The 55433-nt window shown below is 59.4% G+C and carries 57 protein-coding genes and 4 tRNA genes (1 of these 61 running past the window's edge); 33 read left to right on the plus strand and 28 right to left on the minus strand.

Features of this window, described 5'->3' with window-relative positions; genetic code table 11:
• Positions 1-18: 18 nt before the first annotated feature.
• Positions 19-95 (minus strand) — tRNA-Asp (locus tag N434_RS15835).
• An 87-nt stretch (positions 96-182) separates the two neighbouring features.
• A complete protein-coding gene (locus N434_RS26105; RefSeq protein ID WP_262516867.1) occupies positions 183-314 on the minus strand; it encodes a hypothetical protein in 132 nt (43 codons plus the stop codon).
• 226 nt (positions 315-540) lie between these two features.
• On the opposite strand from N434_RS26105, the gene N434_RS15840 reads away from it, so the two are divergent.
• Together N434_RS15840 and N434_RS25980 are read left to right on the plus strand one after the other, a co-directional pair.
• Positions 541-616: transfer RNA gene (locus tag N434_RS15840), tRNA-Val, on the plus strand.
• A 321-nt stretch (positions 617-937) separates the two neighbouring features.
• On the plus strand, positions 938-1075 hold the full coding sequence (locus tag N434_RS25980; protein WP_162854462.1) for a hypothetical protein: 138 nt from the start codon (positions 938-940) through the stop codon (positions 1073-1075).
• Positions 1076-1264: 189 nt separating this feature from the next.
• Here N434_RS25980 and N434_RS15845 read toward each other — a convergent pair whose 3' ends face one another.
• The 6 genes from N434_RS15845 to clpP form a co-directional block, all read right to left on the minus strand.
• On the minus strand, positions 1265-3463 hold the full coding sequence (locus tag N434_RS15845) for an esterase-like activity of phytase family protein (RefSeq protein ID WP_110759199.1): 2199 nt from the start codon (positions 3461-3463) through the stop codon (positions 1265-1267).
• Positions 3464-3815: 352 nt separating this feature from the next.
• Positions 3816-4091, minus strand: coding sequence for a DNA-binding protein HupB (gene hupB, locus N434_RS15850; protein ID WP_003502360.1), 276 nt, complete (start codon positions 4089-4091; stop codon positions 3816-3818).
• 288 nt (positions 4092-4379) lie between these two features.
• Positions 4380-6797 carry an endopeptidase La gene (lon, locus tag N434_RS15855; RefSeq protein WP_110759200.1) on the minus strand — a complete coding sequence of 806 codons (2418 nt, stop codon included), beginning with the start codon at positions 6795-6797 and terminating at the stop codon, positions 4380-4382.
• A 381-nt stretch (positions 6798-7178) separates the two neighbouring features.
• Positions 7179-7547, minus strand: a complete 369-nt coding sequence (locus N434_RS15865; protein WP_110759202.1) for a VOC family protein — start codon at positions 7545-7547, stop codon at positions 7179-7181.
• A gap of 197 nt (positions 7548-7744) precedes the next feature.
• Positions 7745-9022 (minus strand): ATP-dependent Clp protease ATP-binding subunit ClpX, encoded by a 1278-nt coding sequence (gene clpX / locus N434_RS15870; RefSeq protein WP_003521528.1) that lies wholly within the window; start codon positions 9020-9022, stop codon positions 7745-7747.
• A 292-nt stretch (positions 9023-9314) separates the two neighbouring features.
• Entirely contained in the window at positions 9315-9947 is a 633-nt protein-coding gene (gene clpP, locus N434_RS15875; RefSeq protein ID WP_003521529.1) for an ATP-dependent Clp endopeptidase proteolytic subunit ClpP, read from the minus strand.
• Between the two features lie 454 nt (positions 9948-10401).
• On the opposite strand from clpP, the gene N434_RS15880 reads away from it, so the two are divergent.
• The 3 genes from N434_RS15880 (at position 10402) to N434_RS15890 (ending at position 13404) form a co-directional block, all read left to right on the plus strand.
• Positions 10402-11649, plus strand: coding sequence for a GGDEF domain-containing protein (locus N434_RS15880; protein WP_110759204.1), 1248 nt, complete (start codon positions 10402-10404; stop codon positions 11647-11649).
• A gap of 89 nt (positions 11650-11738) precedes the next feature.
• A complete protein-coding gene (locus N434_RS15885; RefSeq protein WP_110759205.1) occupies positions 11739-12986 on the plus strand; it encodes a cytochrome P450 in 1248 nt (415 codons plus the stop codon).
• A gap of 175 nt (positions 12987-13161) precedes the next feature.
• On the plus strand, positions 13162-13404 hold the full coding sequence (locus tag N434_RS15890; protein WP_110759207.1) for a type II toxin-antitoxin system VapC family toxin: 243 nt from the start codon (positions 13162-13164) through the stop codon (positions 13402-13404).
• A gap of 7 nt (positions 13405-13411) precedes the next feature.
• On the opposite strand, the gene N434_RS15895 is transcribed toward N434_RS15890, so the two are convergent.
• The 3 genes from N434_RS15895 to N434_RS15905 form a co-directional block, all read right to left on the minus strand.
• On the minus strand, positions 13412-13756 hold the full coding sequence (locus tag N434_RS15895) for a cupin domain-containing protein (protein WP_065115429.1): 345 nt from the start codon (positions 13754-13756) through the stop codon (positions 13412-13414).
• Between the two features lie 15 nt (positions 13757-13771).
• Positions 13772-15055, minus strand: coding sequence for an O-acetylhomoserine aminocarboxypropyltransferase (locus N434_RS15900; RefSeq protein ID WP_110759208.1), 1284 nt, complete (start codon positions 15053-15055; stop codon positions 13772-13774).
• A gap of 73 nt (positions 15056-15128) precedes the next feature.
• Positions 15129-15563: a CoA-binding protein gene (locus N434_RS15905; protein WP_065115427.1), complete on the minus strand. Its 435-nt coding sequence runs from the start codon at positions 15561-15563 to the stop codon at positions 15129-15131.
• 879 nt (positions 15564-16442) lie between these two features.
• Here N434_RS15905 and N434_RS15910 point away from each other — a divergent pair.
• The 6 genes from N434_RS15910 (at position 16443) to N434_RS15935 (ending at position 21412) form a co-directional block, all read left to right on the plus strand.
• The gene (locus N434_RS15910; RefSeq protein ID WP_065115426.1) at positions 16443-17279 is read left to right on the plus strand and encodes an EamA family transporter; all 837 of its coding nucleotides are present in this window, start codon (positions 16443-16445) and stop codon (positions 17277-17279) included.
• Between the two features lie 253 nt (positions 17280-17532).
• Positions 17533-17997 (plus strand): 50S ribosomal protein L13, encoded by a 465-nt coding sequence (gene rplM, locus N434_RS15915; protein WP_004441288.1) that lies wholly within the window; start codon positions 17533-17535, stop codon positions 17995-17997.
• Positions 17998-17999: 2 nt separating this feature from the next.
• On the plus strand, positions 18000-18467 hold the full coding sequence (gene rpsI, locus N434_RS15920; RefSeq protein WP_051795849.1) for a 30S ribosomal protein S9: 468 nt from the start codon (positions 18000-18002) through the stop codon (positions 18465-18467).
• A 132-nt stretch (positions 18468-18599) separates the two neighbouring features.
• Positions 18600-19553 carry an agmatinase gene (speB, locus tag N434_RS15925; protein WP_110759209.1) on the plus strand — a complete coding sequence of 318 codons (954 nt, stop codon included), beginning with the start codon at positions 18600-18602 and terminating at the stop codon, positions 19551-19553.
• A 70-nt stretch (positions 19554-19623) separates the two neighbouring features.
• Positions 19624-20556, plus strand: coding sequence for an N-acetyl-gamma-glutamyl-phosphate reductase (gene argC, locus N434_RS15930; protein WP_110759210.1), 933 nt, complete (start codon positions 19624-19626; stop codon positions 20554-20556).
• 10 nt (positions 20557-20566) lie between these two features.
• Positions 20567-21412: an aminoglycoside phosphotransferase family protein gene (locus tag N434_RS15935; protein WP_110759212.1), complete on the plus strand. Its 846-nt coding sequence runs from the start codon at positions 20567-20569 to the stop codon at positions 21410-21412.
• A gap of 6 nt (positions 21413-21418) precedes the next feature.
• Here the strand turns inward: N434_RS15935 and N434_RS15940 are convergent, their stop codons facing one another.
• Positions 21419-22522 (minus strand): COX15/CtaA family protein, encoded by a 1104-nt coding sequence (locus tag N434_RS15940; protein WP_162883107.1) that lies wholly within the window; start codon positions 22520-22522, stop codon positions 21419-21421.
• A gap of 142 nt (positions 22523-22664) precedes the next feature.
• On the opposite strand from N434_RS15940, the gene N434_RS15945 reads away from it, so the two are divergent.
• Positions 22665-22877 carry a DUF2842 domain-containing protein gene (locus tag N434_RS15945; RefSeq protein ID WP_046800379.1) on the plus strand — a complete coding sequence of 71 codons (213 nt, stop codon included), beginning with the start codon at positions 22665-22667 and terminating at the stop codon, positions 22875-22877.
• Between the two features lie 96 nt (positions 22878-22973).
• Entirely contained in the window at positions 22974-24197 is a 1224-nt protein-coding gene (uppA, locus tag N434_RS15950) for a polysaccharide biosynthesis GNAT family N-acetyltransferase UppA (RefSeq protein ID WP_065115419.1), read from the plus strand.
• 16 nt (positions 24198-24213) lie between these two features.
• On the opposite strand, the gene uppB is transcribed toward uppA, so the two are convergent.
• A complete protein-coding gene (uppB, locus tag N434_RS15955; RefSeq protein ID WP_110759213.1) occupies positions 24214-26499 on the minus strand; it encodes a polysaccharide biosynthesis protein UppB in 2286 nt (761 codons plus the stop codon).
• Between the two features lie 216 nt (positions 26500-26715).
• Between uppB and uppC the strand changes: the two genes are divergently transcribed.
• From uppC to N434_RS15985, 6 genes are all read left to right on the plus strand, one after another.
• Positions 26716-27288: a polysaccharide export protein UppC gene (gene uppC / locus N434_RS15960; RefSeq protein WP_003502309.1), complete on the plus strand. Its 573-nt coding sequence runs from the start codon at positions 26716-26718 to the stop codon at positions 27286-27288.
• Positions 27289-27305: 17 nt separating this feature from the next.
• Complete coding sequence (uppD, locus tag N434_RS15965; protein WP_065116187.1) at positions 27306-28448, plus strand: polysaccharide biosynthesis type 4 glycosyltransferase UppD; 1143 nt, start codon at positions 27306-27308, stop codon at positions 28446-28448.
• 221 nt (positions 28449-28669) lie between these two features.
• Complete coding sequence (gene uppE / locus N434_RS15970) at positions 28670-30223, plus strand: polysaccharide biosynthesis glycosyltransferase UppE (RefSeq protein ID WP_065115417.1); 1554 nt, start codon at positions 28670-28672, stop codon at positions 30221-30223.
• Positions 30220-31461, plus strand: a complete 1242-nt coding sequence (gene uppF, locus N434_RS15975; RefSeq protein WP_110759215.1) for a polysaccharide biosynthesis O-antigen ligase family protein UppF — start codon at positions 30220-30222, stop codon at positions 31459-31461. Before uppE ends, uppF begins: the two co-directional genes overlap by 4 nt.
• A gap of 78 nt (positions 31462-31539) precedes the next feature.
• Positions 31540-31689 carry a hypothetical protein gene (locus tag N434_RS15980; protein ID WP_162854461.1) on the plus strand — a complete coding sequence of 50 codons (150 nt, stop codon included), beginning with the start codon at positions 31540-31542 and terminating at the stop codon, positions 31687-31689.
• 175 nt (positions 31690-31864) lie between these two features.
• Entirely contained in the window at positions 31865-32509 is a 645-nt protein-coding gene (locus N434_RS15985) for a hypothetical protein (RefSeq protein WP_174029298.1), read from the plus strand.
• Between the two features lie 73 nt (positions 32510-32582).
• On the opposite strand, the gene N434_RS15990 is transcribed toward N434_RS15985, so the two are convergent.
• A complete protein-coding gene (locus N434_RS15990; RefSeq protein WP_110759218.1) occupies positions 32583-33119 on the minus strand; it encodes a DUF1269 domain-containing protein in 537 nt (178 codons plus the stop codon).
• A 230-nt stretch (positions 33120-33349) separates the two neighbouring features.
• Between N434_RS15990 and N434_RS15995 the strand changes: the two genes are divergently transcribed.
• The 3 genes from N434_RS15995 to N434_RS16010 all read left to right on the plus strand — a co-directional run bounded on the left by N434_RS15995 (position 33350) and on the right by N434_RS16010 (position 34553).
• Positions 33350-33426 (plus strand) — tRNA-Pro (locus N434_RS15995).
• A gap of 469 nt (positions 33427-33895) precedes the next feature.
• Positions 33896-34300, plus strand: coding sequence for a hypothetical protein (locus N434_RS25810; RefSeq protein ID WP_181423995.1), 405 nt, complete (start codon positions 33896-33898; stop codon positions 34298-34300).
• Between the two features lie 49 nt (positions 34301-34349).
• Positions 34350-34553, plus strand: a complete 204-nt coding sequence (locus tag N434_RS16010; protein WP_110759224.1) for a hypothetical protein — start codon at positions 34350-34352, stop codon at positions 34551-34553.
• Positions 34554-34851: 298 nt separating this feature from the next.
• Here the strand turns inward: N434_RS16010 and N434_RS16015 are convergent, their stop codons facing one another.
• Both N434_RS16015 and N434_RS16020 read right to left on the minus strand, forming a co-directional pair.
• Complete coding sequence (locus tag N434_RS16015; RefSeq protein WP_065115412.1) at positions 34852-35406, minus strand: dual specificity protein phosphatase family protein; 555 nt, start codon at positions 35404-35406, stop codon at positions 34852-34854.
• Positions 35407-35544: 138 nt separating this feature from the next.
• On the minus strand, positions 35545-36132 hold the full coding sequence (locus N434_RS16020) for a YqaA family protein (RefSeq protein ID WP_065116186.1): 588 nt from the start codon (positions 36130-36132) through the stop codon (positions 35545-35547).
• Between the two features lie 522 nt (positions 36133-36654).
• On the opposite strand from N434_RS16020, the gene N434_RS16030 reads away from it, so the two are divergent.
• The gene (locus tag N434_RS16030; RefSeq protein ID WP_065115410.1) at positions 36655-37299 is read left to right on the plus strand and encodes an exopolysaccharide biosynthesis protein; all 645 of its coding nucleotides are present in this window, start codon (positions 36655-36657) and stop codon (positions 37297-37299) included.
• A 3-nt stretch (positions 37300-37302) separates the two neighbouring features.
• Here N434_RS16030 and N434_RS16035 read toward each other — a convergent pair whose 3' ends face one another.
• The gene (locus N434_RS16035; protein WP_065115409.1) at positions 37303-37581 is read right to left on the minus strand and encodes a hypothetical protein; all 279 of its coding nucleotides are present in this window, start codon (positions 37579-37581) and stop codon (positions 37303-37305) included.
• A 176-nt stretch (positions 37582-37757) separates the two neighbouring features.
• Between N434_RS16035 and N434_RS16040 the strand changes: the two genes are divergently transcribed.
• Positions 37758-37832, plus strand: a tRNA-Asn gene (locus tag N434_RS16040).
• Positions 37833-37931: 99 nt separating this feature from the next.
• Here N434_RS16040 and N434_RS16045 read toward each other — a convergent pair.
• The gene (locus N434_RS16045) at positions 37932-38336 is read right to left on the minus strand and encodes a DUF2934 domain-containing protein (RefSeq protein ID WP_065115408.1); all 405 of its coding nucleotides are present in this window, start codon (positions 38334-38336) and stop codon (positions 37932-37934) included.
• A 168-nt stretch (positions 38337-38504) separates the two neighbouring features.
• Between N434_RS16045 and N434_RS16050 the strand changes: the two genes are divergently transcribed.
• Positions 38505-38744 carry a hypothetical protein gene (locus N434_RS16050; protein WP_110759228.1) on the plus strand — a complete coding sequence of 80 codons (240 nt, stop codon included), beginning with the start codon at positions 38505-38507 and terminating at the stop codon, positions 38742-38744.
• Positions 38745-38808: 64 nt separating this feature from the next.
• Here the strand turns inward: N434_RS16050 and N434_RS16055 are convergent, their stop codons facing one another.
• The 3 genes from N434_RS16055 to N434_RS16065 all read right to left on the minus strand — a co-directional run bounded on the left by N434_RS16055 (position 38809) and on the right by N434_RS16065 (position 40339).
• Complete coding sequence (locus tag N434_RS16055) at positions 38809-39252, minus strand: TIGR02594 family protein (RefSeq protein ID WP_077767630.1); 444 nt, start codon at positions 39250-39252, stop codon at positions 38809-38811.
• 113 nt (positions 39253-39365) lie between these two features.
• A complete protein-coding gene (locus tag N434_RS16060; protein WP_065116184.1) occupies positions 39366-39923 on the minus strand; it encodes a methylated-DNA--[protein]-cysteine S-methyltransferase in 558 nt (185 codons plus the stop codon).
• Positions 39924-40057: 134 nt separating this feature from the next.
• Positions 40058-40339, minus strand: coding sequence for a DUF982 domain-containing protein (locus N434_RS16065; RefSeq protein WP_065115406.1), 282 nt, complete (start codon positions 40337-40339; stop codon positions 40058-40060).
• 188 nt (positions 40340-40527) lie between these two features.
• On the opposite strand from N434_RS16065, the gene N434_RS16070 reads away from it, so the two are divergent.
• The 4 genes from N434_RS16070 (at position 40528) to sseA (ending at position 45315) form a co-directional block, all read left to right on the plus strand.
• On the plus strand, positions 40528-41967 hold the full coding sequence (locus tag N434_RS16070) for a cryptochrome/photolyase family protein (protein ID WP_110759229.1): 1440 nt from the start codon (positions 40528-40530) through the stop codon (positions 41965-41967).
• A gap of 122 nt (positions 41968-42089) precedes the next feature.
• Positions 42090-43127 (plus strand): cysteine synthase A, encoded by a 1038-nt coding sequence (locus N434_RS16075; protein ID WP_110759231.1) that lies wholly within the window; start codon positions 42090-42092, stop codon positions 43125-43127.
• A gap of 12 nt (positions 43128-43139) precedes the next feature.
• Positions 43140-43877 carry an alanyl-tRNA editing protein gene (locus N434_RS16080; protein WP_110759233.1) on the plus strand — a complete coding sequence of 246 codons (738 nt, stop codon included), beginning with the start codon at positions 43140-43142 and terminating at the stop codon, positions 43875-43877.
• A 16-nt stretch (positions 43878-43893) separates the two neighbouring features.
• Positions 43894-45315: a 3-mercaptopyruvate sulfurtransferase gene (gene sseA, locus N434_RS16085; protein WP_110759235.1), complete on the plus strand. Its 1422-nt coding sequence runs from the start codon at positions 43894-43896 to the stop codon at positions 45313-45315.
• A gap of 148 nt (positions 45316-45463) precedes the next feature.
• On the opposite strand, the gene N434_RS16090 is transcribed toward sseA, so the two are convergent.
• Positions 45464-46108, minus strand: coding sequence for a dihydrofolate reductase family protein (locus tag N434_RS16090; RefSeq protein WP_065115401.1), 645 nt, complete (start codon positions 46106-46108; stop codon positions 45464-45466).
• Positions 46109-46160: 52 nt separating this feature from the next.
• Positions 46161-47048 (minus strand): DUF4344 domain-containing metallopeptidase, encoded by an 888-nt coding sequence (locus tag N434_RS16095; protein ID WP_065115400.1) that lies wholly within the window; start codon positions 47046-47048, stop codon positions 46161-46163.
• Positions 47049-47212: 164 nt separating this feature from the next.
• On the opposite strand from N434_RS16095, the gene N434_RS16100 reads away from it, so the two are divergent.
• The 3 genes from N434_RS16100 (at position 47213) to N434_RS16110 (ending at position 50317) form a co-directional block, all read left to right on the plus strand.
• Positions 47213-47680, plus strand: a complete 468-nt coding sequence (locus N434_RS16100; RefSeq protein ID WP_110759237.1) for a DUF1203 domain-containing protein — start codon at positions 47213-47215, stop codon at positions 47678-47680.
• Between the two features lie 97 nt (positions 47681-47777).
• On the plus strand, positions 47778-48113 hold the full coding sequence (locus tag N434_RS16105) for a PilZ domain-containing protein (protein ID WP_065116183.1): 336 nt from the start codon (positions 47778-47780) through the stop codon (positions 48111-48113).
• 215 nt (positions 48114-48328) lie between these two features.
• Entirely contained in the window at positions 48329-50317 is a 1989-nt protein-coding gene (locus tag N434_RS16110) for a bifunctional 2',3'-cyclic-nucleotide 2'-phosphodiesterase/3'-nucleotidase (RefSeq protein WP_110759239.1), read from the plus strand.
• Between the two features lie 172 nt (positions 50318-50489).
• Here the strand turns inward: N434_RS16110 and N434_RS16120 are convergent, their stop codons facing one another.
• Together N434_RS16120 and N434_RS16125 are read right to left on the minus strand one after the other, a co-directional pair.
• Positions 50490-51035, minus strand: a complete 546-nt coding sequence (locus N434_RS16120) for a DUF2087 domain-containing protein (RefSeq protein ID WP_110759242.1) — start codon at positions 51033-51035, stop codon at positions 50490-50492.
• Between the two features lie 385 nt (positions 51036-51420).
• Positions 51421-52389: a LysR family transcriptional regulator gene (locus tag N434_RS16125; RefSeq protein WP_065115396.1), complete on the minus strand. Its 969-nt coding sequence runs from the start codon at positions 52387-52389 to the stop codon at positions 51421-51423.
• Between the two features lie 149 nt (positions 52390-52538).
• Between N434_RS16125 and N434_RS16130 the strand changes: the two genes are divergently transcribed.
• The gene (locus tag N434_RS16130; protein WP_065115395.1) at positions 52539-53156 is read left to right on the plus strand and encodes an FMN-dependent NADH-azoreductase; all 618 of its coding nucleotides are present in this window, start codon (positions 52539-52541) and stop codon (positions 53154-53156) included.
• A gap of 41 nt (positions 53157-53197) precedes the next feature.
• Here the strand turns inward: N434_RS16130 and N434_RS16135 are convergent, their stop codons facing one another.
• From N434_RS16135 to ilvA, 3 genes are all read right to left on the minus strand, one after another.
• Positions 53198-54463 (minus strand): GGDEF domain-containing protein, encoded by a 1266-nt coding sequence (locus tag N434_RS16135; RefSeq protein ID WP_110759245.1) that lies wholly within the window; start codon positions 54461-54463, stop codon positions 53198-53200.
• 117 nt (positions 54464-54580) lie between these two features.
• Positions 54581-54892, minus strand: coding sequence for an HlyU family transcriptional regulator (locus N434_RS16140; RefSeq protein ID WP_065115393.1), 312 nt, complete (start codon positions 54890-54892; stop codon positions 54581-54583).
• A 74-nt stretch (positions 54893-54966) separates the two neighbouring features.
• Positions 54967-55433, minus strand: the final stretch of a protein-coding gene (ilvA, locus tag N434_RS16145) for a threonine ammonia-lyase (protein ID WP_110759247.1). It continues 808 nt past the right edge of the window; 467 of the gene's 1275 nt are visible here — the last part of the coding sequence; its start codon lies beyond the right edge, outside the window; it ends in the stop codon at positions 54967-54969.

Raw genomic sequence — 55433 nt, forward strand, 5'->3', positions numbered from 1 at the left:
GTTTTCCGAGGAACAGGATGGCGCGAGTGACGGGGCTCGAACCCGCGACCTCCGGCGTGACAGGCCGGCACTCTAACCGACTGAGCTACACCCGCATCTCCTGACGACAGAACCTTGTCCCGCCGCTCGAACCAGCCTCGGCTGTTCGATGAGCGGCTAACTACGGCGTTCGTGCGGGGGTGTCAAGCAGGTTTCACGACAAAAGAATAAGCTTCTTCATTTTGATCGGGAAAAACCGGAAGGCCGCTGAAGGCGAATGGCGCAGAGCCGCTATTTTCCGGGCTTTTCCCAACGAAAACAAAAAACTTGTCCACAGCCGCAGGCTTCCGTAACGGGATTTTCACAAGGCCATCAAGGCGTCTTAGGGTCGTGTTTCAGGCAAAAAGCCCGCAGTTCCCGGCTTTTTACCGCCTGGCCGCGGCGACGGAAAAATCTCTCGGCAAAAAAAACAAAAAAACTTCACAAAAGCTCTTGCGGTTTTTTTCCGATCCGAATACATCACGGCCACCGACGCGGCGGACATGATCCGAGGCACGCGAAGGGCGATTAGCTCAGTTGGTAGAGCGCCTCGTTTACACCGAGGATGTCGGGAGTTCGAGTCTCTCATCGCCCACCATTTATTTCCCTTTCCAGACTACGAATGTTGGCCGGTAGATATTTCAGGTGACGTGCCGCGTCGCTCGAGTTTCCGGCTTCGTGCGCCATGATCCCCCCGCCCCCGAGACGTGGCTCTCGGGACAGGATTTCGGCTTCGCAGCGCCGGAATCGTTCTTATGGTCCGAATCTATTCCAAATCGGCACTTCTGCTCCAGATTCCGACAGCTCCACCTCCCCCCCTGTTCCACTCCGTAACATACCGGAAAATAAGCGGATTCAGACTTTTTAAAGGGATTTCGGGCATTGTTTTTGCACCGTTTCATGATGAACGGTGGAACTGATGGATGAAACCATGACGATCGACGCGTTTGTGACGCTCGCGCTTATAGCGCTGCCTGTTTATATTTTTTTCCGCTGGGTTCAGCAGGATTCGGAAAAGCAGGACACTCCCAAAAACAAGAATTCCATGGGACGGTGACCCGCCACGGTCGTCAGCGTATTTTCCCGCATAAACCCGCTCCTATCAGATACCGACGCCGCACGGCCGCTTAACGGCCGTGAACTGTGTTGCTTCGCGCAAAGCGCTGACCTGTCGCCGTATCGCTTCCGCAATAAAAAAGCCGGGCTATGCCCGGCTTTTCCCATTTTGCAGTGCCGTTCGGCGCGATCAGTTGATCGCCTTCAGATTGACCGTGAAGAACAGCGTCTCACCGGACGAATCGTCCACACCGTCATTGTCGGTCACGGCATAGGCCGTTCCAGCCTTGTCGAAGGTGAAGCCTTCCAGCTTGTCGACGACGTAGCCGTTGGTCTGGGCCTTGAGGTCCGGCAGGAAATCATGGGCTTCCTGCTTGGCCACCAGCGGCAGCTCGCCGCCAATCTTGCCCGGCTTCAGGTCCGCGATTGCAACGCGGTAGAGCTTCTTGATCTTGGCCTTGTCACCGATCTGGTTGTCACGCTCGACGATATAGACATATTCGCCCTGCGCGGTGATTTCGGAGAGACCGACCCAGCCTGCCTCGGTCTTGTCGAGCGGGTAACGCACCGCGCCCCATTCCTTGGACTTCGGCTTGTAGGAGACGAGCTTGACGAAGCCCTTCTCGTCCGTGCCCCATTCACGCTGAACGGCCATCCACAGCGTCGCATCGTCGCCCTTGCCGATCATGGTCACGCCTTCGAAACCGAAGCGGGTCTCACCGGCGAGAAGTTCCTTCGGCAGCGCGATCTCGGCCTTGATTTCACCCTTGGCGTTGACGTTGTAGAGCGCGTGCGGAACGAGCTTGGCGCTGTCGCCTTCCGAGGCCAGCCAGAAGCCGCCCTTGCCATCCAGCGTGATACCTTCGATATCGAGCTTCTGGGCAGCGATACCGTCACGCTTGATGCGCAGCACGCTGGTGATGGTGGCGGGCTTCTTCGTCGCGTCGATGGTGTAGATCGACGGCTGGTTGCCATAGACCGAGTCGGAAACGGCATAAAGAATGCCAGGCTTCTCGGCATCGCCGACCAGGCCCGAAAGAGCGCCCCAGCCGATCGGTGCGCCGTCAACGGTGGCGGAAACCAGCTGCGGATAGGCTGCTTCGCCCTCAGCGCGCTCATAGAGCATGACGTGCGAGCGGACGCCGCCGTCCTCGACCAGATCGACCTCGTTGGCCGTGGCGAGCAGATTGCGCGACGGGATGGCGACTGCGCCTTCCGGCGAAACGCCCGAAGGCAGGAGCTGGGTCAGTTCCGGCTCCTTGCCGGTGTCCTTGTAGACAGCGACGACGGAGGCACGCTCGGAAAGCACGAAGAAGTACTTCTGGTCGCCGAATGTTGCCGCTTCCAGACCTTCCGGCTCGATGCCCTTGGCCTTGGAGCGCTTTTCCGGATAGTGGCCGATGGCCGCAACCGCATGCTCGAGCGAGGCGCCGGATTCATAGAGAAGCTTGCCCGTCTTGTCGAAGATGGTAAAGCCGCGCGAACCGCCCTGCCAGTCGCCTTCGTTGGCGATGACGATGCGGTCGTTGTCCAGCCACTTCACCGCGTCCGGCTCGCGCTTGCGGCCTTCCTGCTTGTCGGTGAACTTCAGCTGGCCGTCGGACTTCGTGTCGATGCCTTCGAGATCAACCGTGCCGGCGGAGAAATGCGTCTTCACCGTGCCGGTCTTGCCGTCGAGAATGACGATATGGTTGTTTTCCTGCAGCGTGAGCGCGATCTCGCCATTGGCGTTGATCGAAACGAATTCCGGCTCCGGATCTTCCGGGGCGATTTCAGCGAGACCGGTGAGTTCGATCTTCTTCAGCGTCGCGCAGTCGGCAACGCCGTCCTTCAGGCCGACCGTTACCAGATAGCCAGCCGGCATCTGCGGCAGCGCACCTTCATTCACCTCTTCGTCGCGCTCGTTTTCGATTGCGATGGCGGCAAAGGTCTTGTCCGGAGAGACGGCAACCGAATCGGGCTGGCCGCCCAGATCACAGCTTGCCTCGATCTTCTTGGTGGCGATATCGACCGTCACCAGCTTGCCGGACGGCTTGGCGCGGTTTTCCGACGTGTTGACGCCGGCCAGAACCTTGACGCCGGCGACGGCAACCGAGGTCGGCTCGCCTTCGAGCAGCAACGCGCCGCCTGCCTTCGGGGCCTTCGCATCGGTGATGTCGATGAAGCCGATGCCACCAAGCGGGCTGTCCGAATAGATCAGGGTCTTGCCATCTTCGCTGGCGGTGATGATTTCAGCCGACGTGACGGACTTTGCATCCTTGTCGGCAGGCAGGTTCTGCGCCACCGGGAAAGATGCGATGCGGTTGAAAACCGGCTCGGCAGCGGCCGGAAAAGCTGCGGATGTAAGCAGCGCAGCAGTCAAAGCCATATGAGAAAATCGGAACGCCATTATAATCCCCCTTGGGTCCAAAAATACCCCATGGCTTCTGCGTCAAAGACATGACAGTGGCATGACATTTCCTTGCGGCTGAATCAAAAAGCCCGGCCGTGAAGGCCGGGCTTTCGTGTTTATGCGCACATTCCGCGTATCGAAACGCCGTGTGTCCGGATGGAAGCTACACAGGCGCGCATCGATACTTTCAATCCACACCATACCAGCTAAGAAGTCTGGCCATCCGAGAGATTCTCGGAAGGCCTGCCCGTCTTTGTGCCTGCTGATGGGTCAGCGCGTCAAAACATGCTTCCTCGTGAACCTGAAAAGCCATCCGCCCGCCGCCGGGCGTCATGGCCTTCCGGAAACCTTACGAGTTGACGGCGTCCTTCAGGCCCTTGCCTGCGGAGAACTTCGGCACGTTGCGAGCCGGGATATCGACTTCAGCACCCGTGGAAGGGTTACGGCCCTTGGAGGCTTCACGGCGGCTTACGGAGAAGCTGCCGAAGCCGGCCAGGCGGATGTCGCCACCGTTCTTCAGTTCGCTCTGTACGGTTTCGAATACTGCATCAACCGCGGAAGCAGCATCTGCCTTCGTGAGACCAGCCTTTTCGGCAACAGCAGAGACGAGCTCGTTCTTGTTCATGTTTCCACCCCTTTCAATGGTTTGAAACGACTCAAATTAAGCCGGCGCAGAATACGTTCGCATCCGCGCGCAGCAACTCAAAAGCGCTGGAATCGCCTGAAAAACAAGGGGTCTACGGTTTTTTTCACAAAAAAGGCCGACATTTCTGCCGGCCTTCCCCATAATCGTGCCAATTTGGCATCACTTGCGCGGGCCGCAGCGCCGCATGTCTCTTCAGACACCTAACATATTGATTCCATGCACCCGCTTTGCGGAAACCGATTCCGGCTTCCGCGCCGCCGGCATGTATCAATGCGCGATTGTCTGGCCGCCGTCGTCGACACCTTCGACGGTGGCGATAACAGGCGTCTCGATGCTGCCGTCCCACTCGATGGGCTCCGGCTGGCGGATGAGCGCGTGCTTAATGACTTCGCCCATGCGCGAAACCGGGATGATCTCCATCTCGTTCTTCACGTTGTCCGGAATCTCCGCCAGATCCTTGGCGTTCTCTTCCGGGATCAGCACCTTCTTGATGCCGCCGCGCAGTGCCGCAAGCAGCTTTTCCTTCAGGCCGCCGATCGGCAGCACGCGACCGCGAAGCGTGATCTCGCCCGTCATCGCCACATCCTTCGAGACCGGAATGCCGGTCATGATGGAGACGATGGCGGTCGCCATGGCAACACCGGCGGAGGGTCCGTCCTTCGGGGTCGCACCTTCCGGAACGTGAACGTGGATGTCGCTCTTGTCGAAGCGCGGCGGCTCGATGCCGAAGTCCACGGCGCGCGAACGGACATAGGATGCCGCCGCCGAAATGGATTCCTTCATCACTTCCTTGAGGTTGCCGGTAACCGTCATGCGGCCCTTGCCCGGCATCATCACGCCTTCGATGGTGAGCAGCTCACCGCCGACTTCCGTCCAGGCAAGACCCGTGACAACACCGACCTGATCCTCACGCTCGGCCTCGCCATGGCGGAACCGCGGAACGCCCAGATAATCCGGAACGTTGGCAGCGGTAACCTCGACGGACTTGACCTTGCCCTTGATGATCTCGGTGACAGCCTTGCGGGCCAGCTTCATCAGCTCGCGCTCGAAGCTGCGCACGCCCGCCTCGCGGGTGTACTGCTGGATGACGATCATCAGAGCGTCATCGGTAACCGAGAACTCTTCCGGACGCAGGGCATGTTCCTTGATCGCCTTCGGCAACAGGTGACGCTTGGCGATTTCGCGCTTCTCGTCTTCCGTGTAACCGGCGATGCGGATCACTTCCATACGGTCCATCAGCGGGCCGGGAATGTTCAGCGTGTTGGCCGTGGTCACGAACATCACGTCGGACAGGTCGTATTCCACCTCAAGGTAGTGATCCATGAAGGTGGAGTTCTGTTCCGGATCGAGCACCTCCAGCAGTGCGGATGACGGGTCGCCACGGAAATCCATGCCCATCTTGTCGATTTCGTCAAGCAGGAAGAGCGGGTTCGCCTTCTTGGCCTTCTTCATCGACTGGACGATCTTGCCGGGCATGGAGCCGATATAGGTACGGCGATGACCGCGGATTTCCGCCTCGTCGCGCACGCCGCCAAGCGCCATGCGGACATATTCGCGGCCGGTCGCCTTGGCGATCGACTTGGCGAGCGAGGTCTTACCGACGCCGGGTGGGCCGACGAGGCACAGGATGGGTCCGCGGATCTTCGAGGCGCGCGCCTGTACGGCCAGATATTCGACGATACGTTCCTTCACCTTGTCCAGACCGAAATGATCCTGATCGAGGATCGTCTCGGCGCTGTTGAGGTCGGTCTTGATCTTCGACTTCTTGCCCCAGGGCAGACCGAGCAGCCAGTCCAGATAGTTGCGCACGACGGTCGCTTCCGCGGACATCGGGCTCATCTGGCGAAGCTTCTTCATTTCCGCTTCGGCCTTTTCCTTGGCCTCCTTGGAAAGCTTGGTCTTGGCGATGCGCTCTTCCAGTTCGGCCATCTCGTCACGGCCGTCCTCGCCGTCGCCGAGTTCCTTCTGGATCGCCTTCATCTGCTCGTTCAGGTAATATTCGCGCTGGGTTTTCTCCATCTGGCGCTTGACGCGCGAGCGGATGCGCTTTTCGACCTGCAGCACGGAAATCTCGCCTTCCATGAAGCCGAGCGCCTTTTCAAGCCGCTGCTTCACGCTGACGGTTTCCAGCATTTCCTGCTTTTCGGTGATCTTGATCGACAGGTGCGAAGCGACCGTGTCGGCAAGCTTCGAATAATCGTCGATCTGGCCGGCAGCGCCGACAACCTCGGGCGAAATCTTCTTGTTGAGCTTCACATAGCTCTCGAATTCAGACACGACGGAACGCGACAGCGCTTCGATTTCAACCGGGTCTTCGGCGGGTTCCTGCAGCGGCGTCGCGGAGGCTTCGTAGAAGTCCTCGCGGTCGGTGTAGGAATCAATCTGGGCGCGGCCCTTGCCTTCCACCAGCACCTTGACCGTGCCGTCGGGCAGCTTCAGGAGCTGCAGGACATTGGCGACCGTGCCGACCTTGTGGATGGCCTCCGGGGCCGGATCGTCATCGCTGGCATTGATCTGGGTGACAAGCATGATCTGCTTGTCCGAACCCATGACCTCTTCGAGAGCGCGAATGGATTTTTCCCGCCCGACGAACAGGGGAACGATCATATGCGGGAAAACGACAATGTCGCGCAGGGGAAGTACCGGATAGGTACCGCCAGATGCCGCAGACGTGATGTTCGTCATATCATTTCCTTTCCATGGTCCCTTTCGGGACACCTTGCCGGACAGCTTGGGGCATCCGGCATATTCATTTCTCGAGACTGAAAGTGGAGTTTCGAAACACCGATTTCAAGTCGCCGGAACAGACGGTCCCGCGAAGCGGCAGGACCGTGAAATTCAACAAAACCCAGCGCTGGCTACTACTCCCGACATTTCCGGTTATCCCAAGGGATCAGGAACCGGGTCACCGACGGCAATTCACATTTCCGTCACATCGCGCTGCAAATCAGTTGTAAGACTTTATCAGCAAAGCGCAATCCGCTCCAAACGCAAAATGGCAGACGAAGCTTTCCTCCACCTGATTGTCGAAATGTAGCTGCGAGATACTTGGAACATCAAAGAGCGTTACAGCATCTCCGCGACCATGGGGCCGCGAATGCCGATGCAATTGCCCCAGGGGTCGCGGAACTGGCACATCCAGAGTTCATCATCGATTTTCATCGGACCGCGATAAAGAACAGCACCCGCTTCACGCAGATGCGCCAGGGACCGCCCGAAATCACCCGTCCACCAATAGACGACGGACCCGGCCGCCCCGCTCGCAACCTTTTCGTCGGCGGGAACGATTTCCAGCTGGATATCGCCGATCCGCAAAAATTCGAAGCCGGACGGAAGGCTGGCGGACGGGACGGCCTCCGGAAACGCCTTGCCGTACCAGAGCAACCCCTCGGCGGGGTCGGACACATGAACAAGGATTGCGGTTACAGGGTTCATCGAGATACCGAATATTGACTGGAGCCCTTCTGCTTCTCCATGAAAAGCAAAGGCGCTCCATCGCGTTGTTTTTACGTATTGTTCAGGCGCCGGACGCCGCCGTTTCATCGGAAATGCCGCGAATGCCGGGCAGACGCCACGCAAAGAAAAGCCCCCCACAGCCGTTGCTGCGAGGGGCTTTGTTCTTCTGGAACCGATCAGGCCGAAACGTTGGTCTTTTCTTCCTGACGATCCGCGTAGATGTAGAGCGGACGGGCGACACCGCTGACGACGTCGTTGGAGATCACCACTTCGCGAACGCCTTCCAGGGTCGGCAGTTCGAACATGGTATCCAGCAGGATCTTTTCCATGATCGAACGCAGGCCGCGCGCGCCGGTCTTGCGGGTGATCGCCTTGCGGGCAATCTCGCGCAGCGCGTCCTCGTGGAAGGTCAGTTCCACATCTTCCATCTCGAACAGGCGCTGATACTGCTTGACGAGCGCGTTCTTCGGCTCGGACAGGATCTGGATCAGCGCATCTTCATCAAGGTCTTCCAGCGTTGCGAGAACGGGCAGACGGCCGATGAATTCCGGGATGAGACCGAACTTCACCAGATCTTCCGGCTCCAGCTCGCGCAGCACCTCGCCCACACGGCGATCGTCTTCCGCCTTGACGGTCGCACCGAAGCCGATCGAGGTCTTCTCACCACGGGCCGAGATGATCTTGTCGAGGCCGGCAAACGCGCCGCCGCAGATGAACAGGATGTTGGTCGTATCCACCTGCAGGAATTCCTGCTGCGGATGCTTGCGGCCACCCTGCGGCGGAACGGAAGCGACCGTGCCTTCCATGATCTTCAGAAGCGCCTGCTGGACGCCCTCGCCCGACACGTCGCGCGTGATGGACGGATTGTCCGACTTGCGGGAAATCTTGTCGACTTCGTCGATATAGACGATGCCGCGCTGGGCGCGCTCGACATTGTAATCCGCAGCCTGCAACAGCTTCAGGATGATGTTTTCCACGTCCTCGCCGACATAACCGGCTTCGGTCAGCGTCGTTGCGTCCGCCATGGTGAAGGGAACGTCGATGATGCGGGCGAGCGTCTGGGCAAGATAGGTCTTGCCGCAGCCCGTCGGGCCGACGAGCATGATGTTCGACTTCGCCAGCTCGACATCGCCGTTCTTGGAGGCGTGCGCGAGGCGCTTGTAATGGTTGTGAACGGCCACCGACAGGATCTTCTTCGCCTGCTTCTGACCGATGACATATTCGTCGAGGATCTTGATGATATCCTGCGGGGTGGGAACACCCTCGCGCGACTTCACCATCGACGTCTTGTTCTCCTCGCGGATGATGTCCATGCACAATTCGACGCATTCATCGCAGATGAATACTGTCGGCCCGGCAATGAGTTTCCGGACTTCGTGCTGGCTCTTGCCGCAGAATGAACAATAGAGTGTATTCTTAGAGTCGCCGCCGTTGCTGCCGCTGACTTTGCTCATATCTCTTTCCTTCCAGCACGCCGCAGGTCCGCCAAACGGATCGCGGTCAACTTACCGCCCGCAGATACGGCCCGCCTTGGGGTGCATTGCCGTATCCGCCTCGTTTCCCGGGGTACTAGCCGTGTCAGATACAGGAGCTGACAACCGGCTGCAACGAATTCCCCATCAAACCAAAGGCCACGTCATAAAAATTCAACACAGCCTTAATATATACTAATATCGCTTTCTGTTCCGGTTGAAAGCCCCGAAATTACTTTTGCGGGATCAAACAAACGTCAAAAAGCGGCGCGCCTCAATTCGCGGCGGCGCCCTCGATTTCCTGGCGCGAGGTCAGGATCTTGTCGATCACACCCCAGTCCTTCGCCTCGTCCGCATCCATGAAGTGGTCGCGATCAAGGGTTTTTTCAACCTCTTCCAGCGTGCGGCCGGTGTGCTTCACGTAGACTTCATTGAGGCGACGTTTCATCTTGATTATGTCACGGGCGTGACGCTCGATATCCGATGCCTGGCCCTGGAAGCCACCGGAAGGCTGGTGCACCATGATGCGGGCGTTCGGGGTCGCGAAACGCATTCCCTTTTCACCGGCAGCCAGGAGCAGCGAGCCCATCGATGCGGCCTGACCGACGCAGAGCGTCGAGACAGCGGGACGAATGAACTGCATCGTATCGTAGATCGCCATGCCGGCGGTCACGACGCCACCTGGCGAATTGATGTAAAGCGCGATTTCCTTCTTGGGGTTTTCAGCCTCAAGGAAAAGCAGCTGCGCGCAGACGAGCGAAGCCATCTGGTCTTCCACCGGTCCGGTGAGGAAAATGATGCGTTCCTTGAGAAGACGGGAAAATATGTCATAGGAGCGTTCGCCGCGATTGGTCTGCTCTACGACCATCGGCACCAGAGCCATGGCGGTATCAACTGGATTTTTCATGTCCGTCCTTTGTCAACTCTGCCCTTCGCGGAAAGCCGCTCCGGAATCACTTCTAACCTTCATACTCCCTACATAGAGTGTCCCTGCCCCGTACTTCAAGACACGAAGCCGCATATCCTTAACGGCTCAACAGCGTTTACAGGCCTTTCGGCCCCCTGCCGGCGGCGGCTTCAAACCGGCGGGGGCATCTCGAGCCGCTTGCCGTCACCGGCGTTATTTTTCGTCCGGCCAAGCCGCAAATGCAAAAACGCTCCACCATGCACAGATATAACTTCTCACCGGCAAGAACTCGTTAGGGATTTGCGGCTGATACTGCGCGGCGAATTTCCGGTTCCCGTCAGGGAGCGGGCGCCTCATTCAGGCGAAATGGCATCTCAACAATTCCCGCGGGCATTGCGCACATCGTGCCGCAAACCCCGCTTTCACGGCATGATAGCGCAGATAGGATCTTGCAATGCTGGATGCAAAAACGGGCATGCTGCTCTGGGCGTCGGAGACGTTCACCCTCGCAGTCCTTCTGGGAACCCTGTGGCTGCACCGCCCTTCCCGCCAGCATAATTTCCATTTCGCCGCCGGTTTCCTTTCCACCGGCGTCGGCGCCATCCTCGTCGCCCTGCGCGGCGACATCCCCTATTTCCTGTCGATCGAAGTCGGCAATACGCTCGCGCTTGCAGCTTTCAGCTTCTGGCTGGCCGGTCTTCTCTCCTTCGAACAACGCAAGCTCGGCGGCTGGATCGCCATTCCGGCGCTTCTGTGGGTGGGCGGAATGCTTGTCCCGCCGGTGCGGGACAGCATGATTTCACGTATCCTGCTCTACCATGCCTGTGCCGCGGTCGCTTATTTCATGCTGGCGGGCGTCGTTCTGGCAAACCGGAGCCGGGCGTCGCTCAGCCGCAAGGTTCTTGCCGCGACCTTCATTCTGCAGGCCTTTTTTGGCGCGGTTGTCGCAACCGTCGTCATTCCCGGCGATATCACATCCCCCAACGCCGTCGCGCTGACGTCGCCGCTCGCCTTCTCAGGCATGCTCGGCTTCACCGTCATCATCATGATCAGCGCGAAAATCATCATGGAAGATACCGAAGCCCGGCTGCACCGGCTTGCCATGACGGACCACCTCACCGGTGTCCTCAACCGGCGCGGCCTTCTGGAAGAGTTCGAGCGCATCAAAAAACGGTCGTCCGCCTCCAGCCGCTACGTGGCGCTGGTGCTGTTCGACATCGATCATTTCAAGAAGATCAACGACAAATATGGCCATCAGTCCGGCGATGCGGTGCTCGTGCATTTCTGCGATATCGCGCGGCGCGTCATTGGCGATCGTGGCCTTTTCGTCAGGATGGGCGGCGAAGAATTCGCGCTGGTGGCCGAGGTCGAAAGCCCGTCCAGCACCGTTACGCTGGCCGAGGCCATCCGCAGCAATCTGCGCCTTTCCAGAATCAGCTCACGCGGCGAAGGTATCGAAGTCACCACCAGCGTCGGCATCTCCGAAGCCCTGATCAGGGATGCCGAGCTGAGCGTGATGATGACGGAAGCCGACCGCGCGCTTTACGCCGCGAAAAAGGCCGGACGCAACAGGACCGTCCTCCACGTGAATTCGGCCAATGTCGTCGTGCCTTCCGTGGACCGGGACGAAAATCCGATGGACAATAATGCCGACCGGCAGGTTGCGGCACTGAACCGGATATCCGCCATCGCCAGCCGGTGACAAGATCGACAGGCGGCGACAAACGGAAAAACACGCAGGCGGTTTCCACCACCCTTCCCAAAGCAAGAGACGCGGAATAAACCTTGGGCATGACAGCGACATTTCCCTTCCTCAAAATCGATCCCGCCACACGCCGCGTTTCACTGAATGCGCGCGATCCCGCCTTCTACACTGATCCGAACCCGGTCTATGCGGCCCTGCACGCGCAATGTCCCACCTTTTACTGGGAAGAGCAGCGGCAATGGTTCTTCACTGGATACGACCATGTGAGCGCGCTTCTGCGCGACCGCCGGTTCGGCAGACAAATCCTGCATGTGGCAAGCCGGGAGGAAATCGGCCTGGCCGAGCCGCTGGAACATGTGAAGCACTTCGACGCCGCCGAGCAGCACTCGCTGCTGGAACTGGAGCCGCCGGAACATACGCGGCTGCGCACGCTCATCAACCGCGCCTTCGTGTCGCGGCACGTCGACAAGATGAAACCGGAAATCGAGGAACTCGCCAACCGCCTGATCGACGCCTTCGAAGCCAATGGCGAAACCGAACTGCTGTCTTCTTATGCCGACATCATTCCGGTGACGATGATCGCCCGCATGATCGGCATTCCCGAAGAGATGGGGCCGCAGCTCCTGAAATGGTCACATGCCTATGTCGGCATGTACATGTTCAAACGCACTGCCGGGGACGAGCTTCTTGCCGACAGGGCAGCCAGGGAATTTTCAGACTATGTGCGCAGCGTGATCGCGGAACGGCGGGCGGAGCCGCAAGACGATCTCTTGAGCCACATGATCCACACGGAACACAAGGGCCAGTATCTGACCGACGACGAGCTGGTCTCCACCACCATCGTGCTGCTGAACGCCGGGCACGAGGCGACCGTGCACCAGATCGGCAATTCCGTTCGCATCATCCTGGAAAGCGGCATCTCGCCTGACACCCTGTTCAGCGACGAGACGACCACAGAGCGCACGGTTGAAGAGACGCTGCGTATCTGCGCGCCGGTCCATATTTTCCAGCGCTGGGTTCTGGAACCGGTCGAGATCGACGGTGTGACGTTCAAACGCGGTGACAAGGTCAGCCTCATTCTGGCCGCGGCCAATCTCGATCCGGCAAAGTTTTCCGATCCACTGGCCTTCCGGCCTGACCGGAACGAGGGCGTCAATGTTTCCTTCGGCGCCGGTATCCATTTCTGCATCGGCGCACCGCTGGCAAGGCTGGAGCTTAATCTTGCCCTGCCGCTGCTGTTCAGACGCCTGCCGGGTCTCAGGATCGCCCAGCCGCCAAAGGTCAAGGACGTCTATCATTTCCATGGTCTGGAACGGCTCGATCTGGCGTGGTGAAGTCGTTTTTTGTGCCCGATGCGCTATGGCATTTTCGTCCAACGGTGATGAGGCAAATGCCTTGGCAACCAAATCGAAGAAAAAGCGCGTTCCCGGGCGCTTCAAGGAAACGCTGGTCATCGGCGCGGTTTTTTGAACCCTCGCCGGAGGATGAACTTAAAAAGTTCTCAGGCGAATGAAATATCCTCTGGATACTCATGCTTTGCTCTGGTGGCTAAGCGACCATGAGCAACATAAGGCGGGAAGGCTTTCAGGAACTTCCCATCAGCAGCGCGCATATGGTTCGCAGCGCCATGCTACCGGGGATCACCGCGATCCGTTCGACCGGATTCTCGCGGCTCAGGCGATCCTCGAAAACATGGCGCTGATATCCATCGACGAGAAAATTCCCTCGCCGGGCGTCATGACGCGCTGGTAGTTCCCGGTCACAGCCGGATGACATAATCCTTCCGCGTTGTCTCCACGACCTCCCATGTCCCCGTGAAGCCGGGGCGCAGGACCACCCTGTCGCCCGGCCTCAGGTCGCGTGGCGCTCCGCCGTCCTCCGTCAGGATGGAATGGCCTTCGAGAATGCTGAAATATTCCCATTCGTCATAGATCACCCGCCATTTTCCGGGCGTGGATTGCCAGATGCCGGCATAGATACCGCCCGGCGCTTCCTCCAGATTCCATGTGGTGAATTTCGGATCGCCGGAAATCAGTCTTTCCGGAGCAGGCGCACCGTGCTCCGCCTCAACCGGCCCATCTTCGAATGTCAGCAAATTCGTCATGATGAGGCCAGCCTCTCAGATCTTCGCAAGGGACTGTTCAAGATCGGCGATGATGTCCTTGACGTCCTCAATGCCGACGGAGAGGCGCACCACATCCGCCCCGGCGCCGGCCGCCGCCTGCTGTTCCGGCGTCAGCTGCGCATGGGTGGTGGAGGCCGGATGGATGACGAGCGAGCGCGTATCGCCGATATTGGCGAGATGTGAAAAAAGCTGCAACCCTTCCACCAGCGCCTTGCCGGCGGCATAGCCGCCCCTGACGCCGAAGGTGAAGACGGAGCCTGCCCCTTTCGGCGAATAATGCTGCTGCAGGGCGTGGTTATCGCTGTCCTCCAGCCCGGCATAATGCACCCAACCGACTTTCGGATGCGCCTTCAGCCATTTGGCGACGGCGAGCGCGTTATCGGAATGACGCTGAACGCGCAGCGGCAGGGTTTCTATGCCGGTCAAAATGAGAAAGGCGTTGAAGGGCGAGATGGCCGGCCCCAGATCACGCAGACCAAGCACACGGCAGGCGATGGCGAAAGCGAAATTGCCGAAGGTCTGGTGCAGCACGACGCCCGAATATTCCGGCCGCGGCTGCGACAGCGCCGGATATCTGTCGGTCGCCGACCAGTCGAAGGTGCCGCCGTCAACGATGATGCCGCCCATGGAATTGCCGTGGCCACCGAGAAATTTCGTCAGCGAATGCAGCACGATATCCGCACCGTGTTCGAGCGGCCGCAACAGGTACGGGCTCGCCATGGTATTGTCGACGATGAGCGGCAGGCCGTGCCGGTGGGCAATGTCGGCAATTGCGGCGATATCCACGAAAGTCCCGCCGGGATTGGCGAGGCTTTCGATGAAGACGGCGCGCGTGCGGTCATCGATCTGCGCCTCGAAACTTTCCGGATCGGTCGCATCCGCCCAGCGCACCTGCCAGTCGAAGCCCTTGAAGGCGTGGCCGAACTGGTTGATCGAGCCGCCATAAAGCTGGCGGGCAGCGACGAAATTGTCGCCATGCTGCAGCAGCGTGTGAAAGACCAGCAGTTGCGCGGCGTGGCCGGATGCGACGGCAAGCGCCGCCGTGCCGCCTTCAAGCGCCGCGACACGCTCTTCCAGAACCGCCTGGGTGGGGTTCATGATGCGGGTATAGATATTGCCGAATTCCTTCAGCCCGAACAGCGCCGCGGCGTGATCGGCATCACGGAAAGCGTAAGCGGTCGTCTGGTAGATGGGCGTCGCGCGCGCGCCGGTGGTCGGATCAGGCTGCGCACCGGCATGGACGGCCAACGTTGAGAAACCGGGATTGCTGCTCGGCATGGTATTTCCTCCAATTAAATTTTGGAGGGATCATAATGCCTTGCCGCCAAATGATAAGTCCGATCTGTACCAACTATCGCATAATATTGAGACGCGGATACTCAATTGCGGGGCAACGATCCATCACCACGTTCACGCCATAGGCCTCCGCCTTGGCGGCGGCGTTGTCGTCCCGCACGGATAGCTGACCCCAGATCACTTTCGGTCGCTGCGGCAACAGGATAGCCTCCTCGACGACCGCGGGCAGATATTCCGCCGCCCGGAAGACATCGACCATATCCACCGGTTCCGGAATATCCGCGAGCCGGGCATAGACCTTCTGCCCCAATATCTCCTTGCCCGCCTGACCGGGATTGACGGGAAACACCCGATAGCCCTTCGACAGCAGGAACCGCATGACGCCATGGCTCGGCCGGTCCGGGTTGGGTGAGGCGCCAAGCAGGGCGATGGTCCTGACATCGGTGAGGATTTTTCTGAGATAGTCCGGTTCGTAAGTATCATGCTGCATGTCAACTTGTCCCTTTGGCACGTCACGCAGTTTGGGAAACGCCGACGGACGCCGCCCGTGAAAGACCGGTGCCAGCCTCGCATTTCCTGCATGCGTGTGCAGGCGCATTTGCGCATTGCCGCCCCTTGTCCTCTCCCTCATTTAGGGAGGCGCATCGCTCTCTTGAACCCCCTGCCCCGTCTTTAAAACATGCTGCCGACACCTTCGCCGGCCTGCCACGGCCGATTTCGTCCACGCAAAATGATTTCACGAAACCAGCCCGGGCACAGCTGTATTGAGTATTTTCATCCAGTTTTCAAAAATGGCCCATATGCGGGGAAATGCCGGCTCAAGCAACATTAACGTGCATTTCATGCGCCCTTCGTCTCCTGTTTGTTTTCATTCCGTTCACCGGTGAATTAGTCATGTCTAATTTTCAGAAAGTTATTCTGTAAATCAATCCATTTGTAAATCTGTAACGTTGCAGTTTATCACTTTACATGGATATGAAATTAATTTTCATAACGGTGAAAGAAGCCGGCATCCGAATTGATACACCCGACCAACGCGCCGGAAACGGAAATCCAGCGCGAATATCCGGTAAAATCGCCGCGTTTTTGCCTCAGAATATATGCCGATACGAAACCGGAAGCCGTGCGTCCGGCACCTGCGTGGCAATCTTATGGATGAAATCATGAGCACAGCAGCAGGACCATCGAAGCGCGAGGCTTCGCGACATGCACAAAGCCGAAATTTAACGCATGTCATCTTCCGCGGAAAGGCCGAACGTCGGGCAGGATAGCCGGCGACCGCAAGGCTTCACGTCCTGTCGAAAATGGATTCCGGTTTGCTGGCCGATGCTATAGGTTGCCCAAAGTAGCCCGCGAGCGAGTCTCTATTGTGACAATCGACATTCTTCTTCTGGTTCTCCTGGGCGCAATTCTGCATGCCGGATGGAATGCGCTGGTCAAATCCGGATCAGACAAGTCACTGGACGCCTCGCTGATTGCCGCCGGGGCAGCCGCCTGCTCGTTGCCCTTCCTGCCCTTTCTGCCGCTGCCCGCTCCGGTCGCCATTCCCTTCCTGATCGCTTCCGCCATCCTGCAATTCGCCTATTTTCGCCTTGTCGCCGCCGCCTACACGATCGGCGATATCGGCCTTGTCTATCCCGTCATGCGCGGTGTGGCGCCCTTGATCGTCGCCGCGACAAGCAGCCTTTTCCTGAGCGAGGTTCTGAGCCCGCTTGCGCTGGCAGGGATATCAATCATTTCCGCCGGCATCCTCACGCTTGCCTTCGAGGCGCGGCGCGGCGGCGGAAAAGCGATCCTCGTCGCCCTCCTCAACGCCTTCGTCATCGCCTCCTACACTTTCGTGGATGGCGTCGGCGCCAGGCTTTCCGGCAACGCCATCTCCTATACGCTATGGATGTCGCTGCTGCCGCCCGTGCTGCTTTTCGGCTTCGCCTTCTACCAGCGCGGGACGAGCGCCGTCATGGGCCATGTGCGGCGCAACTGGTGGCGCGGCCTGGTCGGTGGCGGAGGCTCCATTCTCTCCTACGGACTGGCCCTCTACGCCATGACCAAGGCCCCCGTCGCCGTCGTCGCGGCACTCAGGGAAACCTCCATTCTCTTTGCGCTGGTGATTTCCGTCGTGATACTGAAGGAACGCGCCAGCCTCTGGCGTTATCTTGCCGGCGGCATCATCGCGGCAGGCGTTCTGGTCATGCGACTGGGGTAAAACGGACAGGCTTGATGGGGTAAAATAATACCACATCAACAAGTATTTGTTTTTGCATAGTTATTTTTACAGCCCGCCAAAAACGTCATATTGACGCATCTGCCGCCGCGCCGTATAAGCGCGCCAGATCGGATTCCAGCCGGAATAGGGTCATTTGCGGTTGCCGTTAACGGCAACCAAACCAAGCAACAAGAAACGCCCGTATGCTCTTTCAAACAGGAGGATGACGGGTCCACGTTAGAAAGTGAAATCCATGTCTACTTTCGTTCAGAAGCCTGCTGAGGTGGAGAAGAAGTGGGTCATCATCGATGCCGAAGGCCTCGTTGTTGGTCGCCTCGCCACCATCGTTGCAACCCGCCTGCGCGGCAAGCACAAGGCCACCTACACCCCCCACGTCGATGATGGCGACAACGTCATCGTCATCAACGCGGAAAAGGTTGCCCTCACCGGCAAGAAGTATTCCGACAAGAAGTACTACTGGCACACCGGTCACCCGGGTGGCATCAAGGAGCGTACGGCTCGCCAGATCATCGAAGGCCGCTTCCCGGAGCGCGTCGTTGAAAAGGCCGTCGAGCGCATGATCCCGCGCGGCCCGCTCGGCCGTCGCCAGATGAAGAACCTGCGCGTTTACGCTGGTTCCAACCACCCGCACGAAGCACAGCAGCCGGTCGTTCTCGACGTTGCCGCGCTCAACAAGAAGAACGTAAGGAGCGCCTGATAATGGCCGATCTTTCCTCTCTGAAAGACCTCGCCCCGGCTTCGGAAGCTTCGGCTCCCGTGCATGTCCGCAAGGTTGACACCCTCGGCCGCTCCTACGCGACCGGCAAGCGCAAGAACGCCGTAGCCCGCGTATGGGTCAAGGCCGGTTCTGGCAAGATCATCATCAACGGCCGCGATTTCACCGCGTATTTCGCACGTCCGGTTCTGCAGATGATCCTTCAGCAGCCGATCGTCGCCGCTGCCCGCACGGGTCAGTTCGACATCATCGCCACCGTTGCCGGTGGTGGTCTGTCCGGTCAGGCCGGTGCCGTTCGTCACGGTCTGTCCAAGGCCCTCACCTACTTCGAACCGGGCCTGCGCTCCGTTCTGAAGAAGGGTGGCTTCCTGACCCGCGACAGCCGCGTCGTCGAGCGTAAGAAGTACGGTAAGGCCAAGGCCCGCCGTTCGTTCCAGTTCTCCAAGCGCTAATCGCTTCTACGAACGGTTCGTTCAGAACTTCGAAAGGCGGGACTTCGGTTCCGCCTTTTTTTTCATGGTTTCCTCCCTTGTTTTTTCAACAGGAAGACAGCAACCTCGGCGCAAATCGCAATGGGGTGATCAATGCCGTCCAAAACCATCGACCATGCCTTCACCGCAACGACCCTGACATCGGCCGCCACCGATCCGACCCATGCGGGTGTCCTTTCCTTCATGCGGCGCAAATATACCAAGAACCTCAAGGGCGTATCGACGGCCATCTGGGGCATTCCCTTCGATGCAGCCACCTCCAACCGGCCGGGTGCACGCTTCGGGCCGCAGGCCATCCGCCGCGCCTCGGCGATTTTCGATAACGATCCGCAATATCCTTTCGCGCGCGATCTCTTCGCCCATATGCCGACCGTTGATTATGGCGACTGTCTGCTGGACTACGGCAACCACTGGAAAACACCTGACACGATCGAAAAGGAAGCGCGCAGGATCATCTCGAAAACGGATTATCTGCTGACGCTCGGCGGCGATCATTTCATTACCTGGCCACTCCTGAAGGCGCATGTGGCCAGGCACGGGCCGCTGGCGCTGGTGCAGTTCGATGCGCATCAGGACACATGGTTCGACGATGGCAAGCGCATAGACCATGGCTCCTTCGTGGCCCGTGCCGTGCGCGACGGGCTGATCGATGCGGACCGCTCGATCCAGATCGGCATCCGCACCCATGCGCCCGACGATTTCGGCATCCGCATTCTCCACGGTTACGAGGTTGAGGAAATGCGGGCGGGCGACATCGCCTCACTGATCGTCAAGCATACGGGCGGCATGCCGGCCTACCTGACTTTCGATATCGACTGTCTTGACCCGGCCTTTACACCGGGAACCGGCACGCCTGTCGCCGGCGGACCGACCAGCGCCAAGATATTGTCTGTTCTGCGCGGGCTCGGCCAGCTTGATATTCGCGGCTCCGATGTGGTGGAGGTGGCACCCGCTTACGATCATGCGGATATTACCGCCATTGCCGGAGCGACCGTTGCAATGTATATGCTTGGCCTGCGCGCCGAACGGCTGGCCAAGGCCGGCTGAGAGAAAAAACGGCGCTTGCCAAACTGATTCCGAGTACACTCGCAACCCTTTGAAAAGTCAGGACAAGGACATGACAGCGAAGATCTTCATCGATGGCGAACACGGCACCACGGGTCTGCAGATCCGCACGCGCCTTGCCGGTCGCCGCGATATTGACCTGCTGTCCATTCCCGAAGCCGAGCGTCGTAATGCGGCGATGCGCGAGGATATGCTCAACAGTGCCGACATTTCCATCCTCTGCCTGCCTGACGATGCTTCCCGGGAAGCCGTCTCCATGGTGGCCGGCAACAACAATGTCCGCATCATCGACACCTCGACCGCCTATCGCGTCCACAAGGACTGGGCTTACGGTTTTGCCGAAATGGACCGGGAACAGGGTGAGAAGGTCCGTTCCGCCCGTTTCGTCGCCAATCCGGGCTGCTATCCGACGGGCGCGATCGGCCTCATCCGCCCGCTGCGAGCCGCCGGCATCCTGCCCGACGGGTATCCGGTCAGCGTCAATGCGGTCTCCGGTTATACCGGCGGCGGCAAGCAGATGATCGCGCAGATGGAAGACCAGAGCCGCGACGACGCGATCAGCGCCAATAATTTCCTCTACGGCCTGACGCTCACGCACAAGCACGTGCCGGAAATGACCATTCACGGCCAGCTCGACCGCGCGCCGCTGTTTGCGCCTTCCGTCGGACGTTTCCCGCAGGGCATGATCGTGCAGGTGCCACTGTTTGCCGCCGACCTCAAGGAAGGCACGAGCATCGAGACGGTCCATGCGGCATTGACTGCCCATTATGCGGGGCAGGACATCGTCAGCGTCGTTGCGCTTGCCGAAAGCAAGGGCCTCAACCGTATCGATGCCGAGGAACTGGCCGGCAAGGACACGATGAAGCTCTTCGTCTTCGGTACGCCGGGCGGCGAGCATATCAATCTCGTCGCACTGCTCGACAATCTCGGCAAGGGCGCATCCGGCGCGGCTGTGCAGAACATGGAGCTGATGCTGTCGGCATGAGGCTTTCCGCATGAGCCGGTCCATCCCGTCCTTTCCGGCCTCGTGGAATATCGAGGCCGCAAGGCAGATTGCCGATACGCCGGCCGGAGTGGTCTACGAGGTAACGCTTGGCGATGGTTCTCTGGCCGTCGCCAAGGTCCTTAAAAAGAAGGTGCTGAAAGACAGCCTGCGCGGCGCCGATTTCATCGAATGGCGTGCCGGCATCGGCTGCGTGGAGCTGCTCGAGCGTTCCGACGATATTCTGCTGATGGAACATGCCGGCACGGAGACCCTGCGCGACGTGCTGTTCCGCGACGGCAATGACGACGCCACGACGGAAATCGCCGCAGATGTCCTTCTCAAATATCATCAACCATCGCAGCAGCAGCCGCCTTCAAGCCTGCTGACGCTGCCGCTCTATTTCGAGAGCCTGTTCCACAAGGCCGAACAGGACCGTACTGACGGCGTGGATAGCCCCTATATCGAAGCGGCCACGCTGGCGCAGGAACTGATCGGCCAGCAGCGGAATGTGAAACCCCTGCACGGCGATCTGCACCACGAGAACGTCATGCGCGGTGAACGCGGCTGGATCATCATCGATCCGGCCGGCCTGATCGGTGATGCGGCGCTCGATGTCGCCAACATGTTCTCCAATCCGCTCGACCGTTTCGACCTCACCCGCAACGAGGCGCGCATCGCCTCCATGGCGGCGATTTTTGCCAGGGCTCTGCAACGGGACGAACGGCTATTGCTGCAATATGCCTTTGCCTATGGCTGCCTTTCTGCCGCATGGCACGAAGAGGACGGCAATGCGGAGGAACGCGACAACGAACTCGCTGTCGCGGCAACCATCAAAACGGTGCTTGCACAGTTCTAAGCCGCCTCAGTCCCTGACTTCGACTGCAACGGGTGCCGGATATTCGCCGATGAATCCGCGCCAATGGGCGACGGCGAAACCAAGCACGATCAGCGCCATGCCCTGATGGGCGAGCGCGACATGAATATCCACATGCATGAGCAGCGTGGTAATGCCGAGCGCCGCCTGAATGGAGACGAGCACGAAGAACAGCACCGCGCGGCGGGCATGGGGTGTATTGGGCAAGGCGCGGGCCATAGACACCATATGCCACAGCGTGGCGGCAAACAGCGTATAGGCACCGAGGCGGTGGACGAATTGCACCGTCTTGGGGTTTTCGAAAAGATTGATCCACCAGGGCTGCTGCAGGAAGAGATCGCCCGGCACCAGCGAGCCATCCATCAGCGGCCAGGTATTATAGGAAAGACCGGCATTCAGCCCCGCCACCAATGCGCCGAGATAGATCTGGAAGAGACAGAGCACCGTCAGCAGTGCGGCAAAACCCCTGCCCGTCTTTTCGTCGGCGGCCTCGGGGGAATGATGCGACAGGCCGCGCAATATCCACATGCAGCCCGCGAAGATGAGGCAGGCGATGGTCAGATGCGTGGCAAGGCGATATTGCGAGACATCCGTGCGGTTGACGAGGCCTGAGGATACCATCCACCAGCCGATGAAACCCTGGAAGCCGCCGAGCCCCAGAAGGCCCACCAGCGGCAGGCGCAGGCGCTTTTCGACACGGCCGGTGAGCCAGAAGAAGGCGAGCGGCAGGGCGAAGATGACACCGATGGCGCGGGCAAGCAGGCGATGCGCCCATTCCCACCAGAATATCGTCTTGAACTCGTCGAGCGACATGCCCTTGTTGATTTCCTGATATTGGGGAATGCGCTTGTAGAGCTGGAATTCCTCCTCCCATTCGGCGACGGAAAGCGGCGGAATGGCACCGTGGATCGGCTTCCATTCCGTGATCGACAGGCCGGATTCGGTAAGCCGCGTGGCGCCGCCGACGAGGACAAGACAGAAGAGCGTGAAGAGAACGACACGCAGCCAGATGCGCAGCAGGCGGCGGTTCTTCTCCTGTTTCTGCAGGGCAGCCTCCACCACCATGTCCGCAGAACCGTTTGCCATCGTCATGCCGCTCGAACGCATCTTTCACGTCTCCCTCATACAGTCATGTTGATTAGCCTCAACCGGCACCACAAAACAAGGCCTCAGGGTTTGCGGCATGCGGTCGCGGCGGTATAGTCCGCACAGACATTTAATGATGGAAGATTTCATGCCCCCTCGCCTCAGATCGCTTATCGGCACCATCGTCATCATCTGCCTCGTCGTCATCTACGCGGTGGCGGCGACGGCCATCGCCTCGGCGACGCTGGCGCAATCGCCCTGGTGGGTGCATCTCGCCTATTTCGTGCTGAGCGGGCTTTTGTGGATCCTGCCGGCCATGCTCATCATCAAATGGATGGCTGGCCCCAAAAAACAGGGATGAGCGTCCCTGCTACGGGACATCCGCAGGTCGAAATTTTATAAACCGATTGTTTGCCGCTCAACGCTATAGTGCGCCTGAAACAACCGGAGAGAGTGAATGGCGGCTGCGGGGCCGGTCATAACAAGCCAGAGCAAGGCACCGGCCACCGTTCAGGACGAACGGCGGGGCGCTGACCGTTTGGCGATCGATCTCGTCGACGATACTTCCGCCATCCGTTCCGACTGGGAGCAGATGGAAAGCGACCCGCTCAATTCACTGCATCAGGGTTTCGGCTGGTGCTCCATCTGGGCGCAGACTCAAGGGAGCCCGCTGCTGGTCATTCGCGGCAGTCAGGGTGGAAAGACGGTCTTCCTGCTGCCTCTCGAAATCGTGAAGGAAGGCGGCATCCGCAAGGCGCGTTTTCCGGGTGGCCGTTTCAACAATATCAATACCGGCCTCTTCGATCCGGCTTTTGCCGAACAGGCCAGCCAGAAAACCGCAGACGCCATCGCGCGAGAAGCACGAAAACTGCTGCATGGCCGCGCGGATATCCTTGCCCTGCAGAACATACCGCTCGCCTGGCGCGGCAGGACCAACCCGCTCTCGTATCTCGCTTCCGTCGAAAACCAGAACCCGGCCTTTCAACTGCCGCTGCTGGAGAGTTTTGAAACCACCCTGCGGCAGGTCAACGCCAAAAGAAGGCGGAAGAAATTCCGTATCCAGAGCCGAAGGGCCGAGGAAATGGGCGGTTACAGCCATGTGATCGCCCGTTCACCGCAGGAAAAATGCGAATTGCTGCAGGCTTTTTTCCGGCAGAAGGCCGCCCGCTTCGCATCTCAGGGCATTCCGGATGTTTTCCGGCACCAATCGGTGAGGGATTTCTTCTACGATCTCGCCAATTTTCCCGAGACGGGCACGGACAGTCTTCTCGAACTGCACGCCATTCGCCTGCATGGTGAAAACGAGGGGGTCATTGCGGCCATATCCGGTCTTTCGCGCAAGCAGGATCACATCATCTGCCAGTTCGGATCGATCGATGAGGCGGTTTCGGAACTCAGTCCCGGTGAGTTGCTGTTCTGGCTGATGATCGAGCGGGCCTGTCGCGAAAGAGCCGCGATCTTCGATTTCGGTGTCGGCGACCAGCTTTACAAACGCAGCTGGTGCCCGCTTTCCACATCGCAGCACGATATATTCCTGCCGGTGACGCTGAAGGGCCGCGCAGCGGCATCCGCCTATGTCGCCATCGCCCGGACAAAAAGCCTGATCAAGTCCAATCCGGCACTCTATGCGCTGATACAGCGTTTCCGAGCCGGGCGACCAAGGACAGACGTCACGGACTGAGCGGGGATGCCGCCGATCAGGCAGCGCTCAAATGTCCCGGCTTGCGCATGCCGGTCATCGGCAATGCCTGTTCGTAACCATGCGCCACCAGCTCATCGAGCGTCTTTTCCAGCATTTCGCCATCCTTGCCGGGCACGGAGACGATGATTTCCGCCGGCAGGTTGCGCAGCATTTTTTCAAGGCTCGAAATCTGCACCGCGCCGCACTCGACCAGAACCGTATCATAGGCATCCGACAGGGCGCCGAGGATCATTGTCAGGCGGTCTATGGCGCGCATCGCCTCGCGCGGCTGCGCGTTGCCACGCGGCACGATATGGGCGTCGGAAAGCCGGTCACCGTGAATGGTTTCGCCAAAGGCGGCAGCACCCGCCAGAAGGTCCATGACACCCGGCAGCCCGGCCTCGGGCACCATCAGACGCGTGGGACAGGCCGAGGCCGTCATGTCGACGAGAACGACCGAACGGCCCATCTCAGACAGGGCACGTGCGAGCATGACGGTCGTGGTCGAACCGCTGTCGCCGGCCGGCGATATGACCGCAGCGACCGGTTTGGCAAGACGCGTGGCAAGGAAGCCCGCAACGGCGTCGATCGAGAAATCGTCGGACGTGTCGGCACCCTCTTCCGTCACGACCTCTTTCGCAGCCACTTCTTTCGCGGCAACCACGTCTTCTCCGGGCAAGGCTGGTATGGCGGCCGTGGCCGCGACCGGCATCTGCCGTTCCTCTTCGGAAACGGGCTGGTATGCGGCGGCCGGGATCGCTCCGGCGGAGGGCGGCGATATATTCTCGTGGCGCGCGGCAACCGGCTGTTCCGGCGCATTCGTGGTCTCATCCGCAGCGACCGGCGCGCGCGCAGGCGGGGGCGGCGGATCGGAGAGCGGCGGAGCCTCACCCCTGCCCACCGGTTTCAAGGCCCGGCCGGTGAAGAGTTCCACCAGCATGACAACGATGCAGGAAAGCAGAAACGCCGCCAGGGTGACGACGATGGTGATGGCACCGGTCTTGGGGAAATAGGGTTCACGCGGCTCCACTGCCGTCGAGATCACGCGCGCATCGGCGGGCGTGGAGTCGGCCGAACCGGCACGCGATGTCGCCTCGCGGTAACGGGCAAGATAGGTTTCCAGAAGCTGCCTCTGCGCAGAGGCTTCCCGTTCCAGATCGTTCAGGCCGACCTGTTGCTCGCCGGCGCGCACGCTTTCCGATTTCAGCACATTCAACTGCTGGACCAGCTGGCGCTCCCGCAGACGCGAAACATTGGCCTCGTTTTCAAGGCTTGCGAGCACCTTGCGGGTTTCTTCCTGGATTTGCCGCTGTATGCCGTCAAGCTGGTTACGCAAGGCCCGGATGCGCGGATGGCCTTCCAGCAGCGAGGACGACAGATCGGAAATCTGGCTGCGAATGGTGGTCTCGTTTTCCTTCAGCCGCTGGATCGTCGGAGAGCCGACGACATCCGGGAAAGTATCCAGAGGACGGCCGCTTGCCAGCGCGCTACGCACGCCTTCCGCCCGCGCTTCCGCATTGGCGCGCTCGCCACGGATACGGCCGAGTTCGGTGGAGATATCGCCGAGTTGCCGTGTGGCAAGCGTTTCGCCCTGCCCCGCGGACAGAAGATCGGACGAGGCACGATAATCCGCGACCTTCTTGTCCGCCTCGCGCACCTTTTCGCGCAGATTGGCGATTTCCGGCTCAAGCCAGCGGGCCGCTTCCGTGCTGGTGTCCAGTTTCGCGCCGCTTTGCAGCGCGATATAGGCCTTCATCATCTCATTGGGGATGGCGGCCGCGAGCTTCGGGTCCTCGGAAGAGAATTCGACCGTGATGACGCGCGAGCTTTCGACCTGATAGACCTGCAATTTTTCCCGGAACGCCTTCAGCACCCGTTCTTCAGGCAACACCTGAAGCGGGTCCTTCTTGGCCCCGAGCGCAACCAGCAGCCGCGAGACGAGCGACGGATGCGCCTCCGGATCGAACTCATCCAGCTCGTAAAGCTTCATGTCTTTGGCGACCTGCTTGATGAGGTCGACCGACTGCAGGATCTGCACCTGGCTCGAAACCGTCAGTTCGTCGAGCACGGGCTCGGCCGGCGCGTTGGACTGCTGGGAAGCGCCGAAGGAGGCCGCGCGGGATTCGATGAGGACCCGCGCCTCGCCCTTGTAGGCAGGCGACATCATGCTGGCGGCGATGAAGGCGGCGCCTCCGGCCAGAAGCGTGACGGCTGCGATGCGGCCCCTGCGCCGCCATATGGCCGCGACAAGCTCCGCAAGATCGATATCCACATCCCTGTCGTCAATGCGATCGCCGTTCATGCGGGCTCCGTAACCGAGACAAACCTCGGGCGCTCAAATTCAAATATAGATGGCCAATTTTGGCGAAGTTTAAGTCTTTCCGGTAACACAACAGTTAATTGCTGCGAATCCGACGAAATAAAGCAGATATTGTGACTCTCGGGATCGACCGTTTACCGTGCATTAACCCTAACAGAACGATAAGAAAGCTCATAGATCGACTCGGAGCAAGATCAGATGCCGCTCGCCGGATCACGACATGTCACCGCACTGACACTTGCCGTCCTGACGGCCCTTTCCGGTTGCGCGGCATATCAACCCGCGCCAAGGTCGTTCAATGAGGCCGCCTTGCAGCCCTATCACGTCGACAGCGGCGACCGGCTGCGTATCAACGTCTTCGAGCAGGCCGGACTGACCAACACCTATACGGTCGATCAGGCCGGTTATGTCGCCTTCCCGCTCGTCGGTCAGGTTCCCGCCCGCGGCAAGACGCTGCCGCAGCTCGAAGCCGCCATCGCCGCCAAGCTGCGCCAGGGTTATCTGCGCGATCCCGATGTGACAATCGAGATCGACCGTTATCGCCCCGTCTTCATCATGGGTGAAGTGGGTCGTCCCGGCCAGTATTCCTATGTGCCGGGCATGACGGTGCAAAACGCCATCGCCATTGCCGGCGGCTTCACGCCGCGCGCCAACCAGGCCGATGTCGACATTACCCGCAAGATCAACGCCGAGGTGATGACCGGCCGGATCGGAATCACCGCACCCATTCTGGCGGGCGATACGGTCTATGTGCGTGAACGCTTCTTCTGAACGCCGGAGTGGCACACGTGTCGGATGACGGCCCTCCCCTGCGCATCATTCACTGTTTCCGCTCCCCCGTCGGCGGCGTCTTCCGCCATGTCCGCGACCTGATCGAAGAACATGTCAAACAGGGCCACAAGGTCGGCATCGTTTGCGACAGCTCGACCGGCGGCGCGCATGAGGAACGGCTTTTCGCGCAGATCACCCCGATGCTGGAGCTTGGCCTCACCCGCCTGCCCATCCGACGGTCCATCAGCCCCGGCGACCTTATGGCGCTGTGGAAATCCTACAAGCATATCAAAAGTTTGCGGCCGGACATCCTGCACGGGCACAGCGCCAAGGGTGGCGCTCTTGCCCGGCTGATCGGCTCATTGCTGCGGGCGAACAGGTATCGCGTAGCCCGCCTCTATTCGCCGCATGGCGGCAGCCTGCACTATGACCGCAATAGCGTGAAGGGCCAGCTGTTCCTGCGGCTCGAGCGGTTTCAGGAGCGCTTCACCGACGCGCTCTGCTTCGTCTGCAAATACGAACAGACGGCTTATGAAACCAAGGTCGGCAAACCGCGCACGCGCACGGCAATGATCTATAACGGCGTGCAGGAAAGCGAATTCGAGACCGTACCGCCCCGTGAGGGCGCCGCGCATTTCCTCTATATCGGCATGTTACGCGACCTCAAGGGACCCGACGTTTTCATCAGGGCCTTTGCCAGGATGGAGCGCAGCATTGGCCAGCCCATGTCCGGCGTCATCGTCGGCGACGGCCCCGACAGGGACAAATATGCGGCGATGATCGATCAGGCCGGGCTGTCCCGGCGGATTTCCATGCATGCAGCCATGCCCGCCAGACAGGCTTTTGAACTGGCGACGACCGTGGTGGTTCCCTCACGCGCCGAAGCGATGCCCTATATCGTGCTCGAAGCGCTCGCAGCGGGCAAGACGGTCATCGCTTCGCATGTCGGGGGTATTCCCGAGGTTCTGGGCGAGGACAGCGAGGCCCTCGTTCCGGCCGGAGATGCAGATGCTCTCGCGAAAATCATGGTCAGGGATATTGAGGACGCCGACTGGGCAACAAGGGTCATGCCACGGCCCGACAGCTTCAGGGCGAAGTTTTCAACGCCGGTCATGGCTGATGACATGATGAAGCTCTATCGTGACCTGCTGTTGCTCTAAAGACATTTCAAAAACACGATTTTTGATTGTATATTCCACAATCCTGTAGAAATTCATCATAAACGTTTCTTAGCATGTTTCGGCTAGCTTCCTGCTCGTGGAGCACGTGCGCCCGTTCCGGCGGACAAGGGAGGCTTTACCACTTTGAAGTTGCGCATCGTTCCCTTCGAAAATCATATCTGATTTTCGGGTCGAGGCGCTGGAGGGTGCGGACTAAAGCAATGACCAAGGCTGACAAGGAAAGACCGCAATTCGATCTGGCGTCGTTGCGCAAGAAAATCTCCGAGCACGAAGCCCGTGAGCTTTCGGCATCCGAAACCGTCGTCCTCAATCCGCTTGCACGACAGATCGCCAACCAGCTGCGTGCCGGCAACCATTCGCCGAATATGGTGATCGGGCAGCTGCGGCTGCTGGAATTTGCGATGCTCGTGGTCATTGCCGCCATCATCAACGGCATTGCCGCCGATCGCGGGCTCGAAATCTTTCTTGCGGTTTTCGGCAGCGGCGTGCTGGGTGCGGCCCTCTGCGTTTTCCTGCTGCAGGCGGGCGATTGCTACCAGCTGCCGACGCTGCGGACGCCTCTGAAGATGTTCGCCCGCATTCAGGGCGCCGTCTGCCTGTCCTTCGTTGGCGCCGCCTGTTTCCTTCTCCTCTTTTTCCCTGAGGCCCTGCATTCCTGGCCGGCATTCGGCATATGGTACGCGATAAGCGCGGTTGCCATTTTCACCGGGCGGCTGCTGCTCGGCTTCGCCATTCGCCACTGGAGCCGCAACGGCGTGATGGAACGCCGCGCCGTCATCGTCGGCGGCGGCGATTCTGCCAGAGACCTCATCCGCTCGCTGGAGCAGCAGTCGGACAATGATATCCGTATCTGCGGGATTTTCGACGACCGGAAGAGCGAGCGCTCTCCCGAGGTTGTCGCCGGTTATCCGAAGCTTGGCACCTTTGCGGAACTGGTGGAATTCGCCCGTCTGACGAAACTCGATATGCTGATCATCGCCCTGCCGCTCAGCGCCGAGGCACGCATTCTCCAGCTTCTCCGCAAACTCTGGGTGCTGCCGGTCGATATCCGCATCGCGGCCCATGCCAACAAGCTGCGTTTCCGTCCCCGCGCCTATTCCCATGTCGGCACCGTGCCGATGCTCGACGTGTTCGACAAGCCGATCCGCGACTGGGATTCGGTGGCGAAGCGCATATTCGACATCACCTTCAGCCTCATCGGCATAGCCCTTCTGTGGCCGGTGATGGTGGGTGCTGGCATTGCCGTGAAAACGACGTCGAAAGGTCCCGTCCTCTTCAAGCAGAAGCGTCACGGCTTCAACAATGAAACGATCAATGTCTGGAAGTTCCGCTCCATGTATACGGAACTCAGCGACCCAACCGCCAAGAAGGCCGTCACCAAGAACGACCCGCGCGTCACGCCGGTCGGGCGTTTCCTGCGCAAATCCTCGATGGATGAGCTGCCGCAGCTTTTCAACGTTCTCTACGGTGATCTGTCTCTCGTCGGGCCACGGCCGCACGCTGTCCACGCCCAGACCGGCGATCTGAAATATACCGAGGTGGTGGAGCATTATTTCGCGCGCCACAAGGTCAAGCCCGGCGTGACCGGCTGGGCGCAGATCAATGGCTGGCGCGGCGAGATCGACCACGGCGACAAGATCAAGTTCCGCACCGAATACGATCTTTATTACATCGAGAACTGGTCGCTGTTTCTCGATCTCAAGATCCTGTTCCTGACGCCGATCCGGCTGCTCAAATCGGAAAACGCCTATTGACCCACACCGGTTACCAGCACGCTCCGGGTTTCGATGCGCCGTTGGCCACCATGCGGCTCATCGGCTCGTTCTTCATCGCCTTCGGCGTGTTCCTCTCCGGCTTCGTCATTTCCGAGCCGGCGCCCTACGAGCTGATGATGGTGGGACAGGTCGCGCTCTGGTTCCTGCTTGGCCTGCGCCTTTCACGCACCGTCGTGCTGCTTCTGTGCCTGCTGCTCGCCTTCAATATCGGCGGCTATCTGTCGCTGACCACCATGGCCGATCTGGATGAGGGACCGCTTTATCTCGCGGTATCGACCTTTCTGGCACTCACCTCGGTTTTTTATGCGGCAATCATCGAAGACAAGTTCCAGCGGCTGCTGCTGATTTTCCGGGCCTGGCTGGCGGCGGCACTGATCACCTCCCTGCTCGGCATCATCGGCTATTTCCATGCCCTTCCGGGCTTCGAGGTATTTACCCTCTACGACCGCGCCAAGGGAGCATTTCAGGATCCGAACGTCTTCGGTCCCTTTCTGGTGACACCGTCGCTTTACCTGATCTATGGCCTGCTTTCCGGCAAGGCGATGCATGCGCCCTGGCGCATCCTCGGACTGCTGATCCTGTCGCTTGGCGTGTTCCTGTCATTCTCGCGCGCAGCCTGGGGCCTGTTTCTGTTCGCCGCGGTCCTGCTCGTTTTCGTCATGCTGCTGAAGGAGCGCACAGCGGCATTTCGCCTGAAGATCCTCGTGCTGTTTCTCGTCGCGGCGGCGCTCATGGTGGCGGCGGTCATCATCGCACTGCAATTCAAGCAGGTGGCCGATCTGTTCTCCAGCCGCGCCTCGGCGGTGCAATCCTATGATGGCGGACATCTCGGGCGTTTTGCCCGTCACTATCTCGGTTTCCTGCTGGCGATGGAACATCCGCTCGGCATCGGCCCGCTGGTCTTTGACGATATCTTTCCCGCCGCCGAACATAATATCTGGCTGAAAAGCCTGACCACGCATGGCTGGTTCGGCTTCGTCATCTATCTTCTCCTGATCTGCTGGACCATCGCCGCCGGTTTCAGGCATCTGCTGCGTCCCCGGCCCTGGCAACCCTTCCTGATCATTTCCTGGGTGACCTTCGTCGGCCACGTAATGATCGGCGCCGTTATCGACACCGATCACTGGCGGCATTTCTTCCTGCTGCTCGGTATATTGTGGGGCTGCATGGCGCTGGAAAAACGCGAAAGCCTGCGTCGTCGCACAAGCAGCGCCTAAAATGCTTACCCTTACGGAACCTTTCGCGATTTCATGCGTTTAGCTCCCGATTTCGATTGTCCAACGGGGAGACATCCTATGACGCAGACCAATAATCTCTACCTCATCATCGGCGCGCTCGTCGTGGTCATCGCCGGCCTTGGCGCCTATGTCTGGCATGAGGAAAGCAAGCCGAAGGGGATCGAGATGAACATTGGCCCGAACGGCGTTTCCGTTCAGGAAAATTAAGCCGCAAGCGTCGCGCAAACTACGGCCATTAAGACCGGGTGCGTTCCTGCCTGAACAACGGTCGGGACGCGCCCGGTCTTCTTATGAGAGAGGACGAAAGGCGGGACCGCGCTCCCGCCGTGCCGGTTCGATACGAATGATGCGTATCGGGCCTGATCATGGAAATATTGACGCAATGGTCTCCTCCATCGACCTCTCCACACGCCTCACCGCCACCAAACTGGCCCTCAAGGCCATCAGGGAGCAGGAGGACAATTCCGCTGCAACCTCATCGTCCTCATCGCGGTCCTCTCTTCTCGGCACCTATGGGGTCGATACGTCCTCTTCCTCCACCAATACGAGGCTGACGCAGCTTCTGGCGCAATATGCGCAAAGCTCCAGCGAGGAAACGGCAAGTGAGACGACAGAGCAGACGTCTTCCGGCGACATAACGCAGGCCGGCTTCATGAAGGATCTGAAAGCGATGCTGGAAGACCTCTCCAAGGACCCGGCCAAGGCCTCACAGGCAAAAGCGATGCTGGACGCGCTGGCCGCCGGCACGCTGACCGTATCGGATCCGTCGGAAGGGGCGCAGGTCTTGGCCTGGGACGTGAAGTCCGATTCGAAAACCACCTCGAAACCGGCAACGGAGATCACCACGACCGGCTGGAGCGATTTTCTGAAGGACCACCTCAAGCGCGACGGATCGGCCTATGCCAAGACCGCCAGCGGCGCCTATGTCGACAGCATTTCCGGCGACAACGCATTTTTCGGCAGCGTCGGCAGCCGTTATTATTATCTGACCTGGCCACAACCGAAGACAGGCACGCTGACGGTGTGAGCCGCCACGTCCGGCCAGTCTGAGGGAAACGCTGCGACATGGATCATGCCGCAGCGCATTTTGGGCGCCCCGCTCAGGCGACGGGCGCGGCGGCTTGCCCGGTTCCGCCCGAAAGCGCCTTTTGCAGCTCCGCTTCCTGTTCCGGTGACAGCGATGTCTTGATGACGCGCCCGCGCAGCCCTTCCAGTTCCGCCATAACCTTTTCCGGCTGCACCTTGCGGATCAGCACGAACAGCGCCGAGGACCCATTCGGAATGGTTTCGCCGAGCGATTTGATGAAATCGTCATCGATTCCATAGTCCGTCAGCGAACCGGCCAATGCACCGGTGCCGGCGCCGATCGCGCCGCCGATCGCAAATCCCGCCAGGGGGTTGAGGAACAGCAGGCCGACAAGGCCGCCCCACAGGCCGCCGGACAGGAAGCCGGAGCTTGCGCCGATTGCCGTCAGATTGACGCTCTGCTTCAGATGCACCTTGCCGTTTTCATCGCGAACGACGACCACGGCGTCTTCCAGATCGACCAGATATTCCTTTTTCAGGCCCGCAAGCTTCAGAAGCACCCGGTCGGCTTCTTCCGTTCCATCAAAACCGACAACGACGAGTTCGGACATGTTTCATCTCCCTGAGTTTCAGTTCCGCTGCCATTGAACGCTGAAGATCACGGCAGGTTCCGACAATGATGGAAAGAGGATGTGTCATGCGTTTGACGGAAGCATGTGGGCGCAACACGGTAACCGGAGTCCCGCACCTGCCGCCGTCCACACACTTTGTTCGTTTTTTTGAGAAAAGGCGATTTTCCGCTTGCACCCTAACAGGCTTATATATAAACGGCTTTCAGGTTCGGAGCGTAGCGCAGCCCGGTAGCGCACTTGACTGGGGGTCAAGGGGTCGTGGGTTCGAATCCCGCCGCTCCGACCATTAAATTCAAAGACTTGAGGCATCCCCCACCCTCAAGCAGTTTACACAAAAGAGCCGGTTACAGTTGGTGTTGTGCCAACGGTTCTTTTCGCGCGCATAATGCGCCCTCATCCCTCCCCTAAAAAATGATTTCCTAATACGCGCTGCCTCCTCCCCAAACGAGAACATCGCCTGGTATGGCGGTGTGTCGCTATCGGAAAGATCAGGGGCGATTCGAACTCCTGAACCGGAGAATGAGAAGCTGCACCGAGAATATGGAGAGGCGGAAGCCGATCCGGCTGATCACACCATCGTCCGGTACGACAGAGCCCATAGGGCAAGCGCGTCGGATTCCGTCGCCTGCCTGGCGAATTGCTTCCGTATTTCCGGATATCCAACAGACTAATCCGAGGCGTCAGATGAGTGTTCGGCGGACGCTTACGACCCGCCGGTTTTGTTGTCCTTCTTCGCCTGATCATGATGCCATTTGATGGCGAAGAACATGCCCGTGCCCAACACGAGAATCTTGAACGGGAAGAAGACCAAAGGGAACAAGTCTACCCAATTCCAATCCGTCATTTTGAATATTTCCAGGCTATTATTTGTACGACTTCTCATGGAAGAGCTACGTCAAAGCTGCTGTTTCAGCAACTTCATTCATACATTCAGGCACGGGCTTTTTGACGCAGCCCTTGCCGGTCCGTCTCATCTGCCGATCTTCTTCAGTCGGCGCCGCCGGCGCAAACCACGCCGCCTAGAGTTGCTCAAGCCGAAGACTGATGGGCAAGCCGTTGTCGATGAATACCGCTCGAATGAACAGGTTCAGGATTTGTCCTCCCTGTTCGTGCCACCCGTCTTTCATCAAAGAGAAGGACGGCACGCATTGCTTTGTTGACTCTCCATCAAAATTAGAACATTTAGTGAACAAAAGAGAGGTCACCAATATGTCCGACGCTGCGAAAATCACTCCTGTACGGCCTGACGACATAGCTGGCTTCATCATCCAGTGCCATGACGGCGATGCGAAGGCGGCCGTGGAAACACTGCTTGGTGAAATCGAACATTTGCAGGAACAGCTCTCCCTTGCGGTTGCCATCATGGGAAAGGGATATACACGCGGCTGGAAACCGGATCTCGGAAGCGACTGAACCGGCCGTTTGCCACCAATTGGGTTCGCCTGCAGTCGCGGGAAGCCGGACGCGGGTGAGCGCACTGCACCTGCCAGCCATATGCTTTATCAAGCTATATGTGACGCGCTTATATCTGGCTGATCGTCTACCTTGCGGGCCAGATACTGATCCACCGTCACGTCACGTCATCACCCGCCCGTGCGCTAGACTGGAAAAACGGAGTTGCGCCCGCCCCAATCACATCAGCAACCAGGACGAACGCAATCCCTTTGCGGGAGACGATCCACGATTTTGGAGAAGCTTGACCCTAACGCCTTCAGAACTCGTTCGACGCTATGGCGAAGTCGTCGGTAATCGGCATATGCTCCACATTTTCCCAGGTCTGGTCCATGGCATAGGTCGCGGAGAGATAGGGAATGCCGATGTGGCCGTAACGCACCGAAAGCTGGCTCTCCGCTTCCTTTTCGCCGAGACGCGCGACGCGGCTGAGATAAAGGGCGGTGGCGAGGCCCGTGCGGTCGGCGCCGGCCTTGCAATGGATGAGAATGGGTTTCGGTGCATCGCGCATGATCGCGACCAGCTCGTTCACCCTGCTCATGTCGAGTTCCTGACTGGCGGACATGCCGAAATCAATATGCCGCAGCCCGAGTTCGCGCGCGGTTTCGACCTCATCGCGATACCAGGCCTTGGATTCGTTTGGCCCGCGCAGATTGATGACCGTCTTGATGCCGTGATCCCTGGTGTAGCGGACAAGCTCTTCGTTGCTCGGCTGGTTGGAGCGGTAAAGCTGACCGGCAACCACCTCGTGAAAATTCCCGAGGAGCTGGATGGCATAAAGATATCCGCCTGCCGCAAGCACAGCAACGCCCATGCCCCAAAAGGAGCACTTCCAAAATCTTCGCATAATAAAACGGTTCCCTTACTCGACAGGAGAACCGATACAGACGGATTCTGACAGCAGGCTGAAAGTTATGCGACAGTATTGTAAGAGTAGAAAAATTGCGTTCGATCAGCGCACAAAAACATAGACCGCATAGACCGCGATGAGCGCTGCGGCCGCCGCCGCCGTGATGGCGCCGAGGCGTTTTTCGATGAAATGGCGCACCGGTTCACCGTATTTCTGCAGCAATCCGGCAAGGATGAAAAAGCGTGCGCCGCGCGTGACGACGGCTGAGAGAATGAACAGGCCGAGGCTGATATTGGCCGCACCGGAGAGGATCGTCACCACCTTGATCGGCGGCAGGTGCGCGAGCCCCGATGTCACCAGCAGGAGAACGATGGTCTCGTAGTCCACCGAGTTCTTCAGGTGTTCGAAACTGTCGAGCTTGCCGTAAAATTCCAGAATGGGCCGCGCGATGCTTTCAAAGGCATAATGACCGAGGAACCAGCCGGCGATGCCGCCGAGAACCGAGGCGACCGTGGCCACAAGCGCATAAAACATCGCCTTTTTCGGCTTGGCCAGCACCATGGGCAGGAAAAGCACATCCGCCGGCACGACGAAAACCGAGCTTTCCACGAAAGCGACGATCGCCAGCCACCACACGGCGGTTTTGCGCGCCGCAAGCGCCATCGTCCAGGCATAGATGTTTTTCAGCATTTCATGTCCCCGGGAAAAGTGTTTCGGAGCGAAGGCGGGCAGGAAAACCAAGGCATATCGACGGTTATTCACGCGATTTGCGATGGCGCGCGGCGGACCGAGAAGAGCCGACGCAGCAGCAGGATTAGACACAACGCAAGAGAATGGCAAATGTTGGAAGATTTATTTTTGCATCGCGAAAAATGAGAAAGACGAACAATTCCAGTCGGCACAGGCCATCGGTTGCTGCGATGCGAAATTTCACCCTGAGGTAGATAAACTCGCCTTTTTGCTGTAGAATGGAACCCGGAGGAAAGAGGAGGAAGTTATCATGGACTATGTAAACTTCATTACGTCGATCAATCCGGTCATACTCGTTATCCTGCTGGTGGTTCTTCTTGCCGGGGCCTACAGCAGCTGGGTTTCCCACTAGCGAGACGAATGACGCCACCGGAAGCCGGATGTTCCTTTTCTATCAGTGATAGGCATCAGGCAGGATGAATGGTATCAAACCCGGAGTTAAAACAACTTCCGGGAAGCGGCATGACGAACGAATTCGCATTCACTGATACGTCTGAAAAGCTCAGCACCACGCTGGAAAAGCTGATAGGCAAGCTGCAGGGCCAGACGATCACGTTGCGCGAACTGATGGAAGCGATCGGCGAACAGGGCCTGTTGCTCATCTGCGCCATTGCCTCCCTGCCCTTTCTCATTCCGGTCTCCATTCCCGGCGTCAGCACCGTTTTCGGCGCGGCGATCATCCTTGTCAGCCTCGCGATCACGCTGAACCGCCTGCCCTGGCTGCCGGCGAAGATTCTCGACCGGCAGATGGAAACGGCAAAGCTGGTGCCGGCGCTCCGGAAGGGTGTCGCCATCGTCTCCAAGCTCGACCGTTTCATTCGTCCGCGTATTCCGGCGCTGACGACGGGCATCGTCGCCAACAGGATAAACGGGCTCGCGCTGATGACGGCGGGTGTGCTGCTGATGATGCCGCTCGGCTTCATTCCCTTTTCCAACACCCTGCCGGGGGTTGCCATCCTGCTGTTTTCGGCCGGCATGATCCAGAGGGACGGCGTCACCGTGCTTGGCGGCTACCTGTTTCTCGGCCTGACGGCGATTTATTTCGCAGCGCTCGCCTATGCCGCCTTCTGGGCCGGACAGGGCATCAGCAGCTCGATTGCCGGATAAGGCCTACTGGCGGTCCCTGCTGCGGGTTTCCCGGCGGTTCTGTCGCGAGGCCCACCACACCGCCAGCCGCCGTCGCCTGCGGCGCACCGCCGGCAGATCATGCGAGAGAACGACGAGACCGAGCGGAATCATCCAGAAACCGAGGACGGGTAAAAAACCCAGCGTTCCGCCAACCACCAGAGCGGAGCCGGTGGCGATCCTGCCGACACGCGAACGTGGCATGGCAAGACTCCATTTCCCGACATTGAGACGACCCGTCTTGTGGTCCATACCGAATTTCATGCCATCCTGCCCTTTTGCATTCGGCCTGTGGATAATTTTTTCAGTGCCGATAAGCCCGGAAAATCGGGACTCCGGCGAGATAAAACAAGAGGAATGCGTTTTTTTTGAAAAAAGCGCTTGGCAAATCGGAAAAGCATTTGTATTACCCCGCTCACACCGCGCCAAGCAGCGCACGTTCCCTGGTAGCTCAGCGGTAGAGCATTCGACTGTTAATCGACAGGTCGCCGGTTCGAATCCGGCCCGGGGAGCCATTTCTCTCAAAAACATGTTTTGAAGAGCGAAGTGCAGTTGCATTCGCCCGATCCGGCTCATGGCATTTTCCTGCCCGCCGGATGGCGGGCTCCAGCCAATCAGCTCTTCCTGACCGCCCGCTTGGTGGCCTTCGTGGCGTTGGTAAGCGCCGGCGGATCACTTGCCGGGAAGCTCTCCTCAAGGCTCTCGGTCAGATCGTCTTCTTTTCTGTTACCTGCGGCTTTCTGCTCCTTCTCAAGCGATTTGACCGCCGGGGATTTGGCTTTTGCCGCCGTAGGCTTTTTTGCCGGCGTCTTCTTCGCGGGCGCTTTTTCGGCCGAAGCCTTGGCGGCAGCGGATTTCTTCACGCCGTTCCTGCCGCTGGTCTTTGCGGTTTCCGCACCTGCCGAGAGTTCCCGCTCCGCTTCGATCCAGTGTCGTTCGTGGTGCCCGTCCGGTCTTCCCTCCCTCTCCCATATTGCGCGCGCTTTTTCACGGATTGCGGCTTCGCGATCCTGGCTCATAACGGGCCTCCCTCTTCGTGTTGCAGCTGTTTTATTGTGCCACTGAAAAAACAGAAAAAGCCAGACTTTGTTCCGCGCAGCCGTCTGTGAACGCGCTTTTCCTCGCAAAAGGGAACCGGCATCGAGTGAAGATCGTTTTGTCTGCAGGAACCCGCAGGAGAATCTTCCATGAGCACCCCGCAAAAGCCGAAAACCGAACCGCTCGACATTCGCGACGACGACGTGGCGCGTTTTGAAACCGACAGCGAACTCAAGGACAGGGAGGGCGAGATTTATCCGGACGAGACCATGAGCCTGCGCGCCCGTCGACAGGCCGCACGCCAGCACGAGGACGCTTTTATCGTCGCCACTGATCTGGAGGACGACGACCAGCGAGAGGCTGCACCGGGCGTCAGGGAGCAGCCATAGGCTTCCTGAAACGGATAAGGCGGGTCATGGCCCGCCTTTATAAGACATATACTGCTGTCGGCCGTCAGCGGCGGACGGAAACAATGGCCTTGCGGCTGAAGTTGGAAACCTGCACCCGGCCGGACTGATTGCCACCGAGGATTTTGGCGGTCTTGCCGCTCATGCTCTTCAGGATACCGGCGTGGTAGCCGCGGCCGTTGCGAATGACGACAACGTCACCCGGCTTGGCTTCGCCCACCGGCACGGCATAACCGAAAGAACTCCAGGATTTCGCAAATCCATAGGATTTGGGAGACTGCCGGCCGGCCTTGCTGGCGACGGCATGCAGGAAGAGACCACACCACGGGGTGCTGCGGGGATTGGCCCCCAGAATGTTCTTCAGGCTCTTGTTGTTCCTGGACTCGTGCAGCCCGGTGTATTTCTCTGCCTGGTTCAGCATGCCGGCGGAGGCCGGCGCCACGACTGTAAAAGCCAAGGCAGCGGATAGAATTAACGCGGATACTCTCAAACGTCTCGCCCTTATGTTAGAGGGCGCCCGTGTATTGTGACAATTTAGCGACAATTTGACGAGAAATGGGCAGAAATCAGACGCCTATTCATGCGACCTGATCTGTCATTGCTTCAAAACAGGCTGCCCTGCGCCTCATCGGCGCGGCTGCGGCCGGCATTTTCGAGATCAAGCATGCGCAGTTTGGTGGTGGTTCCGCCGGGTGCGGAAAAGCCGCCCAGCCGGCCGCCAGCGGCCAGAACCCGGTGGCAGGGAATGATCAGCGGCACCGGGTTTTTCGCCATGGCCTGGCCAACGTCGCGGGCCTTCTCCATGCCGAGGCCAAGATCCTTCACGATACCGCCATAGGTCGTCGTGCGGCCCCAGCCGATCTGCCGGGCAACCGCGTAGACATCGAGAAAGAAACGATCCTGCCCGGCAAGATCGAGTTCGACGGTGGCAAAATCGATCGGCTCACCGCTGAAATAACGGGTGATCATCGCGATCACCTCACGCGTGCGTGTTTCGGGAACCGCAATTGTGGATGACGGCAGACGTTTCAGGAGAAGCTTTTCGGTTTCGCCGGCATCGGCGCCGGGCAATTGCAGACGGGCGATGCCGCGCCCCGCCCACGCGAGGCCGCAATGGCCAAGCGCCGTGGGAAAAACAATATAGCCGTAGTGGTTGGTCATCGCATTCATTCATCCGCTTTCGGGCGCACACGATGCCATATCCTGCGTCCGAAACAACCCGATTCCTGACCTCCAAAAAACAAGACCACCCGATTCTGCCGGGTGGCCTCCCAATGCATCAGTCCTCAACCGGTTCAGGATGCGATCCTGTTCTGCGCTTCCGCCTTGTCCTCCATCAGGCATTGCGCCTGCCGGCTGGCTGCTACGAAGGCCGTGCGGGCGATTTCGCCCGCCACGTCGCCCATCAGCGAAGCGCGGCACAGACGCAGCGCCTGTTCATGCACCTTGTCGCCCCGTTCGGGCCATTCGTGCTGCAAAAAATCGAAGGCTTCGTAAACGCCGTTGAAAATCCGGGGAGCGCCGTTTTCAAGGGAGATGGTAACGGGCTTTTCCCACTTAACGTCATTCAGCAACATTGATTGCACTTCCATGCTCTATTAACCCGCGACAAACGCCGGCTCCTCCAGTTGGTTCCCTTCACCTGCGGTTTCAAGGGTGAAAAAATACCCCCCGAGAAACCATGTGCCCCATCTTTCCATTCTAGCCGATTTGCGGAACAAAGCGTTTCAACACTCGTTCAAGCGGAAGTGAACCGGGTCCCTTCATGCCGACAACAGCCTCCCCCGTCATCGTCTGGTTCCGCAGGGATCTGCGCCTTTCGGACAATCTTGCCCTTCTCGCAGCTGTGGATCACGGCGGCCCCATCATTCCCGTCTATGTCAGGGAAAAATCCTCTGGCCCGCTGGGCGGTGCTCAGGAGTGGTGGCTTCACCATTCGCTTGCCTCGCTTTCCGCCGCGCTGGAAAAAAGCGGCAGCCGTCTTCTGTTTCTAAGCGGCGAGGCCGAAAAGACACTTCTGCAACTGATATCCGACACCGGCGCTGATACCGTTTTCTGGAACCGGCGTTACGATCCGGCTGGCGTGGCCACCGACAGGGCGCTGAAGCAGAAACTGCGCGACAACGGCCTGACGGTCCGCAGCTTTTCCGGCCACCTGCTGCATGAGCCGTCGCGGCTGCAGACGAAGTCCGGCGGGCCTTACCGGGTCTATACGCCCTTCTGGCGGGCACTGGAGGGTGGCGAGGAGCCGCATGCCCCGGCGCAGACGCCGAAGAGCCTGAAGGCACTGAAGACGTGGCCGAAATCGGAAAAGCTCGATGACTGGAAGCTGCTGCCGGTCAAGCCGGACTGGGCGAAGCACTTCAGCGAGGTCTGGGCGCCCGGAGAAGACGGCGCGCAGGAGAAACTCGATGGCTTCATCGATGGCGCCCTGAAGGGTTATGAAGAAGGTCGCGATTTTCCGGCAAAGGACGCGACCTCGATGCTCTCGCCGCATCTGGCCTTGGGGGAAATATCGCCCGCCACCGTCTGGCACGCGACGAAGGGGCTTTCCCGCCACATGGCCTCAAACGATATCAGCCGTTTCCGCAAGGAAATCGCCTGGCGGGAATTCTGCTATCACCTGCTGTTTCATTTCCCCGAACTGGACGAGAAAAACTGGAACGACAGTTTCGATGCCTTCGGCTGGCGCGACGATGAGAAATCCTTCAAAGCCTGGACGCGCGGCATGACGGGCTATCCCATCGTCGATGCCGGGATGCGGCAATTATGGAAACACGGCACCATGCACAACCGGGTGCGCATGATCGCGGCCTCCTTTCTCATCAAACATCTGTTGATCGACTGGAGGAAAGGCGAGAAATGGTTCCGCGATACGCTTGTCGATGCCGACCCGGCCTCCAATGCCGCCAACTGGCAATGGGTGGCGGGTTCGGGGGCGGATGCCTCGCCATTCTTCCGCATTTTCAACCCGATCCTGCAGGGTGAGAAATTCGACGGTGATGGCGACTACGTGCGCCGTTTTGTGCCGGAGCTTGAAAAGCTTGAGCGGAAATATATTCACAAGCCATTCGAAGCACCGAAGGAGGTGCTGAAGAAGGCGGGTGTCGAGCTTGGCAAGACCTATCCGCTGCCGATCGTCGACCATGCAAAGGCGCGGGAAAGAGCGCTTGCCGCCTATGCCGCGCTGAAGAAGACCGCATAAAATTGGGTATCGGCAAAATTTTGCGTGGCTAAGCCAAAGCCGGGAAGATAATTTCTTGCCTTGAGGCGGTTGTAACGGGACATAACGGCACCTAATTTCCGCTCAGACAAGAAGGCTCGATCATGACCATTCATCCCTCTGCGCTCAGTGCCATCGGCAATACGCCGCTCATCCGTCTGAAAGCCGCTTCTGAAGCGACGGGGTGCGAAATCCTCGGCAAGGCGGAATTCCTCAATCCCGGCCAGTCGGTGAAGGATCGCGCCGCGCTCTATATCATCCGCGACGCCGAACGGCGCGGGCAGCTGCGCCCGGGCGGCACCATCGTGGAAGGCACGGCAGGCAATACCGGCATCGGCCTGTCGCTGGTCGCCAATGCGCTGGGCTACAAGACGGTCATCGTCATTCCCGAGACGCAGAGCCAGGAAAAGAAGGACGCGCTGAAGCTTCTCGGCGCAAAGCTGGTCGAAGTTCCGGCCGCCCCCTATTCCAACCCGAACAATTACGTGAAGGTTTCCGGCCGGCTGGCAAAACAGCTTGCCGCGACCGATGAGAACGGTGCGATCTGGGCCAACCAGTTCGACAATATCGCCAATCGTCAGGCCCATATCGAAACGACGGCCCCTGAGATCTGGGACCAGACGGACGGCAAGGTCGATGGCTTCATATGCTCGGTCGGATCAGGCGGAACGCTGGCGGGCGTGGCCGATGGCCTGCGCGATTTCAACCCTGATATCAAGATCGGCCTTGCCGACCCTGAAGGCGCCGCGCTCTACGAATATTACAAGAACGGCGTGCTGAAATCCGAAGGTTCCTCCATCACCGAAGGTATCGGACAGGGTCGCATCACCGCCAATCTGGAAGGCTTCACCCCGGATTTCTCCTATCGCGTCTCGGATACGGAAGCGCTGCCGGTGCTGTTCGATCTCGTCACGAAGGAAGGGCTTTGCCTCGGCGGTTCCTCCGGCATCAACATTGCCGGCGCAATCCGCCTTGCCCGCGAGCTCGGTCCGGGGCATACAATCGTGACGATACTGTGCGACTACGGCAATCGTTATCAGTCGAAGCTGTTCAATCCGGATTTCCTGCGCTCCAAGGGCCTTCCCGTTCCGCAGTGGCTGGCGACAAAAAGCGAGATTGCGGTTCCGTACGAAACCGTTTGAGGACATGCCGAAATGCCTGTGAATGCCCTGTTCCGTGACGATTTTTATCTTTCCACCGCAGAAGCGATCGTCACGGCGGTGCATGAGGATGGCGGCATAGAATTCGACCAGACCTGCTTTTATGCGACCTCCGGCGGCCAGCCGGGCGATAGCGGCTTTCTCGAGCGGGCGGATGGTTCGCGCATCGAACTCGGCATCACCAGAAACGGTGCCGACAAGAGCGTAATCGTCCATGTGCCGCTTGAAGGCCAGCCCTCGCCTGAAGTCGGCGAAAAGCTGACCCTGCATGTGGACTGGCCACGCCGCTACAAGCTGATGCGCATGCACACCGCCTGCCATCTGCTCTCCGTCGTCTGCCAGTGGCCGATCACCGGCGCTGCCGTCGGCGAGGACGAATCGCGTGTCGATTTCGACATGTCGGAAACCATCGACAAGGATGAGGTGACGGCCAAGCTGATGGAGCTGGTGAAAGCCAACCATCCCATCTTCCTGCAATGGATCACCGACGAGGAGTTGGCTGCCAATCCGGGCATCGTCAAATCCAAGAATGTACGCCCGCCAATGGGCCTCGGCCGGGTCAGCCTCGTCTGCATCGGCGAAAACTCCAGCATCGACAGCCAGCCCTGCGGCGGCACCCATGTTTCCGAAACGCAGGAAGTGGGCGATATTCACATTGCCAAGATAGAAAAGAAGGGCAAGGAGAACAGGCGCTTCCGCATTCGTTTCGGCGCGCCTGAAGCTGTTGCCTGAGATCGGGAGAGACATCGTGAGCACGGATAAGAGCCGTTTCGTCGTTTCGGCGGACTGGGTGGAAAAGCAGCTCGGCACGGCCGGGTTTCGTCTCGTGGATGCTTCCTGGTATCTGCCGGCGCACAAGCGCAATGGCGCGGAAGAATTCGCGGCCGGTCACCTGCCCGGCGCCGTTTTCTTCGATCAGGACAAGATTGCCGATCACACGACCGGCCTGCCGCACTCCCTGCCCTCGCCGGAATTCTTCGCGGAACAGGCCGGCGCGCTCGGCCTCAGCGACACCGATACGATCGTGGTCTATGACGGCCCCGGCTTCTTTTCCGCACCGCGTGTGTGGTGGATGCTGCGGGTGATGGGCGTGCGCAAGGCCTATGTGCTGGATGGCGGCCTCGATGGCTGGAAGCGCGAAGGCCGGCCGCTTGACACCGGTACGCCGGAGATCGAACCCGCAACCTTTACGCCTGACTTCAACGAGAAGCGCGTGACCTCGCTTGGCGCCATGCGCGGCATTGTCGATAGCGGCGAAAAGCAGATCGCCGATGCCCGTGGCGCCGGACGCTTTACGGGCGACGAGGCCGAGCCGCGTGCCGGCATGCGTTCCGGCCACATGCCCGGCGCACGCAGCCTGCCCGCGACAGCCTTTTCCGAAAATGGCCACTTCAAGGACCTGACCGCCATCCGCAAGATGGTGACCGATGCCGGCATCGATCTTTCGAAGCCCGTCGTCACCAGTTGCGGCTCGGGCGTCACCGCCGCCGTCATCACGCTGGCGCTGGAATCGCTCGGCCATTCCGACAATTCGCTTTATGACGGTTCCTGGTCGGAATGGGGTGGATTGCAGGATACGCCTGTTGTGACCGGCGCTGCCGATCCCCTGCCCGCCATTTCGCACGGGCCCCTGAAAGCGCATGTGACGCAGCTGGAAATGACCGCGCCACCGAAGGTCAGCCTGCCGATCCCCGTCAACATCCAGACGGCGCTGATGCGCGTCAACAATATTCCCCTGCATTTCTACCGCTATCTCTACTGGCGGGTGGGGAAACGCTGGCACTGGCAAAAGCGCATGCGGATGAGCGATGCCGAGCTTTCCGCCATCCTGCGCGATCCGAAAAACAGCGTCACGGTTCTTTACATGAACGGCGCGCCCGCCGGTTTCTTCGAACTGCACAAGGCGAGCGACGATGTGACCGAGCTTTCCTATTTCGGGCTGCTCGAAGAGGCGATCGGCGCAGGCGTCGGCAAGTGGTTTCTCTTGCAGGCGCTTTACGCCGCCTGGCAGGACAATCCGCAGCGGGTGACGGTGACCACCAACACGCTTGACCATCCGCGCGCATTGCAGCTTTACCAGATGATGGGCTTTTCACCCGTCGGCACCTATGAGGCCTGGGTGGAGCCGCTTGCCGATACCGAGCTTCTGGAAATTTCGCTGCGCAATTGAGGTTCCGGCTGACCGGGTGCCGCATGTGCCGTTCCCGATCACTTCACTCCCCTTATTTCTGTGACCAGCACAGGAATAGGGTGCGGAAAATGTCAGCGCAGGAAACAGCCACGCGGTGTTGGTGAGGATACCTTGAACGGCGCAGCCCTCACGCCTTGTCGATAATCAGGTGCGTCGCGCCCTCGCCCGCCACCGTTCCCGTGCAGCGGTAACCGAGCGCGGGCAAGTCCAGCCCTTCGAAAAGCAGCTCCCCCTTGCCGAGAAAAACCGGCGCGAGCGCCAGGTGCAACTCATCGATCATGCCCGCCGCCATATATTGCCGGATGGTGGAAACGCCGCCGCCGATACGGACATCCTTGCCGTTCGCCGCCGCCAGCGCCCTGTCGAGGGCCGCCTCGATGCCGTCGGTGACGAAATGAAACACGGTGCCGCCCTTCATGGTGAAGGACGGGCGCGCATGATGCGTCAGGACGAAAACCGGAACGTGATAGGGCGGCTCCTCACCCCACCAGCCCTTCCAGCTTTCATCCGGCCATGCGCCGCGCACCGGACCGAACATATTACGCCCCAGAATCCACGCGCCGATATTCTCGAAGCTCTTTTCGGAAAAATCCTCGTCCGTGCCAGTCGAACCGCCGTCCTTGCCGAACATGCGGTGAAAGGTGCGGGTCTTGAAGGCCCATTCGTGCAGCTCTTCGCCGTTCACACCCAACGGGTTCTGCAGGCTTTGGTCCGGTCCTGCGCCATATCCGTCAAGCGAAATGGCGAAATTGCGAACGACAACCTTCGGCATGGCACTCTCCTCCCATTTCAGGAGGCAGATCACCAGCGTCGGGCGACCGGCCTCAGATTTCCCGTTCCAGATTAACGGCGGCTGTCGGGATTTGCCCGCCGGCGGCACCTTTGTCTTCCGTGACGGTGTTCAGCAGGTGATCGGCAATCAGTTCCGCCTGAAACTTGCCGAGCTCGTAGCAATAGGTAATTTCGCGCTTTTCCGCCGACCAGTAGACATCGGGACGGCCGCAGGATTTGGCCGTCAACTTGACGTCCCCCTTCAGGGCATAAGCGCCGAAGCTGCGGCTGATGAGATCGAGGACCTTCGATTCCCTGACCATGATGGCATAGGGTTCAAGCTCGGGATCGCGCGGCGGCACGTAACTGATGGTGAATTTGGACGACGCCTGGCTGCGGTAAGGCGCGAGAAAATTCTCCCAGGCCGAAGCAACGCCCGGATAGGCGGCAGCGCATTTGCCGAATTGTGCGTTGTCCAGCCCCATCATGGCGGCCAGATCGCCATAACCGTCCTTGTCGCGGCCGACCATCAGGCAGGCCATGTTGCGGTCGCGGCTCCTGTCCGGCACCAGCGCGGAAAAGACCGGTGCTTCGTGCTCGGGCAAGGTCTCTGCTTCCCGCGCCAGATACCAGCTGTCTGTGGCGTTGACGAGCGCGGTATCGAGCCACTCCTCATTGGCCTGAAGGATGAGCGTGCCCGCCAGCTGGTCGGCCGGGGCCTGCGCGCTGCCGGTATGCGGCGTGCCGAAATCCGAAATCAGCATGCGCGCGCCCTCGTGATAGAGCGAGAAGATCGCGTTGCCGATGACGAAATTGACCGCCTGCTGCAGCTGGTCGTCGGACAGGCCATCAAGACCGGAGGCAAGCTGTGCCTTCGCCTCGATCGGAGCCGTCAACGAAACGAAAGCCAGCGGAACGGCGGCCAGAAAACGACGCAACATAAAATCAGACCTTCCGGAAACGAGGAGCGTCACTGATTCCCGAAGCTAACGAATGACGCAATGGGCTGGTTGCATCGCCTGTCAAGAATCGGGTGGATAGTGCTCCATTTCGGGATCATAGCTGCAAACAAGCAACGCCGATCCCGAACCGGAAGGAGCCTGTCATGGCCAATCTCGTCTTTACTGCAATGCCGGCTAACGAAGCCGAGGCCTTCCGGGCGGGAGCGCCCGACGCCTATGGCAACCCGCCGGAACAGGCCGTTTCACCGGGCGGCATGCCCTGCCGCCATTGTCTTTCACAGATCGGTGAAGGGGAAAGAATGCTGATCCTCGCCTACCGGCCCTTTCCTTCGCTGCAACCCTATGCGGAAACGGGGCCCATATTTCTGCATGCAGATGCCTGCGCGCGCTATCCGCAAACGCAGACCGTTCCACCGATGCTGAACAGCCCGGATTACATCATCCGCGGATATGGCGCCGACGACCGCATCGTTTACGGCACCGGCGCGGTGACGGCGACGGGCGAAATCGTGTCACGCGCACGGCACCTTCTCGAACGCGCGGATGTTGCCTATGTGCATGTGCGTTCTGCCCGCAACAATTGCTATCAGTGCCGTATCGACACAGAATAATCGGCTATTATCTGCAATTTTAAGCAAAGCACTAAACGGCTCTCAAGCTTTCCGCACCATGATGCAGCTATCGGAAACAATTTATTTGAGCAGCAAAATGACAAACAACCTCAACATGGCGACCCGCAGCGCACCGCGCAGCAAGACGAGAATCTTCGCGACCGTGCACTATTTCAGCCAGTCGACCAGAGGCCGCGTCGTCGATCTTTCCGCGACGGGGATGGCACTCGAGCTGGACGGGCCTTTCGCGGCTGCCAAGGGTAGCCGGGTCAAGGTGCAGAGCGAGGATCTGGGCTTCATCGAAGGCGTCGTGCAGTGGCAGCACCAGAACCGTCTCGGCCTGCAGCTGAAGCTTTCCACCAACACGTTGGCGCAGCTCTCCTCCTATTTCCGCTTCTTCCACGAGGAAGTGAAACCGACGCTCGCCCGCTGATCCGACAAGTGCCGATAACCGGAATGCGCCGGCCGAACGGAGCGCATTCCCGCAATGGCAACCTGCGCGCCGTGCTGCAATGACAAAAAATTTATCAAACGGTTGAAAACGGGTCCGTCTGTCACCGCCCTGTCATTTTGGTGATGGACTCCTCGGCGATTGCTTCTACCCTGTCGCTTTCCATGACAGCGCAAGCTTCATCCCAAGGAGTTCCCATGTCGTCGCTTCTCGCTCTCCACCCTATCACCCGCCGTTCGCTTCTCGGCGGCATTGCGGCCTCCTCGGCGCTGGTGATGCTGCATCCCTTCGCCGCCCGCGCCGCCGCCAATCAGGCGCATCTGCGCATCATGGAAACGACTGATATCCATGTTCACGTCTTTCCCTATGATTATTATGCCGACAAGCCGAACGACACGATGGGGCTTTCGCGCACGGCCTCGATCATCGACAAGATCCGCGCCGAAGCCGGAAACTCGATGCTGGTGGATAATGGCGACTTCCTGCAGGGCAATCCGCTCGGCGACTATATAGCCTATGAGCGCGGCATGAAGGCCGGCGACAAGCACCCCGTCATCAACGCCATGAACGTGCTGGGTTATGATTGCGGCACGCTCGGCAACCACGAATTCAATTACGGCCTCGACTACATGTCGAACACGCTGGCCGGCGCCGGTTTCCCTTACGTCTGCGCCAACCTCACCAAGGGTCAGCTGGCTTCCGATCCGAAAAACGACGAGCTGTTCTTCAAGCCCTACGTCATTCTGGAAAAGCAGATCCGCGACGGCGGTGGCGTGACGAGCCCGGTCAAGGTCGGCATTATCGGCTTCGTGCCGCCGCAGATCATGATGTGGGATTCCAAGAACCTCGAAGGCAAGGCACAGACCCGTGACATCGTCGAGGCGGCGAAAGCATGGGTGCCTGTCATGAAGGAAGAAGGCGCCGATATCGTCATCGCCCTCTCCCATTCCGGTATCGACGGCAAGGGCCAGACCGAGCGCATGGAAAACGCTTCGCTTTATCTGGCAGGTGTCGAAGGCATCGACGCCATCTTCACCGGCCACCAGCATCTCGTCTTCCCCGGTCCGAAGACCTGGGACGGCATCGAGGGTGCGGATGCCGTCAAGGGCACGCTGATGGGCAAGCCGGCGGTCATGGCCGGTTTCTGGGGCTCGCATATGGGCCTCATCGACCTGCTGCTCGAAAAGGATGGCAAGAGCTGGAAGATCGTCGATTTCACCTCCGAAGCCCGGCCGATCTATCACCGCGACGAAAACCGCAAGATCGTCGCCGATTTCACCGACAAGGCAGAGGTGCTCGCCGCCGCCAAGGCCGATCACGAGGCAGCCCTTGCCTATGTGCGCCGCCCCGTCGGCAAGACATCCGCGCCGCTCTATTCCTATTTCGCGCTGGTGGCCGACGATCCTTCCGTGCAGATCGTCTCCAATGCCCAGACCTGGTACATCAAGGACATGCTGAAGGAAGGACAATACAAGGACCTGCCGGTGCTTTCGGCGGCGGCGCCCTTCAAGTCCGGCGGTCGCGGCGGAGCGGATTATTATACCGATGTCCCCGCCGGTGACATCGCCATCAAGAACGTCGCCGATCTTTACCTCTACCCCAACACGGTGCAGGCGGTGCTGATCAACGGCGCGCAGGTGAAGAACTGGCTGGAAATGTCGGCCGGCATGTTCAATACGGTCGAGGCCGGTGCGAAGGACGCGCCGCTGCTGAACGCCGATTTCCCGTCCTATAATTTCGATGTCATCGACGGCGTCACCTATCAGATCGATATTTCCAAACCGGCGAAATTCGACAAGGACGGCAATGCCGTCAATCCCGACAGCAACCGCATCGTCAATCTGCAATTTGAAGGCAAACCGATCGATCCCGAGCAGAAATTCGTGGTAGCCACCAATAATTACCGCGCCGGCGGTGGTGGCAAGTTCCCGGATATCGCCGCCGACAAGGTGATCTTCGTGGCCCCCGACACCAACCGCGACGTGATCGTACGCTATATCGTCGACCAGGGCACCATCAACCCTTCGGCGGATGCCAACTGGTCGTTCGCACCGGTTGCCAATACCACGGCAATCTTCGAGACTGGCCCCAAGGGCCGCCACTATGCGGCGGATATCAAGGGCGCGAAAATCGAGGATGCCGGTGACGGCGCGGAAGGTTTCGCGAAGTTCCGTCTGGTTCTTTGAGGGCTTCGGCCGTTCTGCTGCTGGCGGCAGGGGGAAGCTCTGCCGCCATCCTTGGGCTTGTCCCAAGGATCTAACCAGGTCAACAAAATCAATCCGTAGCAGATCTTCGGGACAAGCCCGAGGATGACGCCGAATTTGATGGAAACTATCGGCAATACCGAGGGCTATCCCCTCAATCGCGCCCACCGAGCGTTCGCAGCAGAAGCGGCAGTTCCAAGGGCGGCTTCTGCTCGATGCGCCGATAATCGCTGCCATCGCGGTTGCGACGGATGAGCTTCAGGCCGACCATGTCGCGCCTCAGCATCGCGGCGTCCCCAAACCGGTGCAGGCCATCCAGAAAGCTGCTGAACTCGCGTTCGGAAAAGCTCCGCCCGGCGGGAATTTTCGCCCATAGATACCAGAGGCACAGTTCCTGCTGCGAGCGGCGGGAAGGCCATTGCGCCAGCCTGCCGGCGGCATCAAAAATTCGCGCGGTCTTCAGCACCCTGCCCTCGTTGACGGCCGGCATCGTCTCGGGCGTCGCAGGCCCACCTTTGGCGGGCTGCATCGTACGGGATGCGCGCAGATGCTGGAAATTGCGAAAGCCTGCGGCCCGGCTCAGAAGATTGAGCATCTCCACATGGCTTGGCTGGCGCTCCAGCCTGCCGATCTGTTCGCGCAGCGATTTTGCGAAAGTCGAGAGGTCGGCGATATCAATGGAAAGGATCGAACGTGGCATGACTTATCCTCACGTGCCATTCCGAAAGGTGTCGCTGATCGCCGGCTTCCGACAAGGCACGGGATAAGTGCTGTCAATTATTCGAGATGCAGGTTTAGCTTCCCTTGCGGGACGGCGATGCCTCGGTGAACTGCTGACCGTGGTCAGGTATAGGCAGACCGTTCGCTGTCGTCAATTGGCCCTGTAGTGGTGTAACACGAGGTTGCTGCCCGTTTCTTCTCCCCGTGGGGGAGAAGGTGGCCCGAAGGGTCGGATGAGGGGCAACGCCAGCGATAGACCGCACCCTTTCCCCTCATCCCGCTGCCGCGACCTTCTCCCCGGCGGGGAGAAGAAAGCAAGAGGCTCCCACTCGATCCACGTACGATTGTCGTTGTTCCGGGTAATGTCACTCTGCGGCGACAGCAATATTCCTCTGCTTGTTCGCCTCCAGCATGCCACTGAAATCCTTGTGGTTCGGGCAGGCCGACAGGCGCTGCTGGAAAGCTTCGGCAAGCCACTGACCTGCAGGACCTGCGGGTGAATCCACCCGCCGCAGTGCAAAGAGCGGATATTCGCCCTGTTCATAGGCTTCGAGTTCAAGAGCCTTCAGGCTGCCATTGGTCAGGTCGTTGCGGACGATCGATGCGGGCAGGCCGCCCCAACCCAGACCGCCCTTGATCAGCTGGTATTTCGTGGCGATATCGCTCACCCGCCATGTCTTGTAGGAAAGCACATTAAAATCGCGTCCTTTCGTGAGGCCCGAGGCATCGGTGACCACGAGCTGGACCTCCTCACGCACATCCGCCAGGGCCAGCGGCCGCTCGATCTGCGCCAGCGGATGATCCGCAGCGACGACCGGCAGCATGAAGGAATGGCCGACTTTTTCAACGACCAGTTCATCATCCTGGCGCATCAGCGCCCCGCCGATGCCGATGCCCGCCTTGCGGGAGAGCACCATCTCCATCACCATACCCAGCTCACCGACATTGAGGCTGAGGGTGACAGTGGGGAATTGTTCGCGAAAATCCCGCAGAACCGCAACGACGGCTTCCGCCGGAACCATGGTGCTGATGGCGACGGACAGTTCCGCTTCAAGCCCCTGCTTCAGCCCCTTGGCGCGGGCGCGCATTTCCTGCAGGCCGGCGACAATGCGCCTTGCATCCTCCAGCATGGCGCGGCCCTCATCCGTCAGCTTCGGCTGGCGCACGCCACTGCGCTCGAACAGCGTCACTTCAAGCTGCGCCTCGAGATTGGCGATGGTGTAGCTGACGACCGACTGGGCGCGATTGAGCGCCCGCGACGCGGCCGAAAAACTGCCGGTCTCGGCAACCGTCAAAAATACCTGCAACTGGTCGAGCGTCGGGTTCGCGTCCATGTCCCATCCATTTCATCGATAGATTGTTTCCATATTATCACAGTTTTCTTGATGGCAGTAATTTTTCATATAGAGCGCAAAGGAAGGGCATCGTGCTCTCCCGCCCTCCCAAGGCGCCCGTCAATTCATCGCATATGCAAGGAAAGACCATGTCCAACATTCTTCTCATCACCTCCAGCCCGCGTGGCGACGAATCGGTTTCCAACAAGTTTTCCGGTGAACTCGCGAGCAAGCTGAAGGCCAAGTCTGCTTCCAACACCCTTGTCCACCGCGATCTCGCCGCCGATCCCATTCCGCACCTCGACACCGTCAAGACGGCTGCAATCCGCAAGCCGGCCGACCAGCGTACCGCTGAAGAAGCTGTTGCCGCCGAATATTCCGACAAGCTGGTTGCCGAGCTTATGGCCGCCGACACCGTCGTCATCGGCACCGGCCTCATCAACTTCAACATCTATTCCGGCCTGAAGTCGTGGATCGACAACGTCGCCCGCGCCGGTCAGACCTTCAAATACACCGAGACGGGCCCGGTCGGCCTCGCCACCGGTAAGAAGGTCTACATCGTGCTTGCCGCTGCCGGCGTTTATTCCGAAGGCCCGGCCGTTTCGATGAACCATGCCGTTCCCTACCTCAAGACCGTTCTTGGTTTCATGGGCATGACGGATGTGGAAGTCATCTACGTGGAAGGTCTGGCGTTCGGCCCGGAAGCCGTCGAGAAGGCCATTGCCGCCGCTGGCGCCAAGGTTGCCGAACTGGCACAGGCCGCCTGAGGCACATTGAACGGAAGGCTATGCCGGCGGGATTGCCGGTATCAGCCTTCCCACATGCCAAAACGGCCGTGGACCTGGTCCCGGCCGTTGTTTTTCGCCGCATAAAGCCGCGCATCGGCTTCCGACAGGAGCGCGCGGAAAAGCTGCCCGTCCTCGAAGGCCGTTGCGACACCAATACTGACGGTCAGCGGCGAACCATCCGGCCGCTGCAGGTCCGCAAGGATCGCAGCCCTGAGACTGGCCGAAAAGGCAAGGGCCGCCTCATGCGCCATCGCCGGCAGAAGCGCCACGAACTCCTCACCGCCAAAGCGATACAGATGGCCGTGCGGATGCACCGTGCGTTTCAGCACGGCGGCGAATTCCCGCAATATCTCGTCGCCCTGCAAATGCCCGAAGGTATCGTTGACGGTCTTGAAGTGATCGATGTCGACGATCAGCACACTGACCGGCCGTTGTTTCTCCAGACATTCCACGACGACCGAGGGCGCATCGAGTTCCATGCGGGCGCGGTCCGACACACCCGTCAGCATGTCGCGGCCCGAGCGGGACAAGAGCTCCTCGTAGCGCTCCCTGAAAGTCAAATCATTGAAGACATCGGCAACGCTGCGGCGTGTCAGAAAACGTCCCTTGGCCGAGGTCAGCCAGAGATAGATGGCAAAGAGCAGCGAATAGATCGCAACCGCCGCCATCTTCGCCTTCCAGCCATCGTAGAAGACATCGACCGGCGCATTGAACAGAAATCGCAGAACCCCGTAAAAACCGGCCTGGTCGAAGCTGAGGATGACGACGCCGCAGAGCGCGAAGCGCAGGACGATATGGCGCTGCAGATAACGCCCCAGCTTTTCGTAAAGCAGGATGATGGCGATGGCGTCAATGTAAAGCAGGCTGGTTCCCCAGACCATCAGCGCGCCCATCTCATCGAGAAAGCCGGCACTGACCGACTGTCCGGGAACGATCGCCTCCGTCTGATGAAAATGGATGATCTGCGCCATGATGACGGTCAATATATTGCCGAGAAACAGGCCGTAGATCGGCTGGCGCACGACGGCCGCATCCTCGCGCATATAGAGCATGAGGATCATCATCAGCTTGCCGGCAAAAAGGATGGAGGAACCGGGCGAAGCGACGCCGAACGGCAGGCCGACATAAAAGACGGCGGCCAGATAAGTTTCCATGAAATGCATGACGCCCAGCGCGGTGAGAAAGACACCGATGCCGAGAATATGCCGGTAATGAAGGAATGCCGTCATTACCGAAAAATAGACGATGGCCTCCGTCAGAAAGAGGGCCAGATTTGCCCATTGCATCGGCGCACGCCCCGTCGATCCACACCGCGCCGGTCTATCGGCGCGACTCCATGCCCTTCAAGGACGATAGGCCCAAGCAACCAACGGAATCTTAATGTCCGAGGGAAGAAAACGTCATCATTTTCCTGGGAAAAGCGACGAACCGTTCTGGTCGATGATCAGTTTCGCCTTGCGGATCGTGAACTCCACCGCATCGTCCAGGCTGGTGAAGACATCGGCACGGACGAATTCATGCACCAGCACTTCCTCACCGGCCTTTTTCTCGATGCGGCCCGCGAGACGGAACTGGCCGCCTTCCTTGATCGGCGTCGCGTAGATCAGATAGTCGCCATGCGCATGCGGCTCCACCTGAGCGGTCTTCTGCGGCGCATCGGAGGATGGTTGCCCCGAGCCGAAGGCCGAGAGGATTTTGGAAAAAAACGATGCCATGGCTTTCACTCCCTCAATCTTGTCACGTTTGAAGGGCGGAGGTGATCCGCCCTTCCCTGCCGTTCGCTTTCCGATCAGATGATCAGGTTCGACAGGATTTCGTTTTCGGTAATATCCTCATAACCGAGACCGGCGGCCTCGAAACGCTCCAGCAGTCCTGCGAAATTCTCCTTGGCGCTGGTTTCAATGCCGATCAGGATCGAGCCGAAGTTGCGGGCCGATTTCTTCAGATATTCGAAACGGGCGATATCATCGTCCGGACCGAGCAGGTTGAGGAAATCGCGCAGCGCACCGGGGCGCTGCGGCAGGCGCAGGATGAAATATTTCTTCACGCCGGTGTAACGCATGGCGCGTTCCTTCACATCCGGCAGGCGCTCGAAATCGAAATTGCCACCGGAGACGACGGCGATGACCGTCTTGCCTTCCAGCCTCTCGCGGCCGAGCTTTTCCAGCGCGGCGATGGCGAGCGCCCCCGCCGGTTCCAGCACCACGCCCTCGAGGTTCAGCATCTCGATGATCGTCACACAGATGGCGTTTTCCG

The organism is Rhizobium sp. UGM030330-04, assembly GCF_003208455.1.
GTDB classification, from domain to species: Bacteria; Pseudomonadota; Alphaproteobacteria; order Rhizobiales; family Rhizobiaceae; genus Agrobacterium; species Agrobacterium rhizogenes_A.

Excerpts from the sequence above, each read along its gene's own strand:
- N434_RS16130 (WP_065115395.1), top strand. The coding sequence starts at position 52,539 with ATGTCCAACATTCTTCTCATCACCTCCAGCCCGCGTGGCGACGAATCG.
- speB (WP_110759209.1), top strand. The coding sequence starts at position 18,600 with ATGCCGTCCAAAACCATCGACCATGCCTTCACCGCAACGACCCTGACA.
- N434_RS16010 (WP_110759224.1), top strand. The coding sequence starts at position 34,350 with ATGTCCGACGCTGCGAAAATCACTCCTGTACGGCCTGACGACATAGCT.
- argC (WP_110759210.1), top strand. The coding sequence starts at position 19,624 with ATGACAGCGAAGATCTTCATCGATGGCGAACACGGCACCACGGGTCTG.
- N434_RS16090 (WP_065115401.1), bottom strand. The coding sequence starts at position 46,108 with ATGCCGAAGGTTGTCGTTCGCAATTTCGCCATTTCGCTTGACGGATAT.
- N434_RS16075 (WP_110759231.1), top strand. The coding sequence starts at position 42,090 with ATGACCATTCATCCCTCTGCGCTCAGTGCCATCGGCAATACGCCGCTC.
- N434_RS15890 (WP_110759207.1), top strand. The coding sequence starts at position 13,162 with ATGAAATATCCTCTGGATACTCATGCTTTGCTCTGGTGGCTAAGCGAC.
- N434_RS16100 (WP_110759237.1), top strand. The coding sequence starts at position 47,213 with ATGGCCAATCTCGTCTTTACTGCAATGCCGGCTAACGAAGCCGAGGCC.
- N434_RS15885 (WP_110759205.1), top strand. The coding sequence starts at position 11,739 with ATGACAGCGACATTTCCCTTCCTCAAAATCGATCCCGCCACACGCCGC.
- lon (WP_110759200.1), bottom strand. The coding sequence starts at position 6,797 with ATGACGAACATCACGTCTGCGGCATCTGGCGGTACCTATCCGGTACTT.
- N434_RS15865 (WP_110759202.1), bottom strand. The coding sequence starts at position 7,547 with ATGAACCCTGTAACCGCAATCCTTGTTCATGTGTCCGACCCCGCCGAG.
- N434_RS16065 (WP_065115406.1), bottom strand. The coding sequence starts at position 40,339 with ATGTTGCTGAATGACGTTAAGTGGGAAAAGCCCGTTACCATCTCCCTT.
- N434_RS15845 (WP_110759199.1), bottom strand. The coding sequence starts at position 3,463 with ATGGCGTTCCGATTTTCTCATATGGCTTTGACTGCTGCGCTGCTTACA.
- N434_RS25810 (WP_181423995.1), top strand. The coding sequence starts at position 33,896 with ATGGCGAAGAACATGCCCGTGCCCAACACGAGAATCTTGAACGGGAAG.
- N434_RS16020 (WP_065116186.1), bottom strand. The coding sequence starts at position 36,132 with ATGCTGAAAAACATCTATGCCTGGACGATGGCGCTTGCGGCGCGCAAA.
- N434_RS16105 (WP_065116183.1), top strand. The coding sequence starts at position 47,778 with ATGACAAACAACCTCAACATGGCGACCCGCAGCGCACCGCGCAGCAAG.
- uppB (WP_110759213.1), bottom strand. The coding sequence starts at position 26,499 with ATGAACGGCGATCGCATTGACGACAGGGATGTGGATATCGATCTTGCG.
- N434_RS16030 (WP_065115410.1), top strand. The coding sequence starts at position 36,655 with ATGACGAACGAATTCGCATTCACTGATACGTCTGAAAAGCTCAGCACC.
- N434_RS16050 (WP_110759228.1), top strand. The coding sequence starts at position 38,505 with ATGAGCACCCCGCAAAAGCCGAAAACCGAACCGCTCGACATTCGCGAC.
- uppE (WP_065115417.1), top strand. The coding sequence starts at position 28,670 with ATGACCAAGGCTGACAAGGAAAGACCGCAATTCGATCTGGCGTCGTTG.
- N434_RS15990 (WP_110759218.1), bottom strand. The coding sequence starts at position 33,119 with ATGTCCGAACTCGTCGTTGTCGGTTTTGATGGAACGGAAGAAGCCGAC.
- N434_RS16125 (WP_065115396.1), bottom strand. The coding sequence starts at position 52,389 with ATGGACGCGAACCCGACGCTCGACCAGTTGCAGGTATTTTTGACGGTT.
- hupB (WP_003502360.1), bottom strand. The coding sequence starts at position 4,091 with ATGAACAAGAACGAGCTCGTCTCTGCTGTTGCCGAAAAGGCTGGTCTC.
- N434_RS16060 (WP_065116184.1), bottom strand. The coding sequence starts at position 39,923 with ATGACCAACCACTACGGCTATATTGTTTTTCCCACGGCGCTTGGCCAT.
- rpsI (WP_051795849.1), top strand. The coding sequence starts at position 18,000 with ATGGCCGATCTTTCCTCTCTGAAAGACCTCGCCCCGGCTTCGGAAGCT.
- N434_RS15895 (WP_065115429.1), bottom strand. The coding sequence starts at position 13,756 with ATGACGAATTTGCTGACATTCGAAGATGGGCCGGTTGAGGCGGAGCAC.
- N434_RS15880 (WP_110759204.1), top strand. The coding sequence starts at position 10,402 with ATGCTGGATGCAAAAACGGGCATGCTGCTCTGGGCGTCGGAGACGTTC.
- N434_RS16080 (WP_110759233.1), top strand. The coding sequence starts at position 43,140 with ATGCCTGTGAATGCCCTGTTCCGTGACGATTTTTATCTTTCCACCGCA.
- N434_RS15980 (WP_162854461.1), top strand. The coding sequence starts at position 31,540 with ATGACGCAGACCAATAATCTCTACCTCATCATCGGCGCGCTCGTCGTG.
- N434_RS15940 (WP_162883107.1), bottom strand. The coding sequence starts at position 22,522 with ATGACGATGGCAAACGGTTCTGCGGACATGGTGGTGGAGGCTGCCCTG.
- N434_RS16095 (WP_065115400.1), bottom strand. The coding sequence starts at position 47,048 with ATGTTGCGTCGTTTTCTGGCCGCCGTTCCGCTGGCTTTCGTTTCGTTG.
- N434_RS16045 (WP_065115408.1), bottom strand. The coding sequence starts at position 38,336 with ATGAGCCAGGATCGCGAAGCCGCAATCCGTGAAAAAGCGCGCGCAATA.
- N434_RS16015 (WP_065115412.1), bottom strand. The coding sequence starts at position 35,406 with ATGGGCGTTGCTGTGCTTGCGGCAGGCGGATATCTTTATGCCATCCAG.
- N434_RS16135 (WP_110759245.1), bottom strand. The coding sequence starts at position 54,463 with ATGCAATGGGCAAATCTGGCCCTCTTTCTGACGGAGGCCATCGTCTAT.
- N434_RS25980 (WP_162854462.1), top strand. The coding sequence starts at position 938 with ATGGATGAAACCATGACGATCGACGCGTTTGTGACGCTCGCGCTTATA.
- N434_RS16035 (WP_065115409.1), bottom strand. The coding sequence starts at position 37,581 with ATGAAATTCGGTATGGACCACAAGACGGGTCGTCTCAATGTCGGGAAA.
- N434_RS16120 (WP_110759242.1), bottom strand. The coding sequence starts at position 51,035 with ATGCCACGTTCGATCCTTTCCATTGATATCGCCGACCTCTCGACTTTC.
- clpX (WP_003521528.1), bottom strand. The coding sequence starts at position 9,022 with ATGAGCAAAGTCAGCGGCAGCAACGGCGGCGACTCTAAGAATACACTC.
- N434_RS16140 (WP_065115393.1), bottom strand. The coding sequence starts at position 54,892 with ATGGCATCGTTTTTTTCCAAAATCCTCTCGGCCTTCGGCTCGGGGCAA.
- uppA (WP_065115419.1), top strand. The coding sequence starts at position 22,974 with ATGGCGGCTGCGGGGCCGGTCATAACAAGCCAGAGCAAGGCACCGGCC.
- N434_RS15935 (WP_110759212.1), top strand. The coding sequence starts at position 20,567 with ATGAGCCGGTCCATCCCGTCCTTTCCGGCCTCGTGGAATATCGAGGCC.
- N434_RS16070 (WP_110759229.1), top strand. The coding sequence starts at position 40,528 with ATGCCGACAACAGCCTCCCCCGTCATCGTCTGGTTCCGCAGGGATCTG.
- N434_RS15945 (WP_046800379.1), top strand. The coding sequence starts at position 22,665 with ATGCCCCCTCGCCTCAGATCGCTTATCGGCACCATCGTCATCATCTGC.
- rplM (WP_004441288.1), top strand. The coding sequence starts at position 17,533 with ATGTCTACTTTCGTTCAGAAGCCTGCTGAGGTGGAGAAGAAGTGGGTC.
- uppC (WP_003502309.1), top strand. The coding sequence starts at position 26,716 with ATGCCGCTCGCCGGATCACGACATGTCACCGCACTGACACTTGCCGTC.
- N434_RS16110 (WP_110759239.1), top strand. The coding sequence starts at position 48,329 with ATGTCGTCGCTTCTCGCTCTCCACCCTATCACCCGCCGTTCGCTTCTC.
- N434_RS15905 (WP_065115427.1), bottom strand. The coding sequence starts at position 15,563 with ATGCAGCATGATACTTACGAACCGGACTATCTCAGAAAAATCCTCACC.
- clpP (WP_003521529.1), bottom strand. The coding sequence starts at position 9,947 with ATGAAAAATCCAGTTGATACCGCCATGGCTCTGGTGCCGATGGTCGTA.
- N434_RS15900 (WP_110759208.1), bottom strand. The coding sequence starts at position 15,055 with ATGCCGAGCAGCAATCCCGGTTTCTCAACGTTGGCCGTCCATGCCGGT.
- N434_RS15985 (WP_174029298.1), top strand. The coding sequence starts at position 31,865 with ATGGTCTCCTCCATCGACCTCTCCACACGCCTCACCGCCACCAAACTG.